At 64.6% G+C, this 55,969-nt stretch carries 56 protein-coding genes and 2 pseudogenes (2 of these 58 running past the window's edge); 24 read left to right on the top strand and 34 right to left on the bottom strand.

Annotated features, from left to right (window positions below; genetic code table 11):
- Positions 1-500: the beginning of a 2-methylcitrate dehydratase PrpD gene (prpD, locus tag C3E79_RS02495; protein ID WP_108403487.1), read on the bottom strand. The gene continues 1,012 nt to the left of window position 1, outside the view; 500 of the gene's 1,512 nt are visible here — the first part of the coding sequence; the start codon lies at positions 498-500; the stop codon falls past the left edge of the window.
- A 163-nt stretch (positions 501-663) separates the two neighbouring features.
- Here prpD and C3E79_RS02490 point away from each other — a divergent pair, with 163 nt between their 5' ends.
- The 3 genes and pseudogenes from C3E79_RS02490 to pflA all read left to right on the top strand — a co-directional run bounded on the left by C3E79_RS02490 (position 664) and on the right by pflA (position 5,132).
- The gene (locus C3E79_RS02490) at positions 664-1,941 is read left to right on the top strand and encodes a helix-turn-helix domain-containing protein (RefSeq protein ID WP_235840542.1); all 1,278 of its coding nucleotides are present in this window, start codon (positions 664-666) and stop codon (positions 1,939-1,941) included.
- A gap of 900 nt (positions 1,942-2,841) precedes the next feature.
- Positions 2,842-3,918 carry a S66 family peptidase gene (locus C3E79_RS02480; RefSeq protein ID WP_235840543.1) on the top strand — a complete coding sequence of 359 codons (1,077 nt, stop codon included), beginning with the start codon at positions 2,842-2,844 and terminating at the stop codon, positions 3,916-3,918.
- Between the two features lie 361 nt (positions 3,919-4,279).
- Positions 4,280-5,132, top strand: a pseudogene (pflA, locus tag C3E79_RS02475) (pyruvate formate-lyase-activating protein).
- Between the two features lie 26 nt (positions 5,133-5,158).
- Here pflA and C3E79_RS02470 read toward each other — a convergent pair.
- From C3E79_RS02470 to upp, 4 genes are all read right to left on the bottom strand, one after another.
- A complete protein-coding gene (locus C3E79_RS02470; protein ID WP_108403484.1) occupies positions 5,159-6,565 on the bottom strand; it encodes an NAD(P)H-quinone dehydrogenase in 1,407 nt (468 codons plus the stop codon).
- A 53-nt stretch (positions 6,566-6,618) separates the two neighbouring features.
- Positions 6,619-7,794 (bottom strand): amidohydrolase, encoded by a 1,176-nt coding sequence (locus tag C3E79_RS02465; protein ID WP_235840556.1) that lies wholly within the window; start codon positions 7,792-7,794, stop codon positions 6,619-6,621.
- Positions 7,795-7,878: 84 nt separating this feature from the next.
- Complete coding sequence (locus C3E79_RS02460; protein WP_108403482.1) at positions 7,879-8,304, bottom strand: helix-turn-helix domain-containing protein; 426 nt, start codon at positions 8,302-8,304, stop codon at positions 7,879-7,881.
- Between the two features lie 48 nt (positions 8,305-8,352).
- Positions 8,353-8,988: a uracil phosphoribosyltransferase gene (gene upp / locus C3E79_RS02455; protein WP_179948307.1), complete on the bottom strand. Its 636-nt coding sequence runs from the start codon at positions 8,986-8,988 to the stop codon at positions 8,353-8,355.
- A 70-nt stretch (positions 8,989-9,058) separates the two neighbouring features.
- On the opposite strand from upp, the gene C3E79_RS02450 reads away from it, so the two are divergent.
- Genes C3E79_RS02450 through C3E79_RS02440 form a run of 3 tightly spaced genes read left to right on the top strand, consistent with a single transcriptional unit; the run spans position 9,059 to position 11,553 of the window.
- Positions 9,059-9,343, top strand: a complete 285-nt coding sequence (locus tag C3E79_RS02450; RefSeq protein ID WP_108403480.1) for a hypothetical protein — start codon at positions 9,059-9,061, stop codon at positions 9,341-9,343.
- Positions 9,340-10,287: a C40 family peptidase gene (locus C3E79_RS11675; protein WP_179948306.1), complete on the top strand. Its 948-nt coding sequence runs from the start codon at positions 9,340-9,342 to the stop codon at positions 10,285-10,287. Before C3E79_RS02450 ends, C3E79_RS11675 begins: the two co-directional genes overlap by 4 nt.
- 21 nt (positions 10,288-10,308) lie before the next feature.
- Entirely contained in the window at positions 10,309-11,553 is a 1,245-nt protein-coding gene (locus tag C3E79_RS02440; protein WP_108403479.1) for a hypothetical protein, read from the top strand.
- A gap of 5 nt (positions 11,554-11,558) precedes the next feature.
- Here C3E79_RS02440 and C3E79_RS02435 read toward each other — a convergent pair whose 3' ends face one another.
- Positions 11,559-12,263: a VIT1/CCC1 transporter family protein gene (locus tag C3E79_RS02435; protein ID WP_108403478.1), complete on the bottom strand. Its 705-nt coding sequence runs from the start codon at positions 12,261-12,263 to the stop codon at positions 11,559-11,561.
- A gap of 172 nt (positions 12,264-12,435) precedes the next feature.
- Here C3E79_RS02435 and C3E79_RS02430 point away from each other — a divergent pair, with 172 nt between their 5' ends.
- Positions 12,436-13,671 (top strand): D-alanyl-D-alanine carboxypeptidase family protein, encoded by a 1,236-nt coding sequence (locus C3E79_RS02430; RefSeq protein ID WP_108403477.1) that lies wholly within the window; start codon positions 12,436-12,438, stop codon positions 13,669-13,671.
- Here C3E79_RS02430 and C3E79_RS02425 read toward each other — a convergent pair.
- Positions 13,631-14,722 carry a YhjD/YihY/BrkB family envelope integrity protein gene (locus C3E79_RS02425; protein WP_108403476.1) on the bottom strand — a complete coding sequence of 364 codons (1,092 nt, stop codon included), beginning with the start codon at positions 14,720-14,722 and terminating at the stop codon, positions 13,631-13,633. The genes C3E79_RS02430 and C3E79_RS02425 overlap by 41 nt on opposite strands.
- Positions 14,723-14,779: 57 nt before the next feature.
- The gene (trpS, locus tag C3E79_RS02420; protein ID WP_108403475.1) at positions 14,780-15,796 is read right to left on the bottom strand and encodes a tryptophan--tRNA ligase; all 1,017 of its coding nucleotides are present in this window, start codon (positions 15,794-15,796) and stop codon (positions 14,780-14,782) included.
- 61 nt (positions 15,797-15,857) lie between these two features.
- Here trpS and C3E79_RS02415 point away from each other — a divergent pair, with 61 nt between their 5' ends.
- The 3 genes from C3E79_RS02415 to C3E79_RS02405 are packed head-to-tail and all read left to right on the top strand — an operon-like array spanning position 15,858 to position 17,631.
- The gene (locus C3E79_RS02415; RefSeq protein WP_108403474.1) at positions 15,858-16,211 is read left to right on the top strand and encodes a GntR family transcriptional regulator; all 354 of its coding nucleotides are present in this window, start codon (positions 15,858-15,860) and stop codon (positions 16,209-16,211) included.
- Positions 16,208-16,927 (top strand): ABC transporter ATP-binding protein, encoded by a 720-nt coding sequence (locus tag C3E79_RS02410; RefSeq protein WP_108403473.1) that lies wholly within the window; start codon positions 16,208-16,210, stop codon positions 16,925-16,927. The genes C3E79_RS02415 and C3E79_RS02410 overlap by 4 nt, the downstream gene beginning before the upstream one ends.
- Positions 16,924-17,631 carry a hypothetical protein gene (locus C3E79_RS02405; RefSeq protein ID WP_108403472.1) on the top strand — a complete coding sequence of 236 codons (708 nt, stop codon included), beginning with the start codon at positions 16,924-16,926 and terminating at the stop codon, positions 17,629-17,631. Before C3E79_RS02410 ends, C3E79_RS02405 begins: the two co-directional genes overlap by 4 nt.
- On the opposite strand, the gene C3E79_RS02400 is transcribed toward C3E79_RS02405, so the two are convergent.
- On the bottom strand, positions 17,619-18,440 hold the full coding sequence (locus C3E79_RS02400) for a trimeric intracellular cation channel family protein (RefSeq protein ID WP_108403471.1): 822 nt from the start codon (positions 18,438-18,440) through the stop codon (positions 17,619-17,621). The genes C3E79_RS02405 and C3E79_RS02400 overlap by 13 nt on opposite strands.
- A gap of 5 nt (positions 18,441-18,445) precedes the next feature.
- Positions 18,446-19,357: an exodeoxyribonuclease III gene (locus C3E79_RS02395; protein WP_108403470.1), complete on the bottom strand. Its 912-nt coding sequence runs from the start codon at positions 19,355-19,357 to the stop codon at positions 18,446-18,448.
- A gap of 141 nt (positions 19,358-19,498) precedes the next feature.
- Between C3E79_RS02395 and C3E79_RS02390 the strand changes: the two genes are divergently transcribed.
- Positions 19,499-21,715 (top strand): NADP-dependent isocitrate dehydrogenase, encoded by a 2,217-nt coding sequence (locus C3E79_RS02390; RefSeq protein WP_108403469.1) that lies wholly within the window; start codon positions 19,499-19,501, stop codon positions 21,713-21,715.
- 790 nt (positions 21,716-22,505) lie between these two features.
- Positions 22,506-22,835: an ArsR/SmtB family transcription factor gene (locus tag C3E79_RS11795; RefSeq protein WP_108403468.1), complete on the top strand. Its 330-nt coding sequence runs from the start codon at positions 22,506-22,508 to the stop codon at positions 22,833-22,835.
- On the opposite strand, the gene C3E79_RS02380 is transcribed toward C3E79_RS11795, so the two are convergent.
- Positions 22,795-23,784 (bottom strand): LacI family DNA-binding transcriptional regulator, encoded by a 990-nt coding sequence (locus tag C3E79_RS02380; protein WP_159078260.1) that lies wholly within the window; start codon positions 23,782-23,784, stop codon positions 22,795-22,797. The two genes, C3E79_RS11795 and C3E79_RS02380, sit on opposite strands and share 41 nt — an antisense overlap.
- 617 nt (positions 23,785-24,401) lie before the next feature.
- Between C3E79_RS02380 and C3E79_RS02375 the strand changes: the two genes are divergently transcribed.
- From C3E79_RS02375 to C3E79_RS02355, 5 genes are read left to right on the top strand one after another with little or no spacing between them, the layout of a single operon-like run.
- Positions 24,402-25,484 carry an ABC transporter ATP-binding protein gene (locus C3E79_RS02375; protein ID WP_108403466.1) on the top strand — a complete coding sequence of 361 codons (1,083 nt, stop codon included), beginning with the start codon at positions 24,402-24,404 and terminating at the stop codon, positions 25,482-25,484.
- Positions 25,481-26,407, top strand: a complete 927-nt coding sequence (locus C3E79_RS02370; RefSeq protein WP_108403465.1) for a carbohydrate ABC transporter permease — start codon at positions 25,481-25,483, stop codon at positions 26,405-26,407. The genes C3E79_RS02375 and C3E79_RS02370 overlap by 4 nt, the downstream gene beginning before the upstream one ends.
- A gap of 13 nt (positions 26,408-26,420) precedes the next feature.
- Entirely contained in the window at positions 26,421-27,251 is an 831-nt protein-coding gene (locus tag C3E79_RS02365) for a carbohydrate ABC transporter permease (RefSeq protein WP_108403464.1), read from the top strand.
- Positions 27,251-28,576 carry an ABC transporter substrate-binding protein gene (locus C3E79_RS02360; protein WP_108403463.1) on the top strand — a complete coding sequence of 442 codons (1,326 nt, stop codon included), beginning with the start codon at positions 27,251-27,253 and terminating at the stop codon, positions 28,574-28,576. Before C3E79_RS02365 ends, C3E79_RS02360 begins: the two co-directional genes overlap by 1 nt.
- Positions 28,576-29,250 (top strand): DUF1868 domain-containing protein, encoded by a 675-nt coding sequence (locus C3E79_RS02355; RefSeq protein WP_108403462.1) that lies wholly within the window; start codon positions 28,576-28,578, stop codon positions 29,248-29,250. The genes C3E79_RS02360 and C3E79_RS02355 overlap by 1 nt, the downstream gene beginning before the upstream one ends.
- Positions 29,251-29,306: 56 nt before the next feature.
- Here C3E79_RS02355 and C3E79_RS02350 read toward each other — a convergent pair whose 3' ends face one another.
- Entirely contained in the window at positions 29,307-29,942 is a 636-nt protein-coding gene (locus C3E79_RS02350; protein WP_108403461.1) for an HAD family hydrolase, read from the bottom strand.
- Between the two features lie 240 nt (positions 29,943-30,182).
- Here C3E79_RS02350 and C3E79_RS02345 point away from each other — a divergent pair, with 240 nt between their 5' ends.
- The 3 genes from C3E79_RS02345 (at position 30,183) to C3E79_RS11790 (ending at position 33,341) form a co-directional block, all read left to right on the top strand.
- Positions 30,183-31,505, top strand: coding sequence for an O-acetylhomoserine/O-acetylserine sulfhydrylase (locus tag C3E79_RS02345; RefSeq protein ID WP_108403460.1), 1,323 nt, complete (start codon positions 30,183-30,185; stop codon positions 31,503-31,505).
- A gap of 17 nt (positions 31,506-31,522) precedes the next feature.
- Positions 31,523-32,671: a homoserine O-acetyltransferase MetX gene (gene metX / locus C3E79_RS02340; RefSeq protein ID WP_108403459.1), complete on the top strand. Its 1,149-nt coding sequence runs from the start codon at positions 31,523-31,525 to the stop codon at positions 32,669-32,671.
- 370 nt (positions 32,672-33,041) lie between these two features.
- Positions 33,042-33,341, top strand: a complete 300-nt coding sequence (locus tag C3E79_RS11790) for a lactococcin 972 family bacteriocin (protein ID WP_425266437.1) — start codon at positions 33,042-33,044, stop codon at positions 33,339-33,341.
- Between the two features lie 26 nt (positions 33,342-33,367).
- Here the strand turns inward: C3E79_RS11790 and C3E79_RS02330 are convergent, their stop codons facing one another.
- Positions 33,368-33,604 (bottom strand): hypothetical protein, encoded by a 237-nt coding sequence (locus C3E79_RS02330; protein ID WP_108403457.1) that lies wholly within the window; start codon positions 33,602-33,604, stop codon positions 33,368-33,370.
- Between the two features lie 264 nt (positions 33,605-33,868).
- Between C3E79_RS02330 and C3E79_RS02325 the strand changes: the two are divergent.
- Positions 33,869-34,033, top strand: a pseudogene (locus tag C3E79_RS02325) (homoserine O-acetyltransferase MetX); the annotation flags it as partial.
- An 11-nt stretch (positions 34,034-34,044) separates the two neighbouring features.
- Here C3E79_RS02325 and C3E79_RS02320 read toward each other — a convergent pair.
- The 6 genes from C3E79_RS02320 to C3E79_RS02295 all read right to left on the bottom strand — a co-directional run bounded on the left by C3E79_RS02320 (position 34,045) and on the right by C3E79_RS02295 (position 38,744).
- Positions 34,045-34,386 (bottom strand): lactococcin 972 family bacteriocin, encoded by a 342-nt coding sequence (locus C3E79_RS02320; protein ID WP_108403456.1) that lies wholly within the window; start codon positions 34,384-34,386, stop codon positions 34,045-34,047.
- Complete coding sequence (locus C3E79_RS02315; RefSeq protein WP_108403455.1) at positions 34,386-35,054, bottom strand: ABC transporter ATP-binding protein; 669 nt, start codon at positions 35,052-35,054, stop codon at positions 34,386-34,388. The genes C3E79_RS02320 and C3E79_RS02315 overlap by 1 nt, the downstream gene beginning before the upstream one ends.
- Complete coding sequence (locus C3E79_RS02310) at positions 35,051-37,027, bottom strand: hypothetical protein (protein WP_108403454.1); 1,977 nt, start codon at positions 37,025-37,027, stop codon at positions 35,051-35,053. Before C3E79_RS02310 ends, C3E79_RS02315 begins: the two co-directional genes overlap by 4 nt.
- 18 nt (positions 37,028-37,045) lie before the next feature.
- Entirely contained in the window at positions 37,046-37,330 is a 285-nt protein-coding gene (locus C3E79_RS11785; protein WP_108403453.1) for a lactococcin 972 family bacteriocin, read from the bottom strand.
- Between the two features lie 248 nt (positions 37,331-37,578).
- Positions 37,579-37,824 (bottom strand): DUF3017 domain-containing protein, encoded by a 246-nt coding sequence (locus C3E79_RS02300; protein WP_108405007.1) that lies wholly within the window; start codon positions 37,822-37,824, stop codon positions 37,579-37,581.
- Positions 37,825-37,892: 68 nt separating this feature from the next.
- The gene (locus C3E79_RS02295) at positions 37,893-38,744 is read right to left on the bottom strand and encodes a bifunctional methylenetetrahydrofolate dehydrogenase/methenyltetrahydrofolate cyclohydrolase (RefSeq protein WP_108405006.1); all 852 of its coding nucleotides are present in this window, start codon (positions 38,742-38,744) and stop codon (positions 37,893-37,895) included.
- 25 nt (positions 38,745-38,769) lie between these two features.
- On the opposite strand from C3E79_RS02295, the gene C3E79_RS02290 reads away from it, so the two are divergent.
- Positions 38,770-39,240, top strand: a complete 471-nt coding sequence (locus C3E79_RS02290) for a tRNA (cytidine(34)-2'-O)-methyltransferase (RefSeq protein WP_108403452.1) — start codon at positions 38,770-38,772, stop codon at positions 39,238-39,240.
- 178 nt (positions 39,241-39,418) lie between these two features.
- On the opposite strand, the gene C3E79_RS02285 is transcribed toward C3E79_RS02290, so the two are convergent.
- The 15 genes from C3E79_RS02285 to C3E79_RS02215 all read right to left on the bottom strand — a co-directional run bounded on the left by C3E79_RS02285 (position 39,419) and on the right by C3E79_RS02215 (position 54,982).
- A complete protein-coding gene (locus C3E79_RS02285; protein ID WP_108403451.1) occupies positions 39,419-40,192 on the bottom strand; it encodes a thioesterase family protein in 774 nt (257 codons plus the stop codon).
- Positions 40,193-40,206: 14 nt separating this feature from the next.
- Positions 40,207-41,400, bottom strand: coding sequence for a cytochrome b/b6 domain-containing protein (locus tag C3E79_RS02280; RefSeq protein WP_235840545.1), 1,194 nt, complete (start codon positions 41,398-41,400; stop codon positions 40,207-40,209).
- A 6-nt stretch (positions 41,401-41,406) separates the two neighbouring features.
- Complete coding sequence (locus tag C3E79_RS02275) at positions 41,407-42,381, bottom strand: electron transfer flavoprotein subunit alpha/FixB family protein (RefSeq protein WP_108403450.1); 975 nt, start codon at positions 42,379-42,381, stop codon at positions 41,407-41,409.
- A gap of 10 nt (positions 42,382-42,391) precedes the next feature.
- Entirely contained in the window at positions 42,392-43,165 is a 774-nt protein-coding gene (locus tag C3E79_RS02270) for an electron transfer flavoprotein subunit beta/FixA family protein (protein ID WP_108403449.1), read from the bottom strand.
- A 23-nt stretch (positions 43,166-43,188) separates the two neighbouring features.
- Positions 43,189-43,836 carry a 3-oxoacid CoA-transferase subunit B gene (locus C3E79_RS02265; protein WP_179948331.1) on the bottom strand — a complete coding sequence of 216 codons (648 nt, stop codon included), beginning with the start codon at positions 43,834-43,836 and terminating at the stop codon, positions 43,189-43,191.
- A gap of 6 nt (positions 43,837-43,842) precedes the next feature.
- Positions 43,843-44,565, bottom strand: a complete 723-nt coding sequence (locus C3E79_RS02260; protein WP_412778846.1) for a CoA transferase subunit A — start codon at positions 44,563-44,565, stop codon at positions 43,843-43,845.
- A gap of 9 nt (positions 44,566-44,574) precedes the next feature.
- Positions 44,575-46,293 (bottom strand): AMP-binding protein, encoded by a 1,719-nt coding sequence (locus tag C3E79_RS02255; RefSeq protein ID WP_108403447.1) that lies wholly within the window; start codon positions 46,291-46,293, stop codon positions 44,575-44,577.
- A gap of 2 nt (positions 46,294-46,295) precedes the next feature.
- The gene (locus C3E79_RS02250; protein WP_108403446.1) at positions 46,296-47,138 is read right to left on the bottom strand and encodes an HpcH/HpaI aldolase/citrate lyase family protein; all 843 of its coding nucleotides are present in this window, start codon (positions 47,136-47,138) and stop codon (positions 46,296-46,298) included.
- Positions 47,138-47,647, bottom strand: a complete 510-nt coding sequence (locus C3E79_RS02245; RefSeq protein ID WP_108403445.1) for a MaoC family dehydratase — start codon at positions 47,645-47,647, stop codon at positions 47,138-47,140. Before C3E79_RS02245 ends, C3E79_RS02250 begins: the two co-directional genes overlap by 1 nt.
- Positions 47,648-47,661: 14 nt before the next feature.
- The gene (locus C3E79_RS02240; RefSeq protein WP_108403444.1) at positions 47,662-48,822 is read right to left on the bottom strand and encodes an acyl-CoA dehydrogenase family protein; all 1,161 of its coding nucleotides are present in this window, start codon (positions 48,820-48,822) and stop codon (positions 47,662-47,664) included.
- Between the two features lie 12 nt (positions 48,823-48,834).
- Complete coding sequence (locus C3E79_RS02235; RefSeq protein ID WP_108403443.1) at positions 48,835-50,865, bottom strand: ATP-binding protein; 2,031 nt, start codon at positions 50,863-50,865, stop codon at positions 48,835-48,837.
- A gap of 12 nt (positions 50,866-50,877) precedes the next feature.
- Complete coding sequence (locus C3E79_RS02230) at positions 50,878-52,452, bottom strand: carboxyl transferase domain-containing protein (protein ID WP_108403442.1); 1,575 nt, start codon at positions 52,450-52,452, stop codon at positions 50,878-50,880.
- A 133-nt stretch (positions 52,453-52,585) separates the two neighbouring features.
- Positions 52,586-53,173 (bottom strand): TetR/AcrR family transcriptional regulator, encoded by a 588-nt coding sequence (locus C3E79_RS02225; protein WP_108403441.1) that lies wholly within the window; start codon positions 53,171-53,173, stop codon positions 52,586-52,588.
- The gene (locus C3E79_RS02220) at positions 53,067-54,500 is read right to left on the bottom strand and encodes a PH domain-containing protein (RefSeq protein ID WP_108403440.1); all 1,434 of its coding nucleotides are present in this window, start codon (positions 54,498-54,500) and stop codon (positions 53,067-53,069) included. The genes C3E79_RS02225 and C3E79_RS02220 overlap by 107 nt, the downstream gene beginning before the upstream one ends.
- Entirely contained in the window at positions 54,500-54,982 is a 483-nt protein-coding gene (locus tag C3E79_RS02215) for a PH domain-containing protein (protein ID WP_235840546.1), read from the bottom strand. The genes C3E79_RS02220 and C3E79_RS02215 overlap by 1 nt, the downstream gene beginning before the upstream one ends.
- Positions 54,983-55,207: 225 nt before the next feature.
- Here C3E79_RS02215 and C3E79_RS11735 point away from each other — a divergent pair, with 225 nt between their 5' ends.
- Positions 55,208-55,405, top strand: a complete 198-nt coding sequence (locus tag C3E79_RS11735; protein ID WP_328587436.1) for a DUF3800 domain-containing protein — start codon at positions 55,208-55,210, stop codon at positions 55,403-55,405.
- Positions 55,374-55,969 carry the 5' portion of a DUF3800 domain-containing protein gene (locus C3E79_RS11730; protein WP_341866414.1) on the top strand. 205 nt of this gene lie beyond the right edge of the window, so 596 of the gene's 801 nt are visible here — the first part of the coding sequence; the start codon lies at positions 55,374-55,376; its stop codon lies beyond the right edge, outside the window. The genes C3E79_RS11735 and C3E79_RS11730 overlap by 32 nt, the downstream gene beginning before the upstream one ends.

Raw genomic sequence — 55,969 nt, 5'->3', positions numbered from 1 at the left:
TGGTCGATCTTGAACTCGTGCAGGGAGATGCCCTTGACCAGGTTGACCTGGATCTCGTAGCCGGTGGCGATGCCGCGGATGAGCGCCTTGCCACCCAGCCCCTTGTGCTGGGCGACGGCGAGGATCGGCGGGATGTTATCGCCCGGGTGTGAGTACTCGGCGGCGAGGAAGGTGTCGTGGTAGTCCAGCTCGCGCACGGCGGTGCCGTTGGCCAGCGCCGCCCACTCGGCGGAGTAGCGGCCGTCGATGCCGAAGACAGGGGCGCCGCCCTTGTCGACGGGGTGGGCCTGCGCCATGACGCGCGCGGAGGTGACGGGGCGGCGCGCATACGAGGCGACGGCGACGGAGGCGTTGTCGATGATCCTGTTGATGATCATCTCCTTGGTATCCTCCGGGACCTCGACCGGGTCGGCGGCGACCTTGGCCACCTTGTAGGCCAGGTGTTCCTCGACGGGGAACTCCTCGGCGGACCGGCGGGTGCGAACTTCGTGGTCGATCATGCGTGGTTCTCCTCACATCTGGGGCTAGATAGTCTTCCTCATAGTAGGTAATCAAATGTGACCCCCGCCATGGCCGAGTATGCGATATTCTGCGTGCGTAGATTATGCTTTTTGCAAACTCTGTAAAACCGCAGGATGTGACGAGGGAAGGACGAGGCGCGAGGTGACAAAGCTCTACGCGGGGGGAAGGATCCGGACGGTACGCCGCCAACACGGCCTCACCCAGGCCGAGATGGCCCGGCGCATCGGAATCTCCCCCAGCTACCTCAACCAGCTCGAAAACGACCAGCGCCCGCTCACCGCCACCGTCCTCGTCGATCTCTCCCGGGCCTTCGGGCTCGACCCGGCGACATTTTCCGGCGCGGAGCAACGCCGCACCCTCTCCGAGCTCTCCGCGCTCCTTCCCCGCATTCCCCTCGAAGCGCTGCGCGAGGTGAGCACCCGCTACCCCGACCTCGCCGAGGCGATCATCTCCCTGCCCGCCAGCCGGGAGGAGACCAACCCCTACACGCAGGTCCGCACCTTCTTTCAGAAAAACCGCAACTACTTCGACGACCTCGACCGCGCCGCCGAGCGACTCGCGGCCGGCGCGCGCGGGCGCCAGGCGCGCCTGACCAGCCTGGCGGCGGGCTTCGACAAACACCTCGGCTACACCGTGCGCTTCAACCAGGTCGGCGAGGGCCCGCGCTCGCTCGTCGACACCACCTCGCGCGAGGTGCGCCTGCGCGCGGGGCTTACTGAGGCGCAGCAGTGCTTCGAGCTGGCCTACCACTTCGGGCTCATGGCGCACGGCGCGCTTATCGACGCCCACCTCGACGCACACGGCTGGCCCCCGGGGGCGTCGATAAGCATCGCGCGCCACGGGCTCGCCCAGTACTTCGCCGCCGCCGTCACCATGCCCTACAGCGAGATCCTCGCCGCCGCCGTGGAAACCCGCTACGACATCGAGATCATCTCGGCGCGCTTCGGCACCAGCTTCGAGTCGACCTGCCAGCGGCTGGGCACGCTGCAGCGCCCCGGCGCGAGCGCGGTGCCTTTCTTCTTCATCCGCACCGACCGCGCCGGCAACATCTCCAAGCGCCAGTCCACCACGTCGTTCCCCTTCGCGCTGAGCGACGGCACCTGCCCACTGTGGGTCGTCCACCGCGCCTTCGAGACCCCCAACCGCGTAACCAGACAGGTCTCCGTCATGCCGGACGGCGGCCTCTACCTCTGGGTCGCCCGCATGGTCCAGGGCCCTACCTCAGGATTCGGGGTGCCCCGCCAAGAAAACGCGGTCGCGCTCGGCTGCGACATCGAGCACGCCGAAAGCCTCGTCTACGCCGACGGGCTCGACCTGCGGCCCGGCTCCGCCACCCCGATCGGCCCGGGCTGCGAAACCTGCCCTCGCACCACCTGCCCGCAGCGGGCGTTTCCGCTGCTGCACCCGGCTTCCGTCTAAGACCGGGCGGGTAAGGGCGCGCCGACAGCCACAATGACCCCGTTGCTTAGTCCCATCTCCGAACGTGTCCTTTCCCTGGTTTTGATCCATCTGCACCTCAATGAGAGCATCCTTGACCAGGGAATCAAGCCGCTGCTGATACAACAACTCACGCAACTGATCTTCACCAAGCTGCTCCAGATCAGAATTCGAATACGGCGCACCCGAGTCATGCCCGAAAAGCGTCGCGATGCTCCGTGGGCCGCGGACTCTCCCGCTTGACCGACTCATCCTTCGGATAACTGTTCAAGCACCCAAGCATGTCTGATATACCCCATCAAAGCTGATCGCCTCCGCATCCACCGGTGCCGGCCCACACTTCTTCACCCACCGCGGCACCTACTGAGTCGTCACCCCCCGCCGCAAAAGCAACCACAATCGCACGACACCCCGGCTGGTACCTGGACGCGACAGCCGTAGCAGCCACCTCCACGGGCTGAGCACTACACCGACCAGAGAAAAACCAAGCCTCGAATTCGACGTCCACCACTCAATCGACCCCACTGGCGGCCTAACACCATGCTCAACCTCTAACCGATCAACCACCCGACACGCCATCAAACCCGATTCATACAACTCCATTGCACGCTCACACACCACCGCCGAAGACCTCATACCCAACTCCTCCGTCAAAGGCCCAAACACCACTCACAGCCCCCAGCAGGTTCGCACCTACAATTAAGGTACGGCGTATAGAGTTAAGCTCCCTTATTCGCTTTGGCCCGTTAATTCTTACGATATCCTCACTCGCAGCTAATGAAGCAATTAGATTGCCGTCAAATGGGGGATCTAGGTTGACGAATGCTCGCGCTTATCTTTCTCTCACCGACAGCTACACCAAGCCGGAAGGATAACTAAAAGATGAAGACTAACCAGATTGTTTTTCACGAAAAGCCGAATGAAATGACGAGATCTGATATAGTCCGGAGCCACATCGCTGTGGTAGCCCCTTCCTTGCAAGCCGCACTCATCGGCCCGGCTGTGCACAAGCAGGCTATGCGGAGAATTACTTCCGAGTTCGGGTTTCCACCCGTCGAGTATCCATCAGTCAGAGAAGCACTTTCCGCACAACAAAGAGCGGACGATATTAATAGCGCAAGTACACAGCAAAATTGTAAGGCTATTTTCGCTGTAGCCGGCGGGAACGACTCAATTACATTACTGAAGTATCTCGATCGGAATGCCCTATCCACCAGCAGAACGCCATTTGTGGGATACTCCGATAATACAGCAATCCACAATTTTTTATGGAAGTTAGGCAGAACCAGCTACTACGGGGGTTCAACGCAGATTCAACTCGGACCAGGGCCCTCTGTAGATCCGATTCAATCAGGTTCGATTAAAAACGTGCTGAAAGGAAAGGGCTCTCTTGAGCTTCTAAGACCTAGCCACTACGAGGTAAGAGGAAAGGACTGGCATTCTCCTCTTGCTTTAACGGAGGGCGGGCTCCGATCTCCTTACCCCGAGTACCTTTGGGCAGGTGACCCCAAGATTACTAAAGGTCGCTCATGGGGAGGGTGCGTGCAAACACTCCTTCAGCTAGCAGTAATGAATGAGCTTCCGACCCCGCGACAATTGCGCGACGCAATCCTTTTCCTTGAGCTTTCTGATGAACATTTAGGAGATGGCAACGTTCTCAAACTTGTGAGAGCTTTCGGAGAAGCGGGATACTTCAATGCGGTAGGAGCCATCCTTTTCGGTCTTCCGCCACATTCAATAAGTCAAGGGCCCGCGAAATTAGCCGTACCTAATCCAAGTGCAGCAACCAACCTCCTTAGTGCCGTTTCTAGTGAAATAGGAAGATACAACGATAAGCTGCCTAGGGTTTTGGGTGTTCCCATAGGCCATCTACGCCCTCAATACGTAATTCCCTACGGAGGGACAATAGAGGTCGATAGTATAAACAGAACAGTGAGGGTATATTATGAGCCTTGCTAAGCGTGTTGCGTAAGAGAGAGGAGCGGGCCAGAGCCCTATCGGCCCCTTTTGGTATTATTTGCTTACCCGTCACTGGAGGGCATCCACCGGAATTTCTCTTGTTGGGATCCCGAGCGAGGGCCGGATGGCCAGGTTGTTGAAGGTATCGAAATCTGGCTACCACGCCTGGCGGCATAAACATCTCTCGCACGCTCAGGGAATTAACGAAAAGGTGCGATACCAGTAGTTTCTCGATGACAGGATCCTCAAGTAGTGGAATGCCTCCGATCAGACGTATGGTGCTCCGCGGACCACAATGGATCTGCATGGCGACGTGCTCTCTCGCACCTTCCGCCAAAGCGCATAGGACGGGGACCCGTTCGTGACTTCGCACACGACTGAATTGGGAACCCAGCGTCAGCGAAAGAACGCCGAAGGGCTGGGGTTCAACCCCGATAGCGAGCTCGGCGAGTTAACCAGGGCCGAGCTGTTAAGCGCCCGCCGCGTCGGCGACATCGGGCTGGTCCACTCTTGGGAGTTAGCCACCGCCGTTGATGAGCCGGGGACGCGGCTGACGGTATTTGTGTCCGGCTGCCCGCTGCGCTGCCAGTACTGTCACAATCCCGACACCATGTAGATGAAAGACGGCACGCTGGAGACGGCAGATTCGGTCGCTTCGAAGGTCAAGCGCTATCGCAAGGCCTTCGATGCGACAGGCGGTGGGCTAACCATTTCGGGCGGCGAGCCCCTGTTCCAGATCGCGTTCACGCGAAACATCCTCTCCCCGGTCCACGCCGCCGGAATCCACACCACCGCCGACACCTTTGGTTTTTGGGGAGCGCGCCTAAGCGACGAGGCTCTCGATGACGTCGACCTCGTCCTCTTGGACGTGAAATCCGGCATGCCGGACACCTACGCCACGGTCACCGCAGGACGCGACCTGCACACCATCGACTTCGGCGTCCGGCTCAACCGGCTAGGCACGCGCGTGTGGGTGCGGTTCGTCCTGGTCCCAGGCCTCACTGATGCCCCCGAGAACGTCGCGGCAGTCGCCGACATCGTGTCGCGCTGGACCACCAGCGTGGAGCGCGTCGAGGTCCTGCCCTTCCACAACATGGCAGTAGTGGGACAGGCTCGGCATACGCTACCAGCTGCAAGTCACCGAGCCGCCGACTCCACAGGCCGTCGAAGCCGCCCGCGAGGTGTTCCGCCAGCACGGACTAGAAGTCTACTAGCCTTCTGGCTGGGCAGCGCCGACGAGCTAGTCCAGGTCCGTTGCCGTCACCAAACGCCGCGCCGCCTCGGTGATCGACCCAGACAGCGAGGGGTAGACCGCCATGGACTCGGCAAGCTGGGACACGGTGAGGTTGTTCGTCACCGCGATGGTCAGCGACAAGATCAGTTCGGAGGCGGTGGGCGCGACGATGACGCCGCCGAGGACCTGGCCGGAGCCCTTGCGCGCGAAGATCTTGACAAAGCCGTGTTGCAGCGAACGCATCTTCGCCCGCGGGTTGGTCGCCAGGTCGAGCTTGAACACGTCGGCGTCGACCTCCCCGCGCACGATCTGCTGCTCGGTCACCCCCACCGCCGCGATTTCGGGGCGGGTAAACACGGCGTTGCCCACCGTCTTCAAACGCAGCGGCTCCACCCCCTCGCCGAGGGCGTGGTGCATGGCAATGCGGCCCTGCATCGCCGCGACCGAGGCCAGGGGCATGAGGTCCGAGCAGTCGCCGGCGGCGTAGATGCCCGCGACGTTGGTGCGCGAGACGCGATCGACGTGGATGTGGCCCGACGGGGTCGTCGCCACGCCACTGGGCTCTAGGTTGAGGTCCTTCGTATTCGGGATGGAGCCGATCGACATGATGCAGTGGGACCCCGCGATCTCGCGACCGTCCTTCGTGGTCACCACCACGCCGTCGCCGGTGTTGACCACGCTGCCGGCGTAGGCCTCCTTGACCAGCTCCACGCCACGGTCGGAGAGCACTTTCTCCAACACGTCGGCGGCGTCGGCGTCATCGTGCGGCAGGATGCGGCTGCCGGAGGAGACCATCGTGACCTTGACGCCAAGCTCCGCGAACGCGGAGACGAACTCGGCGCCGGTCACGCCGGAGCCCACCACGATGAGGTGCTCTGGCTGCTCGATGAGGTCGTAGACCTGGCGCCAGTTGAGGATGCGCCGCCCGTCGGGCTCGGCGCCCTTGAGCACGCGTGGCGACGCCCCCGTGCACACCAGCACCACGTCAGCGTCGACCCGCTCGAAGCTGCCGTCCGGGTAGGTCACCTTCACGCTGTGGGTGGTGTGCCCCGGCTGCTCCGAGGACAGCGAGCCCTTGCCGCGGATCACCTTGACCCCGGCGCGCTCGAGCTGCTGGCGCACGTCGCGGGCCTGCTCGGAGGCGAGCGCGACGACGCGGTTGTTGAGCGCGGTAAACAGCAGGCTCGCGCCGCCGAGGCCATGGTTGAGCCCCATGTCGTCGGCGCGCCGCAGGTCTGTTTTGATGTTGGCGGCCGCGATAAAGCCCTTCGACGGCACGACGTCGAGGTTGATCGCGGAGCCGCCGACCGCCCGATCCTCAATCAGGGTGATGTCTGCCCCGTACTTCGAGCCGGCGAGCGCTGCCTCGTAGCCCGCGGGGCCACCGCCGATGATGACGATCTTTTTGGACACCTAGATTTTCCTCCGTATCTCAGCCGACAACGGGGGCTAGTCTACAGTTCGCATTATTCGGAGGCGACGGCGGCAAAATACTGCTCGACAACCGCGCCGAAGAGCCGCACCCCGACGGGGATCGCGCGCTCGTCCACGTTGAGGTCGCCCTGGTGCAAGTCCTGCTTGTTGCCCGCGCCGCTCCACGCGCCGAGGCGCACCATCGCGCCGGGCACGTGCTCGAGGTACCAGGAGAAGTCCTCCCCGCCGGAGGATTGCGGCGCGGAGATCACCGCGTGCGGGTCGACGCTGCGGCCCGCCTGGGCGATCAGGGCGGTGGCGACGTCGTCGTTAAGCACGGGCGGGACCCCGCGGGTGTAGTGCAGCGTGTGGCCGCACCCGGTGGGCGCGAGGATCTGGTCGATGAGCTCGGTGATCAGCCCCTCGATGCCGCGCCACACCGTAATGTCGGAGGTGCGGATCGTGCCCGCGAGGCGCCCGATCTTCGGGATCGCGTTGGCCGCACCGCCGGCTTCGATGGCACCGAAGACCATGACGGTGCCCGTGCGCGGGTCGACGCGGCGCGAGAGCAGCGCGGGCAGCTGCGTGGCCACCGCCCCGAGGGCGTAGATGACATCTGCGGTCTTCTGCGGGCGCGAGGTGTGCCCGCCAGGGCCGGTGACCTCGAGGTTTAACACATCGGCGGCCGAGGTGATCGCGCCCGTGCGCACCCCGATCTGGCCGACGCGGATGGAGGGCTCAACGTGCAGCGCGTAGATCGCGGCGACGTCTTGGAGCCCTCCCCAGCGGATGACGTCGAGGGCTCCGCCGCCCATGACTTCCTCGGCGGGCTGGAAGATGATGCGGATGCCGTAGTCGAGCTCGATCGTCGAGAGCGCGCAGGCCAGGGCGAGGCAGATGGTGGCGTGGACGTCGTGGCCGCAGGCATGGGAGACCCCGGGGGTGGCGGAGGCGAAAGGCAGCCCCGTGATCTCGGTGACGCGCAGCGCGTCGATATCGGCCCGGAACGCGAGGCGCTGCCCGCCCGCCGGGCCGATATCGACGTAGAGGCCGGTGGCCGGGAAGCGCACGGGGCGAAGTCCGTGTTGCTCGAGGACGCCGGCGATAAACGCTGTCGTGGCGGTCTCCTCGTTGGACAGCTCGGGGTGGGTATGGATGTGGCGGCGCCACCCGAGGATCGTGGCCTCGTTGGCCTTGACCCACTGGCCCACCTTGGCGGCGATCCCCACTGCTTCGGCCACTATCCCTTGGTCCTCCATCTCACCTCGACGTCCTCTGCGGACCCGAGTCTATCAACTAGACCAAGCGGTTCATCATCCGGTGTGGGTTGCGCCCGGCTGGAACTGCGGCGGGCACGTCGCCGGGCCGCCGCTGAGGTAGGCCTCCGCGAACCGCGCCGTGTCCTCCGGCCCCGCCGGCCACACCGCGCGGACCTCGGTGACCGTCGCGGCGTCCTCGGAGCAGCGCGACCCCACGACCTCGTCGGAAGCCGGCAGGAGCGCAAGCGGCGGCACATGCAGCGCGTGCGCGATGCGGTAGAGAGTCGACAGCGTCGGGTCGGCCGAGCGCTCGCTGTTGTACTGGTTGCGCTCGAGGTTGGAGATGAGGCTGCGCGATACGCCCGAAAGCTCGGCGAGCCTGCGTTGGCTCAGCCCCCTCATCTCGCGCAGCGCCCGCAGGCGCGCCGAGAGCACAAACCCGTAGCTGGCCCAGTGCGATTGCGGCAAGATATCCGCCATTGCTCATTTCCCCCGTTGTCGATCCCCCCGATGACGTTTGTCATCCTACTACACGTTGATGTTGCGCGGCCCGTAGAGCCGGTCGCCGGCGTCGCCGAGGCCCGGGACGATGTAGGCGTCGCTATTGAGCTCTGGGTCTATGGTCGCGGTGACCAGCCTCACCTGCGGGCTATGGGCGGCAAGCTTATCGACGCCCCCTTGCGCCGAGACCACACAAATGCACGTAATGTCGTCCGCCCCGCGCTCCGCAAGAAGATCGAGGGCGTGGATGAGCGATCCCCCGGTTGCCAGCATCGGGTCGACGACGAAGACGGGCTGGCCCGCCAGGTCGTCCGGCAGCGCCTCGAGGTAGGGCACCGGCTCGTGGGTGACTTCGTTGCGGGCCAGCCCGATGAAGCCGACCTGGGCGTCGGGGATCATTGACAGCGCCGGGTCGATCATGCCGAGCCCGGCGCGGATGATGGGCACGATGATCGGAGGGGTCGCCAGCCGCGCGCCGCGGGCCAGACCGACCGGGGTTTCGCAGTCGAAGTTCTCCACGGAAAGCCCCCGGGACGCCTCGTAGATAAGCATGGTGGCCAGATCCGACAGCGCCGCGCGGAACATCGAATTCGCGGTGCGCTTATCGCGCATGATGGTCAGCCGCGAGGCGGCCAGCGGGTGGTCGACGACGGTGATATCCATACCCGCCATGGTAGTGAGAGTTTTCGCGCCGCCACGGAACCCCCGCGGGGGTTTCGCAGTCTAATAGGGCATGGAGACATTTATCGTCCACGAACCCACCATCCACGCCCTGAGCGGCGCCGTGCGGGCCGATGTCGCCGCGGCGGCCCCGCTGCACCACCGCCCGCTGCCGCAGGAGGGCCCGCTGGCTGCGCTCAGCGGCGCGCTCGACCGCGCCGTCGATGCCACCAACGAGCGCACCCGCCTGCTCGGCGCCGAGCTTGGCCGCGTCGCGGACGCCACCGAGCTCGCGGCGCGGGCGGCGCGCAGCGTTGACCACTCCCTCTCCGCCCGGCTGCGGGAGGTCGTGCCGTGACCTCCCCTCACGCGGTGCTCGACACCATTGCCCGCAACATCCCGCCCCAGCCCGGCCTCGAGCCCTCAGCCGAGCTGCCGGACTTTCGCGCCGTGGGTGAGCTCGCCGGAATCGTCGGCGCCAACCCGCGGCGCCTCGCGGACGCGATCGCGCTGATCCGCGCGGACCGAGGCACGATCGCCGCGGTGGTGCGCCGCGCCGCCGAGGCCGTCGCGGCGGCAGGCGCGGACCTTCTCGCCATCGCCCAGCGCTACCTGCACAAAGCCCTTGGCGCGCTCACCGGCTTGGCCCAGCCCATCGGGGTCTTCAGCGTCCCGGGCGCCCTCGCCGGGCTCGCGGTCGAGGCCCTCACCGAGGTCAAGGTGCGCCTCGAGCGCCTCGAGGCCGATCTCGCGCCGCTCGCGCAGCGCCTCTCCCGCGTCGCCGGCAACGACGCGGCGGATGCGGCCCTGCGCCCCGCCGCCTCCGCGCACGCCGCAACCGATTCCCTGCGGGCGCTCGAAGCCGGCGCCCCGGCGACACCGGTCGCCTTCGAGGCTGCCTCCGCTCAGGAGCAGGTCCCCGCCCCCGGCCCCGCCGATCCCCCGCCCGGGGAGGGCAGCGCGGCCGGCCAGGCGGCGGTCGCGGCCGCCAAGAGCCAGCTGGGCGCCCCCTACCAGTGGGGCGGAACAGGTCCGGGCGGGTTCGACTGTTCCGGTTTGACCCAGTGGGCGTACGCGCAGGCCGGCGTGGAGCTTCCGCGGATGGCGCACCAGCAGGCCATCGGCACCCAGGTCACCTTCGAGCAGCTCCAGCCCGGCGACCTGGCCGTGTGGGACGGCCACGTGGCCATGTACGCCGGGGACGGGATGTACATCGAAGCGGGCGACCCGGTGCAGCTCAACCCCGTGCGCACGAGCAACATTGGGATGCCGTTTCGAGGTTTCTGGCGCCCGACCGGCTAGCGGCTAGTACAGTTTTCCACCATGAGCACTCGCGCGATATACCCCGTCAAGCTCTCTTTGAGCGGCGGCGACTTCTACACTCTCTGGGCACCGACCTGGACGGAAAACGGCACGCAATGGCAGGCGTTTTTGGGCGATGACTCCTCGGTGATGGTTTTCGCTTCCCCCGCAGCGATGCTGGCCTACCTCGATTCGGGGCGCTCGCACGACCTTTCTTCTCACCCGTCCTGGGCGCGCTTTAGCGCCCTGGGCGATGTCCGCGTTGTGCCGGAGGAGAAGAACTGCTTCGACATCGTCGGCGCCCCGGCGTATTTGGCGGGGAGGCCGAGCCACGAGAATGTCTCCCGCCTCTCCCGCGTCTTTGCGGTCTCTCGCTCCCTCGCCGCGGTGGCCGCGGCCGACGAGGCACAGATTTTCTTCGCCTCGCACTCGATCCTGGGCAACGCCGATCGCGGCTCGGACCACTTCGCCGGCGAGAACGGCATGAGCGAGTGGACGGGCATTGGGCGTGTGGTGCTGGCGAATTGGGAGTCGGTCGTGCACTCGCTCGACGGCGCCGTCCGCCTCGTCGACCCCGCGGACAGCGACGGCGGCGAGGCCGCTGTCGACTCCGCCGCGCAGCGCATCAGCGCGGCGCAGGCCGCCCGGGAGGAGGAGCGAGCGCGTGCTGCCGCCGAGCAGGAGAAGGCGGCCGCGGCCGCCGACCCGTACGATTCCTCCATCTGGGGCCTCGCGGGCATCGACCCGATAAAGATCTCCGCCCAGGGCAAAAGCGCCTACACGCTGCGCACCTACCTCGGCTCCGCCCCGGTCTTTTTGGGCAAGTACGGCGAGATTTTCACCTTCCCATCACCCAAGCACCTGGTGCGCTGGATTGTGGAGAACGATGACCACGATCTCGCCGGAGTCTCGACGTGGCCCGATGTGTTAAACGCCGCCCACGCGGGCGAGCTCGAGGTGACCGTTCACCCGGATAATTCCTATTCGCTAACCGGCATCTCCGCCGATATTGACAAGGGCCCCGACGCGGTGGATACCGCCCAGATGAGCAAGGCCTACGAGATCATGGCGGATGCGGCCGATTGGGCGAAGGACGATTCGCTCAACTCCCTGTTGCTGGCCAACCCGCGGATGCAGGATTACCTCTCCTACATGCTTGGCTCCACGAACAGCTCCGGCTACGTGCCCACCGCCCCGTTTACGGATAAGGCACAGACGTGGAAGGAGATGGAAGAGCAGCTGGTGGGGCGGTTCTCTAAGTTCTAGCGCGCCTACGGCGCCACGGTGCCAAACGCGTAGCCGACGCCGTAGGTCACCGCCAGCCCCAGCGCGCCGCCGATGAGCAGGCGCAGCACCGCGCGCCGCGGGTTGGAGCCGCCGATCCTGGCCGAGACCCAGCCGGCGAGCGCGAGCGCGAAGAGGGTAACCGCACAAGTCACCGGGACGCGCCAGCCGGCTGGGGGCAGGATGACGGCGAGGAGGGGCAGCAGCGCGCCGAGAGTAAAGGCCAGAAAGGAGGCAACCGCGGCCGTCCACGGATTGACGAGGTCTTCTTCGTCGATGCCGTAGTGCACTTCGAGGTGAGCCTTGAGCGCGTCGGCCTCCGTGCGCTCCTTCGCCACCTGCAGCGCCGTGTCGTGGCTGAGCCCCGTGCGCTCGTAGGCCGCGACAAGGTGCGCGAATTCGCCGTCGGGGTCTTGGGCGTGCAACGCCGTTTCGGATTCGATGTAGGCGCGTTCGCTGTCGCGTTGCGACGACACCGAGACGTATTCCCCGAGCGCCATCGACACCGCCCCGCCGATGACGGCGGCGATGCCCGCGGTGGCGATCTCGCGGATGCTGGAGGTCGCGCCAGCCACACCGACGACAACCGCTGCTGTGGAGACGATCCCGTCGTTAGCGCCGAGCACACCGGCGCGCAGCTTGTTGAGCCGCTCGTTCATGCCCGATGAGGCGGGTGATTGCCGTTCACTCATGCGCTCATCATGCACCCTGTCCGTTTCCTGTGCAACGCAGGAAAGCCTTAGTTTACCCAGGTCAGGGTGCCCTTTCCTCGGCAATGCCGGGGCGGTGCGGCGGCGCAGCGCCCGCGCAGTCGGCCTGTCACACCGGGCGGTTGCGCCCGGGCGGTCGTAGACTACGCCTACCATGACCCCTTACCGCCACCTCTCCGCCTGCCTCGCCTGCGGGCTGCTTGCCGCGGGCGCTGCCCATGCAGCGGCCCAGGAACCGACTCCTCACGAGGGCCAAGACCTCGCCCCCGCCACGCGTGAGGCCGCGCCCAACACGGATTCGTGCCCGAACGCGACCCGCCCTCCGGAGGCGCGGACGACCTCGGAGGCGGCCGCCCCGGATCGGATTCCCCCCGCTCTTCCGGTGAGCTATACCGGGCCGTGCGGGGTGAGCGCGCCAATAGGCTTTCGTGTCGACGACTCCGTGCTCGCCTCCGCCTGGCTGGTCGCCGATTTGGATTCCGGCGACGTCCTCGCCATGAAGGACCCGCACGGACGCTACCGGCCGGCCTCGGTGATTAAGGTGCTCCTCGCCCTCGTCGTCATCGACGAATTGCCCCTGGATAAGAAAATCACCGTCGGCGAGGATTCCGCCGCAATGGAAGGCTCGGCGGCGGGCATCGGCGCGGGCGGTACCTACACGGTCAACGACTTGCTGCACGGCCTGCTCATGGCCTCCGGCAACGACGCTGCTCACGCGCTCGCCCAGGAGCTCGGCGGCGACGAGGTAGCGCTGGGTAAGGTCAACGCCTTAGCCCGCGAGCTGGGGATGGAAGATACCCGGGCGACGACGTACACGGGGCTGGATAGTGCGGGGATGTCGAGCTCGGCGTGGGACCTCGCGCTGGCCTACCGGGAGGCGTTTGCCAACCCGACGTTTGCCAATATCGTGGACACGCAGTCCTATCCCTTCCCCGGGTTCGGCGACGCGGAGGGCTTTGAGCTGTGGAACGACAACAAGCTCTACCTCAACGACCCGGACGGCATCGGCGGCAAGACGGGCTACACCGACGACGCGAACCACACCTTCGTCGGAGCGGTCAACCACGAGGGGCGCCGGCTCGTCGCGGTGGTCTTGGACACGACGGTGGATAAGGCTCGGGCGTGGGAGCAGGCGCAGGCGTTGCTGCACGAGTCCTACCACCTCGACCCCGGGGTCGAGGTGGCCTCTCTGCGGCGCGAGGCCCCCGCTCCTGCGGCGAGCGAGACGCCCGCGGCACCGGATGAGGAGCCAGCCGTCCTCGCCGCGGGCCCGGATCGGGAGGCGTTCCCGTGGCTGGAGGCGGCGATCTTCGCCGGGGTGCTCGCGTGCGCTGCGGTGGCGGTGTGGCTCAGTCGCGCGTCAGCAAGGAAAGCACGCCGGCGCCGATAACGCCGAGGGCTGCGCCGACGCCGATGGCCGCGGCCGAGGAGGAGGTATTCTGCTGGGCCGCGGCGGCCCCGCGGACGTTGATCACGGCCGGCTCGGGGATCTCGGTCTTCGCGGCCGCCAGGGATTCCTCGGTCGTCGCGGTCCAGGCGCTGACGTAGAGCACGACGCGCCAGATGAGGTAGAGCACGACCATCAGCGCGATGATCGGGCCAAAGATGGCGCCGGCGGGGTTGTTCGTCGCGCCGCTGATGATGACGGTGGCAAACTGCTTGATCAGCTCGAAGGCGACCGCGCCGAGAAGCGCGCCCTTCAGGCCCGAGCGCAGCGGGACCTTGGTGCGCGGCAGGAAGATCACCAGCCAGGCCATGACGAGGAAGTTGGCCGCGATACCGACGACGAGGCCCACGAGCCAGACGATCACGCGCGCGCCGGGGATGTGGTCGAGGCCGACGAGGGCAAGGAGGTTAGTGGCTAGCCCGGAAGAGGCGACCGCGGTGACCGCGAAGGCGACCAGCAGCAGCAGGATCAGCCCGATGAGACCCAGGAGGTCGCCGGCCTTCTTCACCAGGAAGTTCCCCCCCTCGTTGGCGTCGAGCTTCCACATGGCGGAGATGCCCACGCGCAGGTTGTTCATCCAGCCCAGGCCGGACCACAGTGCGGTGAGCAGGCCGATGCCGGCGACGGCGCCGCGCTGCTCGATGGCGGTGTTGACGAGCTCGGAGACGCTCTCACCGAGGTCGCCGCCGAGGGAGGCCTCGATCTCGCCTTGGATGGTGCTCATCAGGTCCGGGCGAGAGGCGAGGAAGAAGCCGAGGCCGGCGAAGATGAGCATGGTCAGCGGGAAGATCGCCAGCACCGAGAAGTAGGTAATGCCGGCGGAGAGCTGGTTGCCTCCCTCGGCGGCGAAGCGCTCGTTCATCCGCAGCAGGTGGGCGATAACGGGAGAGCGCTGGGCGACCTTGTCCGCCGGGCCTTCCTCTTGCTGTGCGCTGATCCTCTCGATGCCCTGGTCGTCCGTATACGCCTTGCGCGGCGCGGTAGAGGTTGCCATCCGGGTTCCTTTTCTCGTCGGTGGGGGGTTGCCAGTGCGTATTCAGCCTAGAGGAAGTCAGCCGCGGCGCGCCGGGGCGAGGAAGCCGACGCGCTCGTAGACGCGTTCGAGCAGGGGCTCGGAGACTTCGCGGGCGCGGTCGGCGCCGCGGGCGAGGATGCGCTCGAGTTCGGCGCGGTCGGCCATCAAGTCGTCGTAACGCGAGCGCAGCGGGGTGGTAAACGCCTCGAGGGCTTCTGCGGTATCGACCTTCAGCGCGCCGTAGCCCTTGCCGTCGTAGCCGGCGACGAGGGCGTCGATGGGGGTGCCTGTCAGCGCCGACTGGATGGCCAGCAGGTTCGACACCCCGGGCTTGCTTTCCCTGTCGAAGGCGATGACGCCGTCGGCGTCGGTCACGGCGGACTTGATGCGCTTAGCAGAGGTCTTCGGCTCGTCGAGGAGGTTGATAATGCCCTTCGGGTTGGCCCCGGACTTCGACATCTTCGCCGTCGGCTCCTGCAGGTCGTAGATCTTCGCGGAGCCTGCGGGGATGAAGCCCTCGGGCACGACGAAGGTCTCGCCGTACTTCGCGTTGAAGCGCTCGGCGAGGTTGCGGGTGAGTTCGAGGTGCTGGCGCTGGTCCTCTCCCACGGGGACGAGGTGCGGGGAGTAGAGCAAAATATCCGCGGCCATGAGCATGGGGTAGGTAAACAGGCCCACGGTGGTGCGATCCTGGCCCTGCTTGGCCGATTTATCCTTAAACTGCGTCATGCGCGAGGCCTCGCCGAAGCCGGTGAGGCATTGCAAGACCCAGGTCAGCTCGGCGTGAGCGGGGACGTGGGACTGGACGAAGAGCGTGGATTTCTCCGGGTCGATGCCCAGTGCGATGAGCTGCGCGCAGCCCTTGAGGGTGCGGTCGCGCAGCTCATCGGGGTCCTGCTCGACGGTGATGGCGTGGAGGTCGGGGATGAAGTAGAAGGCGTCGTAGTCTTCCTGCAGGTCGATCCACTGCTTGAGGGCCCCGAGGTAGTTCCCCAGGTGGTAGGAGTCTGCGGTCGGCTGGATGCCGGAGAGTACGCGCTTGTTATCGGTCATGATTCGACATTCTAACCGCCTGCCTTGACACGCCCCCATCTCGGGTCTTATGGTTACCCACATGAGTGGTAAACCCATATACATGGCGATTGCCGACGAGCTGCGCGACCTCATCGCCTCAGGCCAGCTCGCCCCGGGCGATCGGGCGCCATCGACGAACGAGCTGTCCCACTTCCATTCCGTCAACCCCACGACCTCAGCAAAGGCGCTCACAGAATTGCTCAACCAAGGCTTGTTGGAGAAGCGGCGAGGCCTGGGGATGTTTGTGTTGCCCACGGCGCGCGAACACGTCCTTGCCACCCGCCGCAAGGCATTTAGAGACGCATTCCTCGACCCTCTCCTGCACGAAGCCAAGCAGCTCGGCATCACCACGGAAGAACTCATCAACATGATCCAGAAGGAGCAGAACCGATGACCTCTCCCCACTCCCCCGGCATCTACGGGCTCATCGGCCCCAGCGCGGCCGGCAAGACCCACTACCTGCGCTCCCTCTTCGGCCCCGGAGCGGCCTTCGTGCCCGCCGCGGCGGACGCCCTATTCGCCGGACGCACAGCGGGGGACCATCTCGCCTGGGCTGGGGAGGCAAAGCCGCTTGCCCCCGTGGAACTGAGCTTTGCCGAGCGCACCCACATCGCCGCACTCTCCGTCGGCCAGCGCCGCGAACTCACCTTCCTCGTCGCGCTCGCCGCGGGTGAGCCGCTTTTGCTTCTCGACGAACCCTTCGACGGCCTCGATGTCTCCACCCGCACCCGGTTGCGCGAGCACCTCATCGACTACATCGCCGCCGACCCCGAGCGCACGGTGGTGATGTCCTCGCACCGCGCCGAAGACCTCGCCGGCCTCGCCGAGCGCGTCATCCGGGTCTTCGACCGAACGGTCGAAGGGCCCGTCTCCCTCGACGCGGTGCGCGCGAAGTTCCCGATCCTCACCGGCCCCCGCGAAGCCGTCGAGGCCTTCACCGCGCACCGCACGGTGGTCTCCACCTCGCACCTCGGCCCCACGCTGCGCGCCCAGCTCGCGGAGCCGCTCAACGTCGACCCCGGCGGTGCCGGCGCCGGCGTCGAAGTTGCCTATCCCCACGACGCACAGCTCATCGACCTGCTCGCCTCCCGAAAGGACATCCTATCGTGACACTCTTCCTCGGACCCCGTACCTCCCCCTCCCCCGTCGCGGCAGTCCTTGCCGCGTCAATCATCTCGGCGGGCGGGCGCTTCCTCGCTTTGAGCGGTACGACGTGGACCGTGCTCGCGGCCGTCGCGCTCGGCGCCTTCACCGCATGGCGCGCCTCACAGTGGCCGGCCTTGAACCAGCTCGGCGCGAGCTTCCGGCGCTGGCTGCGCGGCGGCCTAGGCTTCGTGGCCGTCTCCGCCCTCGTCCTCACCGCCGCGACGGTGGCGGCGGGGCAGGTGAACATGGCGCGCAATCCGTGGTATTCGATGTTCGACATCTTTATCATCACCGACGGATCTGCGCCCTACCTGGACACCTATAGCGCGCCCTACATGGTGGATGACGCGGGCCAAACCGCCGGCACGATTGTCCTTGGGGTGCTGCTTACCTTCGCCCTCTTCTGCGTCGCCGGGCTCGCGGGCATCGCGATCGGTCTGGCGAGCAAGGACCGAACCGCGGCGATCATCCTCGTTACCTCAGCCGCGCTGGCCGGACTCTGCGCAGGCATCGCCCTCGCCTCGCTCGGCGAGACCGTCGAGATCGCGGGCGAGGTCTTGCACGAAACCAGCCCGAACGCGGGCGCCGTGGCCGCAGCGATCGTGCTCGCCATCCTCGCCCCGGGGGCGGCGTGGGTCATCGCGCGGGCCCAGCGCTACTGCCCCTGACCCTGACCGCGCTGGCCCCGGTGACCGCGCCGCGGGTGCCTGCGCGGGGCGGATTCGACAACGGTGCGCACGTTGCGGTAGACGCGCCGGGCGCCGGGGATCTGCCGCGCGCGCTCCCGCATGAGAGCGGTGAGCTGGTAGCGGGGATCGAAGTGGGTGAGTTTTTCCTCGTCGTATTCGTAGTTCGGCAGCGACCAGTGGAACTTCAGGGACAAAAGGCGCATGCCGAAGACGAAGACGACGGTGGCGATAACGACTATCCACTCCGGCACCCCGGCCTTTTCCAGGAGCATGTAGACGACCGTGCCCATGATCGCGATGGAGGCGTAGAGCTCCTCGCGGAAGACGAGGGGGATGCGGTCGGAGAGAATATCGCGCAGGACGCCGCCGAAGACGCCGGTGACCACAGCGGCCACCGCGGCGATAACGAAGCCGTGGCCGTTCGACAGCGCAGTTTGGATGCCGAGGACAACGAAGGCGGACAGGCCCACCGCATCGGCGACGAGGAAGAACTTTCGCAGCTGGTACATCAGCCACTTCAGCCACATCGTCATGACGGAAGCCAGCACGCAGACCACGAGGAAGCGAGGTTCTTCCACCCAGGTCAGCGGGTAGGAGCCGAGCATGATGTCGCGCACAGTGCCGCCGCCGAGCGCGGTGAGGACGCCGAGGGTGATCACCCCGAAGAGGTCCATGCGCATGCGGCAGGCGGTGACGGCCGCGGTCATCGATTCCGCGACGATGCCGATGACATAGAGCGTGGTTAGCAGCTCCGGGGTGCCAAACCCGACGAGGGTTAAACCTTCCATACCAATTACTGGTAGCACACCATCAGCGGCGAGTGGTCCGACCAGCGCTGCTCGACGCTCGGGGCCTTCTCCACCCAGGTGCTCTGCGCGCGCTCGAGCATGGCCTTGGTCGCCGCCTGGACGTCGATACGCCAGCCCGCGTCGTTATTGAACGCCTGGCCGCGGAACGTCCACCAGGTATAGGGCGCGTCTTCCGGCTGGAGCCTGCGCGCGACGTCGTACCACGCAGGGCTCGCGTTTGCGTGACGACGCCCCTTTGATGCGTACTCCACGGCACCCGCCCAACCGTGGGCCGACTTTGCCTCAATATCTTGGGCCTCCTCGTCGGGGAAGGTGCCGAAGACGGAATCCATGAAGGCCCGCTCGTGGGGCAAAAACCCCGACTTTTTCTGGTTGGTCTTCCAATTCTTCAGGTCCTCGCGGCGGTGGCAGATGTTCCAGTCCCCGCCGATGACCATGCTCGGGTATTCCTCGGCCCACTGTGCAAGCAGCGGCTCGAAGGCATCGAGGAAGCGGTACTTCTCGTCCTGCTTAGCCGTGCCGGCCGACCCAGAGGGGAGGTAGAGGGAGGCCACTCGGACGTCGCCAAGCGTGCCCGCGATAAAACGCCCCGCGTCGTCGAACCCCGCGATGCCCACCTCGACGTCTTGCAGCGGAGCGCGGCTTAGAATGCCCACACCCGCGCGCCCCTTCGCCCCCGGCGCCGTCGCCGGGGCCACCTCGAGGTGCCAACCCGCCTCGAGCGCGGGCGCCAACGCGGCCGTCGCCTGGTCGGCCTCCGCCCGGACTTCCTGCATTAACACGACGTCGGCGCTGGTGTGCTCGAGCCAGTCGAGCATGCCCAGGTTCTCGTCGTTGCGGACCTTCGTGGCCGCGCGGATGCCGTTGACGTTGACGCTGGCGATGGTAAGGCTCATGGGAGAAACATTAACAATCGCCGGGACACAAGCCCAGATGTCACCCGGCAGAGCGCTCGGTCGTTCCCAGACAGTGGCGGAGGGCGATTGTTGCTATCCTGAGTGCTTGGATTATTGGAATTACTTCGAGGAGCGAACATAGTGGCTACGATCATCTGGACACGCACCGACGAAGCCCCCTTGATGGCGACGTACTCCCTGTTGCCCATCGTCCGGGCCTTCGCCTCCAACGCCGGGGTCGACGTCGAATCCCGCGACATCTCGGTGGCGGGACGCATCCTGTCGCTCTTCCCGGACCGCGTGAAAGACGAGGCCTACGCCCACGACGCCCTCGCGGAGCTGGGCAAGCTCGCCGAACAGCGCGAAGCCAACATCGTCAAGCTGCCCAACATCTCCGCCTCGCTCGTGCAGCTCAAAAAGGCGATCGCGGAGCTGCAGGCCAAGGGCTTTGACATCCCGAGCTACCCGGATAACCCGGCCAACGAGCGGGAGCGTGAGATCCGGGAGCGCTACGACTCCGTGAAGGGCTCTGCGGTCAACCCGGTGCTGCGCCAGGGCAACTCGGACCGCCGCGCGCCCGGCGCGGTGAAGAACTTTGCGCGCAAGCACCCGCACTCCATGGGCCAGTGGTCGCCCGATTCCAAGACCAACGTGGTCACGATGGAGTCGGGAGATTTCCGGCACAACGAAAAGTCCGTCATTATGCCGGCTGATGACACCCTGCGCATCGAGCTCGTGCGTGCCGATGGCTCCTCCGTCGTGCTCAAGGAAGAGCTCTCCGTGCTCAAGGGCGAGGTCATTGATGCGACCTTCATGTCGGCCGAGGAGCTCGATTCCTTCCTCGAGGCCGCGGTGGCGCGCGCCAAGGAGGAGGGCGTGTTGTTCTCCGCCCACCTCAAGGCGACGATGATGAAGGTCTCCGACCCCATCATCTTTGGCCACGTCGTACGCGCGTACTTCAAGGACGTCTACGAGGCCCACGGTGATGAACTGCTCGCCGCGGGCCTCGATGGCGAGAACGGCCTCGGCGCGATCCTCGATGGGCTTGATAACCTCGACAACGGCGCGGAGATCCGCGCCGCGTTCGAGCGTGGCCTTGCCGAGGGCCCCGCGCTGGCCATGGTGAACTCCCACAAGGGCATTACCAACCTGCACGTTCCCTCCGACGTCATCGTTGACGCCTCCATGCCCGCGATGATCCGCACCTCTGGCCACATGTGGAACGCGAACGACGAGGAGCAAGACACCCTGGCGATCATCCCGGATTCGTCCTACGCGGGGATCTATCAGGCCGTGATTGATGATTGCCGCGCGCACGGCGCGTTCGACCCGACGACGATGGGCACCGTGCCCAACGTCGGGCTCATGGCGCAAAAGGCCGAGGAGTACGGCTCGCACGACAAGACCTTCAAAGTGCCGGCCGACGGCACGGTGCGGGTAGTCAACTCCGCTGGTGAGGCGATCCTCGAGCACACCGTGAAGGCGGGCGATATCTGGCGCGCCTGCCAAACCAAGGACGCACCCATCCGTGACTGGGTCAAGCTGGCTGTGAGCCGGGCCCGCAAGTCGGGGATGAAGACAATCTTCTGGCTCGATGAGACCCGCGCTCACGACCGCAACCTTATCAAGCTGGTCACGACGTACTTTGCCGACCACGACACAGACGGGTTGGACATCTCGATCGCCTCTCCGGTGGAGGCGACGAAGATCTCGATTGAGCGCCTGCGCGCGGGCGAGGACACCATCTCGGTTACTGGCAACGTGCTGCGCGACTACAACACCGACCTCTTCCCCATCCTCGAGCTGGGCACTTCGGCAAAGATGCTCTCCATCGTGCCGCTGATGGCCGGCGGCGGGCTGTTCGAGACGGGCGCGGGCGGCTCCGCCCCGAAGCACGTCCAGCAGCTCGAGGCGGAAAACCACCTGCGGTGGGATTCGCTCGGCGAGTTCCTCGCGCTCGCGGAGTCTCTCCGCCTAGAGGGCGATCACGGCAACGCAAAGGCGAACGTTCTTGCCGACGCCTTGGATCACGCCACCGAGACAGTCCTCGTCGAGGGCCGCTCTCCCTCGCGTGCGGTTGGCGAGATTGACAACCGCGGCTCCCACTTCTACCTCGCAGTGCACTGGGCCGAGGAACTGGCGAAGCAGACTGAGGATGCGGAGATCTCCGCAACTTTTGCCCCCGTGGCGAAAGCGCTGCGCGAGGCCGAGGAGACGATCGCCGCCGAGCTCCTCGCGCCCCAGGGCACTCCGGGCGACCTCGGCGGCTACTACCTTCCCGATGACGCGAAGGCCGCCGCCGTGATGCGCCCTTCGGCGACCTTCAACAAGATTATCGACGACCTATCCCAGGCCTAGCCCGTCGAGCTGCTAGTGCTGGGTCGAGCTTCAACTGCGCCCAGGTGCTCTCCTCGCTGGTGGGGAGGTGGTTCTAGGAGAAGGGGTAGCCGCGCGAGTAGCGGTCATCCCACTGGGAATTGAGCTAACACCCGTCCGCGTCGACGAACCGGCGATGATCGGTTCGTGTTCACCTCGCCCGAGGCGAGTTGCAATCCTTACTCGAGCGGGCGGGTACCGCCCTCAGGGGTCGTCGCCACGCAGTGCAGCGACCTCGTGCTGGCGGTTACAGTCGGGCGCCTCCCTGTGGTCGCGCCGCTCCGACCACAGCAGCGGGTCTTTCGAGTTGGTGAAAAGACAGACCTGGCCCGTGCAAGTAGTGGATCTGCGCCCTTTCTTCCAATGAAATCACCCATCCGATCTCTTGCCGGTGAGGTTCATGTAGAGGAGTGTTTTGGGCTCCTTTTCAAGGAGCACCAGTGGGCTACATTCCGGCAAGCGCCTACAGACTCACAAGCTGGTCCCCAGTACCAACTTCCCGGACACCCGAAGTACGACGTCCGTCTAGTAAGGCAGGTACCAACACAGGATGTCGAGGCGCGCTGCCACAGCGTTATGGCATAGTTCTCACTTCGAAACTTTCGCACGCGATACGACTCATGAGACTTTCCCTACCACGTACATCGCGATTGACGCGGAGCGATTCGTGCACAAAATTCGACGCGTCGATGCACTAGTGCCATTCCGTACAGCCTAGATACTCTTTAAGATGACTCACAGTATCACCATGTAGAGGACGAGGAGGGTTGAAATGCCACTAAGCATCCCCATTAACTGCTACACGCGCTTTTCAGAGCACGTCGGAATCATCGCGTCAGTAAGCAATCCGGTCCGCTGGGCGGTGGTTCGAACCCTGTCCGTGCACGGCGCGCAGCCACAGGAAAAGATCGCCGCCTACCTCCAGGTCAGCCCCTCGACTCTCAGCCGACACTTGCACATCTTGTCCAATTGCCACTTGATCGAATTGCGGAGAGTGGGAAAGGGGAACATCGTTTCCCTCAGGCCTACCGCCCACCGCATCCTCGATGCGGCGCTGCCGATTATTCCCCCGCGACCTGCGCCAGCGTCCGACCGGGAATAAGTTCCCCGCCAATGGTGATGCTTACGGGGGAGAGGCGATTGTTTGGGGTACCGAATCGGCCAATGATGTCAATTATCTGGGATAGCGCTGTCTCCGCAACTCGCTCGACCGGCCAGCGATAGGTGGTAAGCCCCATGACCTCGGAGCCTGGAAGGAGACCATCACAGCCAGTAACACTTACGTCTCCGGGCACGGAGAGCCCGCTTTTTTCGAACAGCTCAATAAATCCCACCTGCCGCCGATCCGACGGGCACATAACCACGCTCACAGCGCCGCTTTGGACGAGAGGGAGGATGTAGTCTGCACCGGCATCGTTTCGGACGTCGACAATAAACGGCTCGAGCCCTGCCTCACGGATCGTGCCGATGGCAGAGGTGGCATTGGTCCATTCAGGTAGTGAAATATCAGAACACGTCCTCACAACCGCGATACGGGTGTGCCCCGCTTCCAAGACGAGCCGGGCCAGCTCCGCTCCTGCCGCCGCGGAGTCATAGGAGACCGCATGGACGAGCCTATCGGGTTCCGGGGTACAGATGCGTAGAATGGGCACCCGCAGCATAAACGGCTCGAGCGCGCTGCTCGGGAGGTCCCCCGTGGCGACGATAAGCCCCGCGACCTTCATCCCCAACAGCTGGTGCAACAGCTCGACCTGGTAGTCGTCTTGTTTGCCGGTGTTCACCGTCATCGTCGCCAGCTCCCAGCCGCGCTTCTGGGCAACGTGATGCAGCGAGCTAAATAATGCGCCGTAGGCTGGATTATCCGCATCGCGTAGGAGTAGTCCGATGGTACGGTCGTCCTTCTGCCCTCGACGGTGTCCGAACGGGTTGGGCACGTAGCCGATATCTTCTGCAACTGCGAGCACTTTGCGCCGCGTCGCTTGAGAGACTTTCTTTTGCCCAAGAAATACCCGGGATACGGAGCTCAGCGACACCCCGGCGGCCTTCGCCACGTCAGACATCGTGGGCTTCTGGGGCTGTGGCTGTGCACCCCGCTCCCCCTCGGAACCTGTTCCCCTATCGCCCACCGGACAACCCTTCTACCCCATGAGATCGCGGCCGATCATTTACCAACAACACCCCTAGGCTACCCCACCGGTCGCCATCTCCCGTTCCCTCGCCCTCTCCAGGTGCGCTTAACAGCACATTGCGACCCGACAGGCCACGCCCTCTACCCCCATCATCTACCCCCGCACGGTTGTGATTGCCGACACATTGCCAGCATTGCATAAGCCGAAAGGGAGAATTTTCCCACGCTAATGGGATATTGAACGGGCTCAAGGTTAACTTTCCCGCTTTGGCGAGGGGCGATTTACCAAAACGTCAGGTGCGTCAACTGGAGTTAACTTACTAATCCAGCACCGCACCCCATAACCACAGGTGGCGGGGTAGGGACGTCGATAAGCGCGTGTCTTAACTGCACAAACGCACTGCGCTCCGCCAATTTCCCTCATGTTTACCCTACCGCAATCGTCGCGTCATACCAGCCTGACATCGTTGCATGCGCTTGAAAAATCGAGCACACCGGTCTTTCCTGTTTCCAAACCGATGTCTTAGAAAGGCTGACTACATGTCTGAAATCCTCTTCGATGCTGCCACGCTGCAGTATCCCGGCAATCCACGGCCGACCATCAATAATCTCGACCTGAAGGTCAATGATGGCGAGCTCATCGCGGTTGTCGGTCCGTCGGGATCCGGCAAGTCGACAACCCTGCGCATGGTCGCAGGCCTTGAAGCACTCACCTCGGGCGAGATCTACATTGGCGGAACCCCTGCTTCTTCCCTCCCGCCGTCGAAGCGCGACGTCGCCATGGTTTTCCAGTCCTATGCCCTCTACCCACACATGACCGTGGCGGACAACATGGCGTTCGCGCTGAAGATGCAGAAGGTGCCCAAGGAAGAACGCGACGCTCGTGTCAAGGAGGCCTCCCGACTCCTCGAGCTCGACCAGTACCTCGACCGCCTGCCCAAGGCGCTCTCGGGTGGCCAGCGCCAGCGCGTAGCCATGGGCCGCGCCATCGTGCGCAAGCCGAAGGTCTTCCTCATGGACGAACCGCTGTCTAACCTGGACGCGAAGCTGCGCGTGAGCACCCGCACCCAAATCAGCCAGCTGCAGCGCGACCTGGGAACGACGATGCTCTACGTCACCCACGACCAGGTTGAGGCCATGACCATGGCAGACCGGATCGCTGTGCTCGAAGGCGGCAACATGCAACAGGTCGGATCTCCTGAGGAGCTCTACCTTCACCCCGCTAACGTCTTTGTCGCCACCTTCATCGGTTCCCCGTCGATGAACCTGCTCAACGCCACCATCGACAACAACTCCTTCCTCGTTGGCAGCCAGCGCCTGGCCATGCCGGCGCTGGAGAAGCAGCCGTCGTCCTCCTCCGTCATTGTGGGCATCCGCCCCGAGGACGTCGAGCTGGCATCCCAGGCCGATGCGGACATCCTCGGCGAGGTCCGCTTCGTGGAGAACTTCGGTTCCGATAAGTTCGTCCACGTTTTCGTCGATAGCTTCGGCACCGACAAGACCTTCCTCGCCCGCATCCCGAACACCGAGCGTTTCGACGTCGGATCCCCCATCGCGCTGCGCGTCAACTACGACAAGCTTCACGTCTTTGACGGGCAGACCGAGGAGCGCCTGGTGCGATGACGACTGCAATTAGCACCGCCACAAAGGCGGAAGAGACAAAGCCGAAGAAACCCCAAACCGAGGGAATTGACTGGCTGTCCTGGGCATTCCTTCTGCCCACCATCGTCCTGTTCCTCGTCTTCGAGTTCTACCCCTTCTTCCGCGCGCTCTACCTTTCCTTCGCCTCGACCGACCTCTTCGGCCGGCCGAAGGGATTCGCCGGGTTAGACAACTACCTCGAGATGATCTCGGACCCGACGTTCCTGTCCACACTGTCGCGCACGCTGATCTTCACCATCATCACCGTGCTGCTCAAGCTCCTCTTTGGCCTGAGCATCGCGCTGCCGCTGAGCTACCGCCTGCGCGGCACGTTCTGGATGCGCTCGCTCGTGCTTGTGCCCATGGCCGTCTCCACAGCGATCGGCACCCTGGTCTTCCGCAACATGTTCGCCCCGACCGTCGGTCTGTTCGACCAAATCTTCTCCTCCCTCGGCCTGCCCCAGGTGGGCTGGCTCACCAGCCCGAACGTGGCGCTGTTCTCGGCGATCATCGTCGACCTTTGGATCGGCATTTCCTTTGTCATCCTGCTACTAGTGGTGGCCATCGATAACATCTCCACCGAGGTCGTTGAGGCCGCGAACCTCGACGGCGCGACTGGCTTTCGCTACATCCGGCACATCATCGTCCCCGGTATTGCCCCGATGCTCATGGTCCTGGTGGTCACGCAGTCCATCGCCGCGATGAAGGAGTTCACGATCTTCAACGTGCTGACTGGCGGCGGCCCGGGCAATTCGACGCGCACCCTCGTGCTGGATATCTACGACAAGGCATTCGGCGGCGGTACGGCAGACTTCGCTGGCGCCTCGGCGCGCGGCATGGTGCTCTTCATCCTGGTGCTCGTGCTCACCCTTGTGCAGTTCCGTCTCTCCAACAGGAACAAATAGGAAGGCATAGACCATGAATTCTCAACTTCGTTCCCCGTTGACGACCGCGTTGCTGTGGATCTGGCTTCTCATCGCCAGCTTCTTCATCATCTTCCCGGTCTTCTACGCCCTGATCGGTTCCTTCCGCTCCACCGCGGACATCCAGGCCGGCGTTCAGTCCCTGCTCTTTGGCGACTTCGTGGCCGATAACTACCCCCGCGCGTGGCGGCAGTCGCAGGTGGGACAGCAGCTGATCAACTCGTTTATTGTGACGATCTTCCAGACGGCTGGCCAGTTCCTTACCGCTCTTTTCGCGGCCTTCGCCCTCGCGTTCGGCCGCATCCCTGCGCCGGGGAAGGTCCTCGTCTTCTTCATCTTGCCGATGATGATCCCGCACGAGCTCTCCGTCATCGGTAACTACCTCACCGTGCGCGAGATGGGCCTCTACGACACCGTCATCGCGGTGTTTTTGCCCTACATCGCCTCCTCGTTCACGATCTTCCTGTTCTACCAGGCGTTCAAGGGTTTCCCGAAGGAAATCTACGAAGCCACCCGCCTCGAAGGCGTCGGTCGGCTTCGGTTCCTGTTCACATTCATCGTCCCGCTGAACCGCTCGGTGTGCATGACCGCCATCGTCACCAGCGCAATCGGTGCGTGGAATGGTTACATGTGGCCGCTGCTGATCACGCAGTCGCCGTCGTCACGCACGATCCAGCCAGGCATCAAGGCCCTGGCTGACGAAACCGCGATTGATACAGGCCTGGTTCTCGCCGGCCTGCTCATCGCCGCACTTCCCACTATCATCCTGGTCGTGAGTGGTCAGAAATACCTGACCCGCGGCCTTACCGAAGGAGCTGTCAAGTAATGAAAAAGTTCACCCGCACCGTCTCTGTCCTCGCGCTCACCGCGCTGACCACCACCACCCTGGCCGCCTGTGGCGGCGGCGGGGAGACCACGAAGAATGCCGAAGGCGAAGTGGTCGTTGACTTCTGGCACTCATCCTCCGGCGCTTCCGGGGAGACACTGGACAAGCTCGTGCAGAAGTTCAACGAGGAGCACAATGGCAACATCGAGGTGAAGGCCTCTTACCAGGGTTCCTACGAGGACTCAATTTCTAAGTTCATCGCCTCGGTCCAGACCGGAGATCTCCCCACTCTGCTGCAGGCCAGTGACGTCCAGACCCGCTACATGCGCGACTCGGGCCTCGTCCGCTCTGCTTCCGAGCTGGCCAAGAATGACGACTCGTACAACTTCGAAAGCCTCGTTCCTGGTGTAGCGAACTACTACACCATGGAAGATGAGATCTTCTCCATGCCGGCGATGGTTTCCCAGCCCGCGATCTTTGTCAACAACGACCTGCTCAAGCAGGCCGGCGTTGATCCGAACTCCATCGGCACCACCGAGGGTCTGCTCAACGCCATCGAACAGGTTCACGCCAAGACCGGCAAGCCCGGCATCACGTTCCAGCACTCCGCGTGGTACATGGAGCAGCTGGCGGGATCCCTGGGCAAGGAATTTTGTGCCCCCGGCAACGGTGTAGGAAAGGAACAGGCCACTGAATTTAACCTGACCGAACCTGATCTTGTTGCTGTCTGGGAGCGCATCTCCGAGCTCTATAAGTCCGGCGCCATCCACAACCCGGGCACCGATGGCTCCGCCGCCACTGGTGCTTTCCTCGCTGGCGAGGTTGCCCTTCAGATGAACTCCTCCTCGAACTATGGAAACATTCAAAAAGGCAACGTCGGGTTCGATTGGTCCATCCATCGTATGCCGCGCGACACCGCCGAGTCCGGTGCTGCCCCTGGAGGTAACTCCCTGTGGGCGATCCAAGAGGGCAACTCCGACGAGGAAGTCGAAGCCGCGTGGGAGTTCATGAAGTTCATCGGCTCTGATGAGTCCCAGAAGCAGATCTTCGAGGAGACCGGGTACCTGCCTACAACGTCCACCGCTACGGAGCAGCTATCCAACCTCACCCCGCAGCACAAGTCGCTGCTGGATCAGCTTGCCACTACCCCGATGAACACCGTGAGCGCCGGCTGCCACACTGGTGCTCTCAACGACGCCCGCAAGAGCTACGCCGAGGCGATGTCCACCATTGCCAACGGGTCGGACGCCAAGACGGCCCTTGAGACCGCGAAGCAAGGCGCCGATTCTGCCATTGCCAACTACAACGCTCGAGCTGGTAAGTAGTGGCAAAGCTCGTTGACGCCCCCGATACTTTCGAGAAGTTCCGCGCAGACGGCGTGGCAAAGGTCTACCCCGGAGCGACCTTTGTTGCCGCCGTGCGGGAGGGCTCCGCGCTTCAAAGAATCGGAGAAAGGATCCAAAACGACGTCCGTTCGCGCGGGTGGGATACCGACTTCGCCTTTACTGTGCCGTCAAGCTTCCACATGACGGTGCTCGAAGGGCCCAAGTTCAACGGCCCCCTCCCGGCATGGCTCGAGGACGCCCACGACTTCCCAGAAGCCGTCGTACGCATGCGCCAGCGCCTCGCGGAGGCCCACATCGCGGCGCCGACGCGGTTGGAGATGAAGACAACCGGTGTGTTCAATCTCCACGAGCGGCTGACGTTTAAGCTCGTACCGGCAGACGAGGAGGTTAAAGCCGATCTCGACAGATTCCGGAAGCAAGCCGGGGCGGTCCTCGAGTTCCCAGTGAGGGAGCTCAGTGAGTACCACTTCCACTCCACTTTGGGCTACCGGCTTACCGTGGCCGACCCGGACGATCCTGCCCTCCTCGAGGCGAAGGCCCTCTATGACTCATGGGCCTCCGAGGTAACCTCGGTCGACCTCGAGCGCGTCGGGTTCTGCATTTTCAACGACATGCAGTCCTTCCCGCCGCTGCTCTACTTCGACCCGGCCTAACCCGCCGCGGCTACAGAAAAAGTGCCCCAGCGCCCGATCGGGTGCTGGGGCACTTCCTATTTAGCGGAAGGCTTCAGGCCTAGCACTTCGCGTGCCTCCTCGGCTCCCTCCCACAGGTGTGCATCCCACCCAAACTCGAGTGCGCCATCGATGTTGACCTGGCGGTCATCGAAGAAGAAGGTGGTCTCGCGCTCGTATTCGGGGTAGCGCTCCTTGAGCTGCCCCTCGGCGATCTCGAAGATGCGCTGAGCCGGCTTGGCCACGCCGACCTCGGCGGAGAAAATTTTCACCTCGATCTGGCTGCCCCAGTCGGATTCGCGCACCGCCTTGATCATCGAGGTCGGCGCGTTACTGAGCAGGCCAATATGATGGCCCCCTGCGCGGAGGTCGAATAGAAGCTCCTCCGTCTCCGGAACGAGCACGGAGTTGCGTGCCCCATCAAGGGCTCCGAGCCCCTCAAAGTCGACACCGTCGTAGGCGGTTTCATCCAGCCCTGCGTCCCGGAGCACCTTGGGCCAGTATTCATCCTCCGGCAGGCCGAGATCGTAGTCATCCCGGTGGGCCCAGTAGCCGCGCAAGAGGTCATCAACCGTAACTGTCACCCCGCTGTCGGTGAGATACGTTAGAAGGCGAGGGATGCGGTCTCCCTCGGGGACAAGAACTTGACCGATGTCGAAAACGACGATGGACATGCGCATTCCTTTTCTTCGGGGATCATCTAGGCAGTCCCCGTCATGGTATGTTCCTCCCGCCCGGGCTGGGGTGCGCGAAACGAAATGTTCGCAATGCTTTCACTTTGGTGCCTATCCACGCGTTCACCTCCCGTCCACCTCTCCCCAACAACATAATTTTATTCACCTAAACGCCCACTTCAACGGGGTTATCAGACAGCTTGGTCCGGGCGGTTGTCGGAGGGAGGATACATTGGCCCCATGACGAAATACGACAACTCCGATACCCAACAGTGGGCTTTTGAGACCCGCTCGATCCATGCCGGGCAGCACCTCGACTCCGATTTCAAGGCGCGCAACCAGCCGCTCTACCTGACCACATCCTATGTGTTCAACGACGCCGCGCACGCGGAGGCGAGGTTTAACTTGTCCGATCCGGGCCCGATTTACACCCGCCTGACCAACCCGACCCAGCAGGCGCTTGAGGACCGCCTCGCGAGCCTCGAGGGCGGGGTGGCAGCAGTGGCGTTTGCCTCCGGCATGGCCGCCGAGACCGCCGCCATTACCAACCTCGCCTCCGCGGGTGACCACATCGTGACATCACCTCGCCTCTACGGCGGCACGGAGACGCTCTTCGAGGTCACGCTGCCGCGCCTCGGCATTGAGTTCACTTTCGTGGACAACCCCGACGACCCGGAGTCCTGGGCAGACGCCGTGCGCCCCAACACGAAGGCGTTCTACGGCGAGACCTTCGGCAACCCGATCGCCGACGTGCTTGACATCCCCGCCGTGGCCGAGGTCGCCCACGCCCACCAGGTTCCGCTCATTGTGGACAACACGATGGCCACTGCCGCGATCGCCCGCCCGCTTGAGCTCGGCGCCGACATTGTCGTGGTCTCCACCACGAAGTTCTACACCGGCAACGGCGCTGCCATCGGCGGCGCGATTATCGACGCCGGCCGCTTCGACTGGACGGTAGAACGCGACGGCGAGCCGGTCTTTCCCTACTTCGTCACCCCCGACCCCGCCTACCACGGCCTGAAGTACGCCGACCTGGGCGAGGCGGCCTTCGCGCTGAAGGCCCGCGCGGGTGTTTTGCGGGATACGGGCGCGGCGATCTCGCCTTTCAATGCGTGGGTGGCGCTGCAGGGGCTGGATACGCTGAGCCTGCGCGTCGAGAAGCACAATGCGAACGCGCTGGAGGTGGCACAGTTCCTCGCCGCCAACGACAAGGTCGCGAGCGTGAACTACCCCGGGCTGGAGTCAAGCCCCTACTACGCCGTGAAGGAAAAGCTCGGCCTGAACTACACCGGCTCGGTGCTCTCCTTCGATGTCGCCGGGGATCCGCACGACCGGACCGCGGCGTGGGCGTTCATTGACGCGCTGAAGCTGCACTCGAACCTGGCCAATATTGGCGATGTCCGCTCGCTCGTCGTCCACCCGGCGTCCACGACGCACTCGCAGTCGAGCGAGGCGGGCCTCGCCCGCGCCGGCATCACGCAGGCGACAGTGCGCCTGAGCGTGGGCATCGAGAACGTCAACGACATCATCGCCGACCTCGAGCGCGGCTTCGCGGCGGTGTAGCGATACCCTTGAGTGCTATGACCTCCCCGACGCTCATCTCCGACGGCGCGCTGCACACCGTGCGCATCGGAGACCTCTCCACGGAGGCCGGCGCCGTCATCTCGGGCGCCGAGATCGCCTACCAGGCCTGGGGCGAGTTTCGTGGCGACGCCTCCGGGGCCAACAACATCCTCCTTGTCGAGCACGCCCTAACAGGCGACTCGAACGCCGCCGAGTGGTGGTGCGAGGTCATCGGCCCCGGCAAGGCGCTGAACACCGACACCTGGTGCGTGGTGTGCACAAACGCCCTGGGCAGCTGCTACGGCTCGACGGGCCCCGCCAGCCCGCACCCCGACGGGGGCCGCTGGGGCTCGCGCTTCCCCGCCATCTCCATCCGCGACCAGGTCACGGCGGAAAAGCGGTTTGTAGACGCCCTGGGCATCGGGCGAGTACACGCTATCCTCGGCGGCTCGATGGGCGGGGCGCGCACGCTCGAGTGGACGATCATGTACCCAGAGATGGTGGACTACGCCTGCGTGCTGGCGGTCTCGGCGCGCTCGAGCGCCTGGCAGATCGGGATCCAGACCGCCCAGCTCTCCGCCATCACCCGCGACCCCGACTGGCACGGCGGCGACTACTACGACGCGCCCCACGGCCCCGACGCGGGGCTCGCGGCCGCACGCCGCATCGCGCACCTGACCTACCGCGGGGAGCTGGAGATCGACGAACGTTTCGGTACTTCCGCCCAGGCCGGGGAGAACCCGCTTGGCCCCTACCGCCGCGACGACCAGCGGTTTGCGGTGCAGAGCTACCTCGACCACCAAGGGGTCAAGCTCGTCGAGCGTTTCGACGCCGGCAGCTACGTCACACTGACCGAAACGCTCAACCGCCACGACGTCGGCCGCGGCCGCGGGGGCTTAAACAAGGCGCTGGCCAGCTCGAAGATCCCCACGATGATCGTCGGCGTCGACACCGACATCCTCTACCCCTACCACCAGCAAGAACACCTCTCGCGCAACCTGGGCAACCTCATGGCCATGTCGAAGCTGTCTAGCCCCGTCGGCCACGACGCCTTCTTAGTCGAAGGCCGCCAAATGGACCTCATCCTGCGCCGCTTTATCGCCCTGATGGAGCAAACGCCGTCCCCGCACGACTTCGCCTCGCACCGCGGAGCCTACGACATCTAGGGCGCGCACCCGGAAAAAGGGGCAACCGCAGTCCCGAACCTCCGCCCCGGTTGCCCCGGCGTGCAAAAGCAGGGCCCGCCCCTGGCTGACCCAGCCGATGAAGCGGGCGTCCCCGGACGCTTGCCATGCTATTTTCGCCAAACGCTTGGTAACTATATGTATAGTTTTGAGACAAGGGTAGTTTCAAACCCCTCCCAGCCAACTACAAGCCTGGCTCTCGGAGGCCCCCTTGAAAGTCACACGGTTATTGCCTGCAGTTCTCGCGGCAACAATTTGCCTCACGCCCCCGCCCAATGCCATCGCATCTACCCCAACGGTTCAACACACCATTCTCACCGTTGATAAATTCGGTAATCCAACATCTGGGTTCGTGCATTTCGAGCTGGATGCCACGCCGTCGACAACACCCTATTTTTCAGTGCGTGGACTGCCATGCACGAAGAATGAATCCGTCGGGGGAGGTGATTGGAGTTACGGCTGGCGTCTCATTAACGGGCCCACAAAGGAGTGCTTCTCAAACTACATGCACCGTTCGAAGTCGCACACCGCGACTGCCTCGATGGGCGGTGACTCTCGTAGCGCCACAGCCCGCTCTGGAAACTGGGCAAATGCCTCTGTGAGGGCAGGCTACGGATCCGGTACCTGCTTCACATACTGGTCAACCCAGTAGAGACTCGGAGAAGTACGCGAATCACCCTACGGCCCCGCGTACTTTTCCGCCTCAGGTGCCAATTCGCATTCCAGAAGGTCGGCTATGTCGAGAAGAGCCCCCCTTTCCTCGATAAAAAAGCGGGTACCCATAAATTCCCACCCCGGCACATCCTCTGTCTCAAGAGCATCAATCTGCGAGAGAAATGCGGCAATCGCACGCAATTGGCACGCAGCGTCACGAGCTCGCGGTCCGATCGCGTTAAGGGCTATTTTTTCGTTCATGCCGGCAAAATATCACGGCGGGAATTACCGGTCAATAGCGGTAATTTGATGCAGCTCCCTAGGTAGATTGGCACTTCTGCAGCAGCGCGAAGCGGAAAGCGCTCACTTCCGCAGCAATCAAGTGCGCCCTTTGAGAATCATCCCATACACTTTAGGATCCGTGCGTTACAAACGGTCATTGCGGCCGCTCTGAAAAGTAATTCGATTTCGCTGACAACTCGGGAGATACTGGTAAGAACAGCACAACAACTCCAGTTAAAGGTTGCCCAGGCCGGCGAGGACCCCTTCGGCCCCTACCGCCGCGACGACCAACGCTTCGCGGTGCACAGCTACCTCGATCACCAAGGCGTCAAGCTCGTCGAGCGTTTCGACGCCGGCAGCTACGTCACGCTCACCGAAATGCTCAACCGCCACGACGTCGGCCGCGGAGCCTACGACATCTAGGGCGACACCGCGGCAGGCGGCTCGCACACGCCGGCGTCGAAGTGATTGCGGCCGATCCAGCTCTGAGCAACCGTCATGCGCGCCACCTGCCCCGGTGCGACGCATTCGCTTCGCGACGTCCCGTGCCCCTGCACCTCGGCAAAGTGCCACTGCGTCGGATGCTCGTAGCTGCTCCACGCTCGACCGCCATTTGCGCCGGTGTCCCACGCTCCTCCGTCGTGGTCCACAGTGCTGGCGGGTGTGTTTCCAATAAGGTGCGCGAACAACAGCGCGAAGACCACAAGCACCGCCGCAAGCAGCACGCTGGCCGACGTCAAGACAATCCGTTTGGTGTTCATTAATTCTCCTCCATTGCTATGCGGAATTCCCGGTCGCAGTGGTCGACGACCCAGGGGTCGTGGCTGACCACAACTACAGCCGCGCCCGCCTCGGCGCGTAGCCGCATCAACCTGAGCGTCATCTCGCCATTTTCGCGGTCAAGCGAAGCGGTCGGCTCATCGGCGAGAATGATTCGAGGGTTGCGGACGATCAAGCGAGCGAGCGCAACGCGCTGTTGCTCCCCTCCGCTGAGCTCGTACACCTTCGACTTCTCAATGTTTCTCCTCTTTTCGCTCAGGCCGACCACATCGAGGGCCGCGCGGATTTTTTCCACGGCGTCGCGCCTCGAGGTACCCGGCGGAAGCGCCAACCGGACGTTATCGATGACCGAGTCGGCCTCGACAAGGGCAAAGTCCTGGAACAAATAGCCGAGCTCTTGACGACGAAACCGCCGCGCGACGCTTTCCTTGGGCGCGCTGAGATCACGATTGAGGATGCTCAGCCGGCCTGCGGTAAATCGATCAATCAGGCCGATACAGTTCAGAAGCGTCGTCTTGCCCGCCCCCGAAGGGCCGGTGATGGCGACCATTTCCGCGGGCTCAACCTCGAGGTTGAGCCCGCGCCACAGTGTGCGAGACCCAATTGTGTAGCAGGCGTCGGTGACGTTGATAAGCGGAGCCCCAGTCATCGCGCTGCCCTCCTTCCTACGACAAGGACCACTACCAGCGCCGCTCCCGAAACAAGTACGGGGACGAATGCAGAGCTAAGGGCTGCGGGGAGCCGAACGCTGAATTGGGCAATCATCGACGGTGTGGCCGCACCCGGGGGCAGCGCATCCAGGGACCTGATGTAGCTGGATCGCTGCCATAAGTACCAGAGCACTGCGGCAAACGACACCGCGTCGATGGCGATTGCTCTACGGTAGACATTCAATGGGCTGCGGCCGAGGATCCTCAACGCGCGTAAGTTTTGGCTCCACAATCTGCAGTAGAAGACTCCCCCTGCTGCTCCAATGCCGGCCGCGAACAACACAGAAATGACCGCGCCGCCCACATAGACGATCATCTCTCTGCCGATGGTTCGGTGCGCATGCGCCCAAGCGGTGTCGAATGGCTCCAAACGGGCCACGAAATTCGCGATGTCCGGGTCGCTGAGATCAATATTTCCCCCCACAAAACCAATGTGCGACTGCGACAGCTTTGCGACGACATGTCGATCGCTCAGCGGCAAATCATCGGGAACGACGACTATAACGGGATCCATCTCGATCGACGGATCCATCCACCCCACTTCGCTGAAGGCCCACGTAAAGACGGGGTGGCCGGAGCCAGAAACCTGCCTCACCGCGCACTGGCTCGTTTCAAACTGTGCGCACACGCGCGAACGCGTGTCCTCGCTCAGCGCGCCACCGCCTGGAACGAAGATCGTGGGCACGGGCTGCGCGTCCGCGTGCAACTGGGCGAGTAGCGTCCCCTCAACTGAGCGCGTCAGTCCCTCGTTGTTGAAGATCATCATGGGGCTGTGTACCCCCAGCAGGGTATCCGGCGGAAGGTACTCCGCAAGGACGACGTTTCCCCTCGCAGATAGCTCCCGAACCCGCTGCGCGAGCCGCGCGGTCGAGTCTTGGACACCTTCCATGTTGCGCGCTCCGGACAACTCGGCCCGGTAGACCCCCGAGGTTCGTTCCCACTCCCCTTTGACTGCCTCTTGTGCCTTCCATTCCGGCACGATATTGAAGGCAGGAAGAACGAACGACGACACGGAAATGCACGTCAACGCGAACATCACGGCAACGACCACCATGCTTTCCCCAACGGGCAACTTGCCCTTGAGGCGCGCAGGGATGCTCAGCCGACGCACAACCCACAAACACGCCAGGAAGGCCGCACACATGACGATCGAAAACACCATCGACAACAGTGCCAGGTACCGGATGAGCATGACTGTCGAATGCGGCGAAGAAATGAGCACGACGAGCGCTATCATGATTATTTCGCCAAGGAGTACCGCGAACAGTGGGCGGAGAATGGATCTTTCCAGCTCTCTCCGCGCACTGTCCCAATACCCGTAGCCGTAGAGTTGCCAGGTGGCGTAGTCCTGCGACGACAGAAGAATGGCGATGACGACCAAGGCCATCGCCGCGAGGAGGAGCAGCCCGAAGAACTTTGCCAAGGGCGTCCCGGCGAGGAGATAGACAAACTCGTGGTTTTCCAGATTGGCTACGTCGTACCCGTGGGACTCGGCGGCTTCAACAAAGCGAGCGTGGAATTCTCTACCGCCCGAGAGCTGGTAGACTTGGCGCGGGTCTCCGAGCGGAACATCACCCAAGGAATGCATAATTCGCTGATTGGTAGGAGGCAGGCCACGATAGGTAGTACCGCCTGCTGTTCCCGCCGCATAAATATCTGTCGCGTCAGGTCGTGCGATCGCCACCGCTATGCGCTGCCCGTGATCTACCGCCAGCTGCTGTAAGTCGCTCAAAAGGCGCTCGTTGTCCTCCGCGCTCTTCACCGTCGTGATCTGGGTTGTGCGTCCCTGCTCGACAACATCGGCCCCCTGGATCAAGGCTGCCGCCCAATATGCCAGGACGAAGCACGCGCACCCGGCGATGGCAATAGCTGCCCCAAACAGCGATGTCGCCTGTACGCGTACTTTGTGCACTGCGTTCCTTAGCACCTGTCAGCAGAACCGATAGTAGGACCCATCAGACCAGATAGGGTTGGAGGGCGCCTGGGCACGCGCCCAGGTTCCCGCCGGCTGGCAACCTGAGTCAACATAGCGCAACCCCTGAACCGAGGCACCATGATTCACCGACGGGTGCCAGTAGTTTGACCACACTCGTCCACCGCTGCTCCCGTGATCCCAATCTCCACCGTCCTTTGGCTCCGCGACTGCCGCGGCCATCCCGGCCATGCTGAGGAGGATCGCCACACCGGCGGTGGCAATCCTGGGTCGAGTCTTCATCACACGTACCTTCCGTGAAAACGCTGTTCCAATAGTGGCTAGGTGTGCGGTTATTCACCCGAAACCTAGGGATACGGTAGCCCCTCACGGTGTCTTAGGGGAAGTGATTGTGGGTTAATTCTTTGGTGTCTACACTTAAGTACACTCTTGGCGGTGTGCCCGCGAGCGTGGACCCGGATTGCCGGGCGGGCGACACAGCGCGATGGGTAGCCCCGACGAACCATCCCGTAGCCAGCAGGAGGTTGTTTCTAGCTCCCCAGCGCATCCACCGACCATGCGAGCCACATCATGGCCCCGCCGAGGGCGGCGGTAAATAGGGCGTCGAAACGCTTAGAGCGCACCGCAACCAGGCCGATGACCTTCGAGTCACAGGTCAAGCGCATCAGCGAGAGCCAGGCCAGGCTCGCTCCGAGGGCAAAGGTGGCGCGGCGCCAGTGGTCGCTTAGCACGTAAGCCGTCGCCGCCAGAAGGCCCACGGCGAAGATCACGACCATCGACTGCTGCGCGCGCAGCGGCAGCGGCGAAGGCCGATTTCCCAAGTCGTGGGGGTTATCCAGCACGGTTAACCAGCAATGCGCTCGGCGCGCTCGACGATGTTGCGCACCAGGAAGGTACGCGTCATGGGGCCCACGCCGCCCGGGTTCGGGGAGACCCAACCGGCCTTCTCCCACACGTCGGGGTGGACATCCCCAACCGTCTTGCCGTCGACGCGTGAGACGCCGACGTCGAGCACCGCCGCGCCCTCCTTGACCATCTCAGGAGTGATCATGTGGGGCTTGCCGGCGGCGGCGATGATGACATCGGCCCGGCGCGTCTCCGCCGCCAAATCCTTCGTACCGGTATGGCAGAGCACCGCGGTGGCGTTGACGGACCGGGTGGTGAGCATGAGAGAGATCGGGCGGCCCACCGTCACGCCGCGCCCGATGACGCAGACGATGGCGCCGCCCAGGTCCACGCCGAAGCGCTCGAGCAGCTTGATGGAGCCGTTGGGTGTGCACGGCAGCGGGGCGGGTTCGTTTAACACCAGCTTGCCCAGGTTCACCGGGTGCAGGCCGTCGGCGTCCTTGTCGGGGTCGATGCGGCCGAGCACCCGGTTCTCGTCGAGGTGTTTCGGCAGCGGGAGTTGGACGATGTATCCGGTGACGGCGGGGTCGTTATTCAGGTCGTCGATAAGCGCATCGAGCTCGTCCTGCGTTGCGTCGCCAGGCAGCTCTTTCATGATGGAGGCGATGCCGAGCTCCGCGCAATCCTTGTGCTTCATGCGCACGTAGTTCTGGCTCGCCGGATCCTCGCCGACGAGCACGGTGGCCAGGCCGGGCGTGATCCCCCGCTCCTTCAGCGCGGCGACGCGCTTTTTCAAGTCCGCGAAGATCTCCTCGCGGTAGAGCTTTCCGTCCAATTTGATTGCACTCACATCCCCCATCCTAGACTTGTGCCCCGTGGCGCACCTGCACATTATCTTTGACAACCCGGTCATCCCCCCGAACACCGGCAACGCGATCCGGCTCAGCGCGGGCACTGGGGCGACCCTGCACCTCGTCGAGCCGCTCGGCTTCTCCCTTGATGAGAAGCACCTGCGCCGCGCGGGGCTGGACTACCACGACCTGGCAGAAGTAGTCATCCACTCGAACCTCAACGCCTGCTTCGCCGCGCTGCCGGGCTCGCGCGTTTTCGCCTTCACCACGAAGGCCACGTCCTTCTACCACGAGGTGTCCTACCGCGAGGGCGACGCCCTGCTGTTTGGTACAGAGCCGACGGGCCTGCCAGAGGCCCACGCGTTCCACCCGCGGGTGACCGACCGGCTGCGCATCCCCATGCTGCCAGGGCGGCGCTCGATGAACCTGGCCAACTCCGCCGCCGTGGCCACCTACGAGGCGTGGCGGCAGCTCGGATTCGTCGGCGGGATGTGAGGCGGGCCGCCACTGGCTAGGTTGTGCTCCATTGCGGGTGACTGCGCGGTGTGTACTGCGCGATGTGGAACGCCGAAGAGGCAAAGTCCCAGGTCGCGACGGACCCTCGCGTCCACATCACGCAGTACACACCGCGCAGTGGGCCCCGCTGCCCCCGACCCCAGCGGCACCGCAAGCCCTACAACCTGCCCAGCGCTTGCAGCTGCTCAGCGCGTCCGAGAGGGCCATCGATATCGTGGAGAATCGTGCTGGTCAGACCGGCACCGTCCGGCCCCCACACATTGGTTGATTCCAACCCGTTCCACCGCCCCGACGGGTAGCGGTACAGGTGAACGGTCAGATCGACGTTGGGGAATGCCCACTCGGTGGGACTGTGGTGGACGGCGATGCCGTTGGCGATGTCGATGCGGGAAAAGTACTCCGCGAGCGCGATGCGCTCGTCGGTGTCGACCATCGTCGTCTCAGAGGTAAACCACGAGAAGAACGTGCCCTCCGGCAGGCCGGTGACCTTGCGCCCCACAAGCTGGCGGATGAACCCGCCCTCCCACATCCCGGAGAATCCCTGGTCCTTGCACTCCTCGGGAGCGGGGTACGTCTGCTGGGTAGCGGTTTCCACGTCGCTCGTGTCAAGCGCGTCGAGGTACCAGATGCGAGCGATGATCGCGGCCCGTCCCGCCAGATGCACCGTTACCTCGACGAGCTCGATCTTGCGTCCGGGCCTGATGGTCTTTGCCTCGACGCTCGCTTCCTCCAGCGGGAGACGGCCGAGGATGTCGTAGGACACGCGCACCAGCCGCTTCGTGTCACCGGGTTCACGGGATCGCTGGGCGACGTGCACGATCAACCCGGCGAGGCTGGAGAAGTGGTAATCCTGCGCCGACCAGGCGCCTTCGCAGTGGGAGGTGGGAGCGAACGCCATGTCGCCTGTGCGTCGGAAGTATGACTCTGTCACGATTATCTCCTTTTCTATCGTGCGCTGACGTCGCCGAACTTGTTCGCCACCGTCGCGAGCAACGCGGGGCGCGCTGCCATCCACGCCGCGGCCATGATGGTGAGTGAGAGCAGAAAGACGATGAGCCCGGTGATGTCACCTGCGTATTCGGCGGGGTCAGCCGAGCCGCGGGCGGCGTACATGTGGTTGAGGTTGCGCAGCGCCCCGGTGGCGAAGACCAGCAGGACGTGCACGGTGATGAAGCCGACGAAGTAGATCATCACCGGGAAGTGGAGTGCGCGGGCGACGTGCGCCGGGTAGAGCTTCGACGCCGTTGTCCAGGTTTCCTTCCAGAACCCGCTCATGCGCACCCCGGAGATGATCGCCAGGGGCGCGGCGATGAACACGGTGATGAAGTACGTCAGAAGCTGCAGCGCGTTGTAGTGCACCCATCCGTTCTCGGTCGGCCAGTTCAGTGTCAGGTACTGCAGCCCCGCGGACAGCGCGTTGGGGAAGACATCGGGGCCGGCGGGCACAATGCGCTTCCACTGCCCGGTGGTGAACAACAGGATGTAGAAAAGTGCCCCGCACGCGACCCAGACCACGTCGAGGGTTTGGTGGAACCACAGCGTGAGGCTGATTTTTTTGCCCCCGCCGCGCGGGGTCCAGTACGCCTGAGGTTTGGTTTCCCGGCGCACGGAGATGCCCGTGCGGATGATCAGCACCATCAAAAACGCGTTGAAGAAGTGCAGCGCGTTGAGCCACACCGGGAACCCGATGGGCGCGTCGGCGGGCTGGCTCGGGTGGCCGTTGTAGCGCTCGATGAAGCTCGCTCCCCACTCGGTCAGCGTGATGTAGCGCGCGCTCATCACGGTCATCGCGGCCAGCACCACCAGCCCAGCCGCGGCGAGGAGGATCCGCCCGGGCTTGCGCTTCTCGACGCCCTCCCCACCACGCCCACTCTCGACCACCGGAGGTGCGGGAACTGGCTCTGGCGCTGCGGCAGGAACAGCAACAGGCTCCGGCTCGACATGGGTCACCGGCGGCCACGGTTTCCCGCCTTTGACCCGCGGCAACCCCTGGCGCATCGCGGCGGGTTGCGCGACCGACACGTGTGCCGGCTCCGGCGCCGGCGCCGGCGCTGGCGCCACCTCTCCGGCGATCTCGGCCGGCGGCCACGGTTGCCCGCCTTTGACTCGGGGCAGGCCCCGTCGTAGTGCTGTTGCCATGGGCTCCTACTTTCGTTTCTGAAGGGCGTCGATAAGCTTCGGCGCAACCTCGAACACGTCGCCGACGATGCCGAAATCGGCGATCTGGAAGATGGGAGAGTCGGGATCTTTGTTGATCGCCACGATCGTGTCCGCGGTTTGCATGCCCGCGAGGTGCTGGATCGCGCCGGAGATGCCCAGCGCTATGTAGAGCTGCGGGGAGATAACGACACCGGTCTGGCCAACCTGGTGGGCGGCTGCCACGTAACCCGCGTCCACGGCGGCGCGCGAGGCACCCACGGCAGCACCGAGGGCATCAGCGAGCCCGCCAACGATGCGTTCAAACTCCTCCGACGAGCCCAGCGCGCGACCCCCGGAGACCACACGCGGCGCGCTACGTAAGTCGGGGCGCGACCCGTCCGCGCTCGCCGCCTCGACCGCCGTCACCGTGGCCGCGCGCGCCCCGGAGGCGGTGACCTCGAGCGTCTCAACGCCCGGGGTTGCCGGCTCGGCGCGGTGGTCCACGGCGCCGAGGCGCATGGTGACCACGGGCGCGTCGTGGGTCGACGCCGCCACAGCCTGGTACGTGCCGCCGAACGCGGAGTGATCGGTAACCAGGCCGAGCTCGTCACGGCGCAGGGCCGTGGCATCGACGTTGAGGGCGCGGCGCAGGCGCACCGCCAGGCGCGCCGCAACGTCACGGCCCGCAATGGAGTGTGCGCACACAATCGCGGCGGGTGAAACATGCGCCTCGGCGGCGACGGCGGCGTCGACAAGCGGGACAGTGAGGGTGGTGGTGTCGATACGCGCGGCGAGCACGCGACTCGCCCCTAAGCCGCCGAGCTGCTCAGAGACAGCGTCGTCAGCCTCGTCGGCGCAGAGACCGACGAGCGCGACGGGCTCGCCGACGAGGCTTGCCGCCCCGATCAGTTCCGCGGCCGAGGGTGCGAGCGCGCCGTCGCTGCCGCGGTCGACCACGACGAGAATTGCAGGCTGGTCCATGGTGGTCTCCTTAAATCAGGCGGTTGGCCGCTAGGTAGTCGGCGAGCTGCTCGGCGGCGCTGCCGTCGTCGGTGATGATGGTCCCGGCCTCGCGCGGCGGCCGCTGCGCGACCTCGAGCATGATCGATTTGGCCCAGGAAAAATCCTCCGGGTCGATGCCGAGATCGGCCAGGGTGAGTTTGTCCACCGGCTTCTTCTTCGCCGCCATGAGCCCCTTGAAGTTGGGGTAGCGCGGCTCCGGGAACGCCTCCGTCACAGACACCACCGCCGGCAGCTGCGCGCTCAGCGTCATTCGCCCGTCGTCGATGGTGCGCGTGGCCGTGATCTCACCGCCGCTTACCGCCATGTCGGCGACGTTGGTCAGCTGCGGGTAGCCCAACAGCTCCGCGACCATGGTCGGCACCACTCCCGCGTTGCCGTCGGTGGAGTAGTTGCCGGCGACCACGAGGTCGAACTCCTCGCGCGACAGCACCGCCGCGATCGCCTCCGCCGTCTGCCCGAGATCGGCGCCGGCCAGTGCGGCGTCGCTGACCAGCACGGCCGCGTCCGCACCCATCGCGAGACCGCGGCGCACGCTGCTTTCCGACGCCTCCGGGCCGACGCTGATGAGGTGAACGCTCGCCTCCCCGACAGCCTCCGCCAGCACCAGAGCGGCCTCCACGGCGCGTTCGGCAATTTCATCGAGCACGGTATCCCCGGAGCGTTCGGTCAGCCCGGTTTCGAGGTCAAGGCCGCGCTCCCCGTAGGTGTCGGGGACGTCTTTGACCAGCACTGCTATGCGCATCGGATTCTCCTCGTCGGTGTTTTCTAAGTCTCTAGGTTTTCGTCCACGACGTACGCCGCCTCTGTCGCCTCGTCGATGTCGTTGACACTGACGCCCGGCGCGAGGACGCGCAGCACCAAGTGGTCGCCGTCGACGTCGAAGACGCCCAGGTTGGTGATGATCCGGTCGACCACCGCCTTTCCCGTCAGCGGCAGGGTGCACTCGCGCAGCAGCTTCGGCGCGCCGGCGCGGGTCACGTGGTCGGTGAGCACGATGACCCGAGGTGTGCCGGCGACGAGGTCCATCGCCCCGCCCATGCCCTTGACCATCTTGCCCGGCACCATCCAATTGGCCAGGTCGCCGTTTTGGGCGACCTCCATCGCGCCGAGGATGGCGACCTTCACCTTGCCGCCGCGGATCATGGCGAAGCTCGTCGCCGAGTCGAACACCGCTGCACCCTGGCGCAGGGTGACCGTCTGCTTTCCCGCATTGATGAGATCCGCGTCCTCTTCGCCGTCGTAGGGGAACGGCCCCATGCCGAGGATGCCGTTTTCGCTTTGCAGGATCACATCCACGCCTTCTGGCAGGTTGTTGGCCACCAGCGTGGGAATCCCGATTCCCAAGTTGACGTAGTCACCGTCGCGCAGCTCGGCGGCGGCACGGGCCGCCATGTCGTCGCGGGTCCATCCGATATCCATCTAGCTCTCCCTTTCCGCTGGCTTGGGCCGCACGGTGCGCTGCTCAATCGGCTTGTCGCCTGTGCCCACCTCGACGATGTGGTCGACGTGGACGCCCGGGGTCATCACCGCGTCCGGGTCGATGGAGCCGAGCGGGCCAAGCGTTTCCACCTCTGCGATGGTGACCACCCCGGACTCGGCGCACAGCGGGTTGAAGTTACGCGCGGTACGCCGGTAGACCAGGTTTCCTCCCACGTCGCCGGCGAAAGCGTGGACAAGGCCGACATCGGCGACGATTCCGCGCTCAAGCACGTACTCGCGGCCGTCGAAAAGCGCGGTGGGCTTGCCGCGGGCGATCTCGGTGCCCACCCCGGTTGCCGTGTAGAACGCGGGGATTCCCGCTCCCCCGGCGCGCAACCGCTCGGCGAGCGTGCCTTGCGGTGTGAACTCAACCTCCAACTCGCCGGCGAGGTAGGCCCTGGCGAACTCCTTGTTCTCCCCGACGTAGCTTGCCACGACCTTTTTCACCTGTGAGTTTTCCAGCAGGATGCCGAGGCCCACGCCGTCGATGCCCATGTTGTTGGACACGATGGTGAGGTTTGTGCGACCCACGCGCGAAAGCGAGCGGATCAGCTCAAACGGGTTGCCGCTGAGCCCGAAGCCGCCGACGGCGACGACCATCCCGTCGCGCACGGTGTCCGCGACCAGCTCGTCGAGCTCATCACGGGCGATCTTCTTGTTCAGCGCCACGTCCTACACCCACCCTAAAACGCGCGGGGCCATCTCACGCAGCTCGATCTTGCGCACCTTGCCGCTGACCGTCATCGGGTACGAGGTCACGGTGTACACGTAGCGCGGCACCTTGTGGCGCGACAGCTTGCCCTGGGCGAACTCGGCGATGTCCTCGGCAGTTATCGGGTCCGCACCGTCGCGCAGGATGATCCACGCCATGGTTTCCTCGCCGTACTTCTCGTCCGGCACGCCGATGACCTGGGCGTCGACGATGTCCGGGTGGGTGAAGAGGAACTCCTCGATCTCGCGGGGGTAGATGTTCTCCCCGCCGCGGATCACCATGTCCTTGAGTCGGCCCGTCACCGAGAGGTAGCCCTGCTCGTCGAAGGTGCCCAGGTCGCCGGTGCGCATCCAGCCGTCCTCGGTGATCGCCTCCGCGGTCTTCTCCTCGTGCTCCCAGTAGCCCTTCATCACCGAGTAGCCGCGGACCCAGATTTCGCCCTGTGTGCCGACGCCCAGCGGAGCGTCAGAGGAGGCGTCGACAAGCTTGCACTCGAGGTGCGGCTGGATCAGCCCGACGGTGTTGACGCGCTTGTCCTCGGGCGAATCCGCGCGCGTTTGGAACGACACCGGCGAGGTTTCCGTCATGCCGTAGCAGATGGTCACCTCCGTCATGCCGAACTTGGTCATCACGTCGCGCATCGTCTTCGACGGGCACGACGTGCCCGCCATCACGCCGGTGCGCAGGCTGTCGAGCTTGTAGGGGCTGCCGAACTCGTCGTGGTCGTGGGCCTCTTCGAGCTCCTGGATGAACATCGTCGGCACGCCGTACAGCGAGGTGGCCTTGCTTACCTGCGCCGCCTTGAGCGTCTCGCGGGCCTTGAACGACGGCGAGGGGATGATCACCGTCGCGCCGTGCGAGAACGCCCCGATGGTGCCCATCACCATGCCGAAGCAGTGGAAGAACGGCACCGGCACCACGACGCGGTCCTCGTGGGTGATGTTTTGGTGCTCGGCCACGAAGAAGCCGTTGTTGAGGATGTTCTTGTGGGTCAGCGACGCGCCCTTGGGAAAGCCCGTCGTACCCGAGGTGAACTGGATATTGATCGCGTCGTCGGCGTCCAGCTTGCTGGTGTGGGCGCTTAAGTCGTCGATCTCGCCGTGCATCGCGTCGAACCAGTCCGCTGAGCCGAAGTAGATCACGTGCTCGACGTTGACTCCGCGCTGCTTGCGGGCCTCGTTGAGCATGGAGCGGTAGTCGGAGTCCTTGAACCGGGGCGCGGCGAAGACGACCTTGGTACCGGACTTCTCCAGCACGTAGTTCAACTCGGACTGGCGGTACGCCGGGTTGATGTTGACCAGGATCAGGCCGACGAGGTGGCAGGCCCACTGCACGATGATCCACTCCCACCGGTTGGTCGACCAGATGGCCACCCGGTCGCCTTTGCGCAGGCCCTGGCGGACAAGCGCTGAGGCAAGCCTCAGCACGCGGTTGTAGAAGCGCTCGTAGGTAAAGGACACGTCTGCGTAGACGTCGACGATGCAATCGCGCTGCGGATACCTCTCAACAACCTCGCGCAGCATCTGGCCCAGCGTCTGGGTCAGCAGTGGCGGCGCGCCCTGCTCGATTGTCTGGCCGCGCACCCAGGAAAGCTTGCGCCCGTGCTCGTCGATGGCGATGGAACCCCAGGCGGTTGCTTCGAACTTGGGGGTAAAAGTCTCAGTGGTGTCTGTGGTCATGATCAGTTGGCCTTTCCTTTATTAGCGGCGCGGCGAGCGATCGACTGCGCCTGGCGAAACAGCGGCTCATCAACCATGCGGCCCTCAAAAGCAAAGGCCCCGCGGTTGTTTTCGGCCTCGGCGAGCAGACGCCGCGCCCAGTCGACCTCGTCGTCGCTGGGGCGGTACTGCTCGCGAATCACAGCAACCTGCGAGGGGTGGATGCACACCGTCGCCGCGTAGCCCAGCGCGGCGGCATCGGCGGCTTCTGCGCGCAACCCCTCGAGGTCACCGATGTTGACGTAGACGGAATCGAGCGCGGCCTTGCCGTTCGCGGCCGCCGCGAGCTGCACCCAGGCCCGCGCCGCGCGGGGCACGTCGCGGTAGGTGCCGTCGCCGTGGCGTGACGACGACCCGCCTAACCCCGCGGTTAAGTCTTCCGCGCCCCAAAACATCGCGACCACGCCGTTGTGCGCGGCGATCTCGTCGGCTCGAAGCACCCCTCGCGGGGTTTCGATAAGCGCGATGACCTGCGCGTCAGGCAGGGCGGCGAGAAGCGCGCTCACGTCGCTCGCGCTTTCGGCCTTCGGCAGCATTACCTGCCGGTACGCGGTAGCGGAAATGGCTGCGAGATCTCTAGCGAAGTGCTCTGTCGCGCTCGGGTTGACCCGCACAATGGTGCGCGCCGGGTCGAGCCCGCTGGCGGTGATGTTCTCCCGCGCAGCCTGCTTGTTCTCCGGGCGGCAGCCGTCCTCGAGGTCGAGGATGACCATGTCAGCGCGCTCAAGCGCGGTGGCGAAGCGGTCCGCGCGGTCCGCGGGGGTAAACAGCAGTGCCGGGCCCGCCGGCAACCACGGGGTGTTCATCAGCCCTCCTCCCCTGACGTGTGTCCCGCCGGGGCGCACTGCACCAGCGTGGAGCGAACCGCCTTGCACACCACGTCGCCGTGCTGGTTGCGTCCGATGTGCTCGAGGTGCACGATCCCTTGGCCTGGGCGGGAGGCGGACAGGCGCTTGCCGGTGCACACCGTCTCCGCGTACAAGGTGTCGCCGTGGAACATCGGGTTGGGGAAGGAAACCTCGCTAAACCCGAGGTTGGCGACGATCGTGCCCAAGGTGAGCTGGGAGACCGATAGGCCCACCACCGTGGACAAGGTCCACATCGAATTGACCAGCCTTTTCCCGCCGAAACCCGGCTGCTTGGACGCCCAGTGGGCATCTAAGTGCAGCGGCTGGGTGTTCATGGTCAGGGTGGTAAACGTCACGTCGTCGGTCTCGGTCACGGTGCGCCCCGGGCGGTGCAGGTAGCGCACGCCTTCTTCGTACTGCTCGAACCACAGCCCTCGCTGCTCGACGGTTCGCGGTGTCGTTGTCATCGCCGCACCCGCCCTTAGAGCCCGAGCCCGCGGGCGATGAGCATCAACTGGACTTCGCTGGTGCCCTCGCCGATTTCGAGGATCTTCGAATCCCGGTAGTGACGCGCCACGCGGTACTCGTTCATGAACCCGTAGCCGCCGTGGATCTGGGTGGCGTCGCGGGCGTTGTCCATCGCCGCCTCGGAGGCCACGAGCTTGGCTACCGACGCCTCCTTGCGGAAGTCCTCGCCGGCAACCATCTTCGCGGCCGCGTCCATCCAGGCCAGGCGCGCGGTGTGGGCGCGCGCTTCCATGCGCGCGATGGTGAAGGAAATCGCCTGGAACTCGGAAATCTTGCGCCCCATGGACGTACGCTCCTTGGCGTACTTGACGCTCTCGTCCACACACCCCTGCGCCGCACCGGCCGACAACGCGGCGATGGCCACGCGGCCCTCACCCAGGATGGACAGGAAGTTGGCGTAGCCGCGGCCGCGCTGCCCGAGCAGGTTGGACTGCGGTACCCGAGCGTTACTGAAGGTCAGCGGGTGGGTATCAGACGCGTTCCACCCGACCTTGTCGTACGCTGGCTCGGCGGTGAAGCCGGGGGTGTCCGTGGGCACGATGATGGTGGAGATTTCCTTCTTGCCGTCGTCTTTTTGGCCGGTCACTGCGGTGACGGTGACAAACTTGGTGATGTCGGTGCCGGAGTTGGTGATGAACTGCTTGGAGCCGTTGACGATAAAGTCCGTGCCGTCTTCGGTGGCGGTGGTGCGCGTCGCGCCCGCGTCCGAACCGGCCCCGGCCTCTGTCAGGCCGAACCCGGCGAGCGCGCTGCCGGAGGCCAGCTCCGGCAGGTAGGCCTGCTTCTGTTCCTCGGTGCCGAAGCGCAGGATGGGCATTTCACCCAGGCTCACGGCGGCCTCGAGCGTGATGGCCACGGACTGATCCACGCGCCCGAGCTCCTCGAGAGCCAAACCCAGCAGCAGGTAGTCGCCTCCCATCCCGCCGTACTCCTCGGGGATCGGCAGGCCGAACAGGCCCATCTCCCCCATCTGTGCGACAACCTCGTAGGGGAAGCTGTGCTCCTTGTCGTGTGTGTAGGAAACGGGGTCGACGACCTCGTTAGCGAATTCGCGAACGATGCTGCGCAGCTCGCGGTATTCTTCGGGCAGGTGGGAAATGTTGATCTCGCTCATGGTGGTGTCCTTTTACTTGTCGGTTGCTACGGGGTTCTCGGTGTTCTCGGGGTCTTCGTCGGGGGTGATGGTCGCCAGCACGAGGCCACCGGGGACTTGTTCGCCGACCTGGCAGGAAAACGCCACGGTGCCGGCAACCTCAGCGCGCAAGACGTGCTCCATCTTCATCGCCTCGACTGCGAGCACGGCGACGCCCGGTTCCACCCGCGCGCCTTCTGCGACGGAGTGGACGATGACGGTGCCCGGCATCGGCGAGACCAGCGTGGTGGCCGAACCCGACTCCTTCTCGGCCGCCGCGCGGCCCGCGTCGTATTTGACCAGCAGCCAGGTCCCTGCGGGACTGCTGACCTGCACGTCTGCACCCTGAACGCTGGTGCGAACGTCGCGGCGCACGCCTCCGGCGACCACGCTGAACCCGTCCGCGCGGCGGCGCGCCTCGATGCGTTCTGTCTCGCGGCCCTCGACGTCGGTGATCCACACGCCCGGATCGGCGGCGTCCTCGACGACGGAGACGAGGTACTCACCGGTCGTGTCGGCGAGCCTGACAGTGAAGGGATGTCCCCCGCTCAGGCGCCACCCGTCGGCGGTGGCCCAGGCGCCGCGGCGCTCGCTAAGGCGGGTGGAGAAGCGCAGCTCGAGCGCGGCCAGGCCGAGCACGTCCGTGGGCGTTTCGCTGGGCTCGTACGCACCGGCCACCCGATCCAGCAGCCCGGTATCCAAGGCACCGGAGCGGACCTCGTCGATGCTGAGCAGGTAGCGGTTGAAGTCGGTGTTCACGCCCACCCCTGTGATGACCAGGTTGGCCAGGGCGGCGTCGAGACGCTCCAGCGCTTGGGCGCGGTCGGCGCCGTGGGCGATGACCTTCATCAGCATCGGGTCGTACAGCGAAGTGACCTCCGCGCCGTCGCTCACGCCCGAATCCACGCGCACGTGCTCGCCCGTCGGCTCGATCACCCGCGAGATCACCCCGCCGGTGGGCAAGAACCCGTTCGCCGGGTCCTCGGCGTAGATGCGGGCCTCCATCGCGTGGCCGTCGAGCCGCACGTCGTCTTGGGTCAGCGGCAACTTCTCACCGCGCGCGATCGCCAGCTGCAGCGCGACGAGGTCAAGCCCGGTGATTTCCTCGGTCACGGGATGCTCCACCTGCAGCCTCGTGTTCATTTCCATGAAGTAGAAGTCGCCCGGGCGCGCGGCGGGAACGATGAATTCCACGGTTCCGGCGCCGACGTAGTTGACCGCTCGCGCGGCATCGCAGGCGGCTTGGCCGATCGCGGCGCGGGTGGAGGTGTCGAGAAGCGGGCTAGGCGCTTCCTCGATGACTTTCTGGTGGCGGCGCTGCAGCGAGCACTCGCGCTCGGCGAGGTGGATGACGTTGCCGTGCGTATCGGCGAGGATCTGCACCTCGATGTGGCGCGGGGTGTCCACGAAGTGCTCGACGAAGAGGGTGTCGTCGCCGAAGGCGCCCGCCGCTTCTCGACGCGCCCGCGTCAGCGCCTCGGCCATCTCCTCGATAGCTTCGACGCGGTGCATGCCCTTACCCCCGCCGCCGGCGGAGGGCTTGATCAGGACGGGAAAGCCGATGCCCGGGGCGGCGTCGAGAAGCTCGGCGTCGCTTAGACCCGGCCGCGAGATCCCCGGCACGGTGGGCACGCCTCTCTTTTCGACGGCCGCACGCGCCGAGATCTTGTCACCCATGATCTCGATGGCGGACGCCGGCGGGCCGATGAAGACGATGCCGGCGTCCTCGCACGCCTTGGCAAACTCGGCGTTTTCCGACAGGAAGCCGTAGCCGGGGTGGATGGCCTGCGCCCCGGTGCGCGTGGCGGCGTCGAGGATCTTCTCCGCCACGAGGTAGGACTCGCGCGCCGGGGCGGCGCCGATGTGCACCGCGACGTCGGCCTCGCGCACGTGGCGGGCGTCGGCGTCCGCGTCGGAGTACACGGCCACCGAGCGCACGCCGGCGGCGCGCAGGGTCCGGATGATGCGGCAGGCGATCTCGCCGCGGTTGGCCACTAAAACGGTGTCGATGTGGGTTGCGTTCATGGTCGTTGTCTCCTACATCCGGAAGACGCCGTAGCCGGCGTCGTCAAGCGGGGCGTTCGCCGCGGCGTCGAGGGCGAGGCCCAGGACGCGCCGGGTGTCGGCCGGGTCGATGACTCCGTCGTCCCACAGGCGAGCGGAGGAGTAGTAGGGGTGGGATTCGCGCTCGAACTGCTCGCGGATGGGAGCCTCGAAGTCCTCCTGCTCCTGCGCGCTCCACTGCCCGCCGGAGCGCTCGATCTGGTTGCGGCGCACCGTGGACATGGTCATCGCGGCTTGCGGGCCGCCCATCACGGAGATCCGCGCGTTGGGCCACATCCACAAGAACCTCGGGGAGTAGGCGCGGCCGCACATGGAGTAGTTGCCGGCGCCGAACGCGCCGCCGATGACCACGGTGAACTTGGGCACGCGCGTGGTGGCCACGGCGTTGACCATCTTTGCGCCGTGCTTGGCAATGCCCCCGGCCTCGTACTCGCGCCCCACCATGAACCCGGTGGTGTTTTGCAGGAACACGAGCGGGATGGCGCGCTGGTCGCACAGCTCGATGAAGTGGGCGCCCTTTTGCGCGGATTCGGAAAACAGGATGCCGTTATTGGCGACGATTCCGACCGGGTGTCCGTAGATGCGCGCGAACGCGGTGACCAAGGTGGTGCCGTACTCGGATTTGAACTCGTCGTACTGGCCTCCGTCGACGATGATCTCGATGGCGTCGCGCACGTCGTAGGGGTCGCGGCTGCCGACCGGGACGACGTCGTAAAGCTCGTCCTGCGCACGGGTGGGCGCGACCGGTTCGATGACGTCCCAGGCGGGCTTTTTGTCGCGCGGCAACGTGGCGACGATGCGTCGCACCCGCGCCAGCGCGTCCGCGTCATCGAGCGCCAGGTGGTCCGTCACGCCGGAGATCGAGGAGTGCAGGTCGCCGCCGCCGAGTTCTTCGGGCGTGACCTCCTCACCCGTCGCGGCTTTGACCAGCGGCGGTCCAGCCAGGAAGATGGTGCCCTGGTTTTTCACGATGACGTTTTCGTCCGCCATGGCCGGCACGTAGGCGCCGCCCGCGGTGCAGGACCCCATGACGGCTGAGATTTGCGGGATGCCCCGCTTGGACATGTTGGCCATGTTGTAGAAGATGCGCCCGAAGTGGTCGCGGTCGGGGAAGACGTCGGCTTGGTTGAGCAGCATCGCTCCCCCGGAGTCGACGAGGTAGATGCACGGCAGGTGGTTGTCGGCTGCGATTTCCTGGGCGCGCAGGTGCTTTTTCACCGTCATCGGGTAGTAGGTGCCGCCGGAGACGGTGGCGTCGTTGGCGACGACTAGGCAGGTGCGGCCCTCGACCATGCCGATGCCCGCGATGACGCCGGCGGACGCGATTTTGCCGCCGTACATGTCGTGGGCGGCCAGAGGCGCGACCTCGAGAAACGGTGATCCGGGGTCGAGGAGCTGGTTGATGCGCTCACGCGGCAGGATCTTGCCGCGTGAGGTGTGCCGCTCGCGCGCGGCGTCGGATCCGCCTCGCGCGGTCTCGCGCAGGACGCGTGAGAGATCCTCCACGAGCTCGAGGTGCTGCTCGCGGTTGTCGTGTGGAGAGGTCAAGGGTTGTCCCCCCTTTGAAGGGTCGTGGGTGTGAGCCGGAACTTCAGTTAATCGTGATTAACTTTGTTTCGACCAACAATCTAACCCGTCGCAGTGTGTCCCACAACACGTTTCGCGGAAATTTTTATTTTCCCTAAGAAAACAGCGCGCTCATCGCCATCCGGTAGGCGTGCTCGCGCACCACCTCCGGCCCCGCGCGCTTGATCACGTACCTGATCGAGTTGATCATCCCGGCCCCAAGCTGCACCCTCATCCGCGCCACGTCGGCTCCGAGGCCCGGCTCGGCCCGCTCGAGCACCTCGGTCCACATCGCCAGGTACTCGCGCTGCTTGGCGCGCACCAGCTCCTGGCTCGACGGGTCCAGGTTCTTCAGCTCCCTTTCCTGCACGCTGACCACGTTGGGCTCGGTCACGCCGATGGTGACATGGAACGCCACGAGCTCCCCCATCACCTCGCGAGCGCTCGCGTCCCGACGCCCCCCGGCATCAATAATTTCCCTCGCCCCCGCGATGAGGCGGTCGGAAATTTCATCGAGAATCTCCGCCAGCAGCGCGTCCTTGCTCTCGACATAGCGGTACATCGCCGGGCCGGAAATGCCCACGGCGGCCCCGACGTCAGCGAGCCTGGTCTGGTGAAACCCCTTGCGCGCCATGATGTCCGCCGCCGCCGTAAGCAGCTCCCGACGCGTCTTCGCCTTCTCGCGCTGGCGTTGCGTTCCCATTTCCTTGTTCTGCGCCACATCCCAACTCTATCGGCGCCCGGCCCACCGGCGGCAGAGCGCGTGCGCGCAGCGTATCGACGACCAACCGTGCGCGTTCGAAGTCCAGATCACGCACGGTGGCCCCGACCGGCCCCGGCACCAGGTCGAGTCGGACGTGCGCGAGACCCAGCGCCCGGCGCAGCGGGCCCTGGGTGTAGGTGAGCTCCTGGATGTGGGGCACCTCCACCACCGCGTAGCGCCTCGAAAGCGCCCCGGAGGTCACCACCGCGGTGCCGTCGCGAAGCACAAGCGACTGGCGGTGCCAATCCACCGGTGAGACCCACCGCGCCCGGCGCGGGGTGCGCACGTCCACATCCGCCGTGGCCGGGTCGATCTCCGCTAACTCACCGACCTGAAGCGGGCTTAGCGCGCGCACGACCGCGAGCGCCTCTGCGAGGGTGCCCACCGGCAGAAGTGTGAGCGTCCCGCCGTCGCCAGCAGTTTTGTACCCGGCGACGTTGACCTTGACCTCCCACCAGCCCAGCGGGCGCCACAGCGGGGGCTGGGTGAGCGAGACCGCGTGGATGCGGTCCAACGGCACGGCCTGGCGGCGTCGATTAGCAAGGCCGTAGGTGACGGTGACAACCTCGTCTCCGCGCACGGCCTGGAAACGCCAGGACTGATCGACCATCCGCCAGACCGAGGGAAAAACACCGATGAGGACCGGGATTGCCGCCGCGGGACTGAGGCTGGTGGCCAGTGGAATAGCCGTGAACGCGGCGGCGATAAGCGTGCTCACCCGCAGCAGCGTCCCCAGCAGCGTGCGGCGAATCGGCACAGGGGAAACCAGAAAGTCTTCTGCGCCCGCGTCTACGTCCGCCCCCTCGCGGGCCACCGCGCGCATGATCTCCACGCGAACCCGCTCAGCCTCGTCCTTAGGCAGGTAGGCGATCTCGATGGCGGAATCCGCCCCACCGGCCGCCTCGACGCGCACGGCGGCCAAGCCGAAGATCCTGGCGACGAAGGGCTCGACGACGTCGACGGCCTGGATGCGCTCGAAACGGGCGGTGCGCACGTGCGTTGTCACCACGCCGCGCTTGAGGCCAAGTTCTTCCTCCCCGATGCCGAAGCCCATCCTCGCCCACCACAGCTGGGAGATGCCGAAGAGCACAGCGATGCCTGCGGCGAAGATCCCCACCCCGCGCGCGAGATCCCCAAGGCCGAACCCTTCCGCGCGGGCCCAGTTCACCAGCGGCTCGTAGAAGTTCACCGCGGCAATCACGGCCAGCGCGGCAAGCGTGGTCCAGGCCTTGAGAAGCGGCGTGAGCCTGTGGACTTTCCTCTCCATCACAGCCCGCTCATGCGCTCGCGGGCTTTTTCGGCGAGGCGGTCCCTCAACGCATCTGCCTCGCCGGCCTCAATTCCCGGCAAAGACGACACCGAGGTTGTCGACGCCGTGTTCACCACCAGGGATTTGAGCCCCGCCGCGCGCTCGATCGGGCCCGAGGTGACATCGACGAACTGGATGCGCCCGTAAGGCACGACCGTCATGGATCGCCACACCCGTCCGTTGGCCAGGATCAGCTCGTCCTCTGTCTCCAGCCACCCCATCGCGCGCACCCGCAGCGGGATGAGAACGAGGTTCCATACGGTGAGTGCGACGACGATGCCGAGCGCGATGAGCCACCACTTTCCCCAGCGCACGCAGGCGTAGGCGGCGCCGCCACCGAGGATGAGTGCCCACGTCAGTGTGCCCACGTATTGAGGGATGATCAGGCGCGGGGACACCCGGTTCATCTCCTCGACAGATCTCGGTAGCGCACGCGTCATAGGTGCCATCTTAGCTAATGGAAATCCCGCCCCCGAGGCGCGTTGAGACCATACGAAGAGACTTCATGGCGACCAGTAAATTCAACGATCCCAGGGGTTGACGTAGCACTGTTTTTCCCCTAAGCTCATGTACGCAGTGGCGGCGTTGAAACACACGTACCGCGCTAATTCCAGTGGCCAGATCGCTCGCGCGATCTGGCCACTGAGCATTACAAAGGAATCGGTATGCTTATTGCTTATCTTGATGAGTTCGGACACCAGGGCCCATACATCCGCCACGACCACAAGAAGTTCAACACACACCCTTGTTTTGGATATGCGGGCTTCGTACTCCCCGCGGACAACGTGAGAAAAGCAGGCGGTTACTTCAAATACATCAAAGAAAAAATACATCAAAGAAAAACTGCTCGCTTGGGAAATTGAACATTCCAAAATTCCCTCAGAGCAATGGGAAAAGAAAGGTTCAGCCCTCCTCACGACGACAAACATCGATCAGTACAGCGATGAGATCCTTCCTGCCCTCCAAAGAATTTATCGCAAGCTTGGAAGCCTAGATGGGCACATCTTCTTCTACGGCCAGCAAAAACCATTGGGCCCGGTAAGCCAAACAAAAGAAACTTCTCAGGACCGCGAAAACCACTGCCTCATCCAATCAATAAACAGGCTGGGGACCTTTGCCTCCAACAAAAACGAACATCTCATGGTGGTCATGGATGCTACCGATACCGATAACCGAGAACGAGCCGTTGCAACGCTTGGGGCCACAATCTACTCTCGCAATAATAAAGAAAACCGAAGCATCGTAGAAGTTCCCCTACAAACAGAAAGTCACCTCTACAGCACAGTTCAGATGGCTGACTGGACTTGCGCCTTGCTAGGTAGGCTTACCGACTACCACTTCGCGGAACACTCCGAGTTTTCCTGGGCAGTTGATTTAGGCCGTGAGGTATTCAAGCTCTCAACACCCACTCCCAACTCCATAATGTG

It is taken from the genome of Corynebacterium liangguodongii (assembly GCF_003070865.1).
Classification (GTDB): Bacteria; Actinomycetota; Actinomycetes; order Mycobacteriales; family Mycobacteriaceae; genus Corynebacterium; species Corynebacterium liangguodongii.
Note: the sequence above shows the minus strand (reverse complement) of the source record. Positions and strands in the feature narration are given on the sequence as shown.

Excerpts from the sequence above, each read along its gene's own strand:
- C3E79_RS02255 (WP_108403447.1), bottom strand. The coding sequence starts at position 46,293 with ATGACCACAGACACCACTGAGACTTTTACCCCCAAGTTCGAAGCAACC.
- C3E79_RS02320 (WP_108403456.1), bottom strand. The coding sequence starts at position 34,386 with ATGAACACCAAACGGATTGTCTTGACGTCGGCCAGCGTGCTGCTTGCG.
- C3E79_RS02375 (WP_108403466.1), top strand. The coding sequence starts at position 24,402 with ATGTCTGAAATCCTCTTCGATGCTGCCACGCTGCAGTATCCCGGCAAT.
- C3E79_RS11795 (WP_108403468.1), top strand. The coding sequence starts at position 22,506 with ATGCCACTAAGCATCCCCATTAACTGCTACACGCGCTTTTCAGAGCAC.
- C3E79_RS02440 (WP_108403479.1), top strand. The coding sequence starts at position 10,309 with ATGAGCACTCGCGCGATATACCCCGTCAAGCTCTCTTTGAGCGGCGGC.
- C3E79_RS02350 (WP_108403461.1), bottom strand. The coding sequence starts at position 29,942 with ATGTCCATCGTCGTTTTCGACATCGGTCAAGTTCTTGTCCCCGAGGGA.
- C3E79_RS02410 (WP_108403473.1), top strand. The coding sequence starts at position 16,208 with ATGACCTCTCCCCACTCCCCCGGCATCTACGGGCTCATCGGCCCCAGC.
- C3E79_RS02215 (WP_235840546.1), bottom strand. The coding sequence starts at position 54,982 with ATGACGCGTGCGCTACCGAGATCTGTCGAGGAGATGAACCGGGTGTCC.
- C3E79_RS02415 (WP_108403474.1), top strand. The coding sequence starts at position 15,858 with ATGAGTGGTAAACCCATATACATGGCGATTGCCGACGAGCTGCGCGAC.
- C3E79_RS02225 (WP_108403441.1), bottom strand. The coding sequence starts at position 53,173 with ATGGGAACGCAACGCCAGCGCGAGAAGGCGAAGACGCGTCGGGAGCTG.
- C3E79_RS02280 (WP_235840545.1), bottom strand. The coding sequence starts at position 41,400 with ATGGCAACAGCACTACGACGGGGCCTGCCCCGAGTCAAAGGCGGGCAA.
- C3E79_RS02360 (WP_108403463.1), top strand. The coding sequence starts at position 27,251 with ATGAAAAAGTTCACCCGCACCGTCTCTGTCCTCGCGCTCACCGCGCTG.
- C3E79_RS02425 (WP_108403476.1), bottom strand. The coding sequence starts at position 14,722 with ATGGCAACCTCTACCGCGCCGCGCAAGGCGTATACGGACGACCAGGGC.
- C3E79_RS02275 (WP_108403450.1), bottom strand. The coding sequence starts at position 42,381 with ATGGACCAGCCTGCAATTCTCGTCGTGGTCGACCGCGGCAGCGACGGC.
- C3E79_RS02480 (WP_235840543.1), top strand. The coding sequence starts at position 2,842 with ATGAAGACTAACCAGATTGTTTTTCACGAAAAGCCGAATGAAATGACG.
- C3E79_RS02400 (WP_108403471.1), bottom strand. The coding sequence starts at position 18,440 with ATGGAAGGTTTAACCCTCGTCGGGTTTGGCACCCCGGAGCTGCTAACC.
- C3E79_RS02315 (WP_108403455.1), bottom strand. The coding sequence starts at position 35,054 with ATGACTGGGGCTCCGCTTATCAACGTCACCGACGCCTGCTACACAATT.
- C3E79_RS02430 (WP_108403477.1), top strand. The coding sequence starts at position 12,436 with ATGACCCCTTACCGCCACCTCTCCGCCTGCCTCGCCTGCGGGCTGCTT.
- C3E79_RS02220 (WP_108403440.1), bottom strand. The coding sequence starts at position 54,500 with ATGGAGAGGAAAGTCCACAGGCTCACGCCGCTTCTCAAGGCCTGGACC.
- C3E79_RS02370 (WP_108403465.1), top strand. The coding sequence starts at position 25,481 with ATGACGACTGCAATTAGCACCGCCACAAAGGCGGAAGAGACAAAGCCG.
- C3E79_RS02345 (WP_108403460.1), top strand. The coding sequence starts at position 30,183 with ATGACGAAATACGACAACTCCGATACCCAACAGTGGGCTTTTGAGACC.
- C3E79_RS02245 (WP_108403445.1), bottom strand. The coding sequence starts at position 47,647 with ATGACAACGACACCGCGAACCGTCGAGCAGCGAGGGCTGTGGTTCGAG.
- C3E79_RS02300 (WP_108405007.1), bottom strand. The coding sequence starts at position 37,824 with ATGGTCGTGATCTTCGCCGTGGGCCTTCTGGCGGCGACGGCTTACGTG.
- C3E79_RS02450 (WP_108403480.1), top strand. The coding sequence starts at position 9,059 with ATGGAGACATTTATCGTCCACGAACCCACCATCCACGCCCTGAGCGGC.
- C3E79_RS02250 (WP_108403446.1), bottom strand. The coding sequence starts at position 47,138 with ATGAACACCCCGTGGTTGCCGGCGGGCCCGGCACTGCTGTTTACCCCC.
- C3E79_RS02365 (WP_108403464.1), top strand. The coding sequence starts at position 26,421 with ATGAATTCTCAACTTCGTTCCCCGTTGACGACCGCGTTGCTGTGGATC.
- C3E79_RS11785 (WP_108403453.1), bottom strand. The coding sequence starts at position 37,330 with ATGAAGACTCGACCCAGGATTGCCACCGCCGGTGTGGCGATCCTCCTC.
- trpS (WP_108403475.1), bottom strand. The coding sequence starts at position 15,796 with ATGACCGATAACAAGCGCGTACTCTCCGGCATCCAGCCGACCGCAGAC.
- metX (WP_108403459.1), top strand. The coding sequence starts at position 31,523 with ATGACCTCCCCGACGCTCATCTCCGACGGCGCGCTGCACACCGTGCGC.
- C3E79_RS02240 (WP_108403444.1), bottom strand. The coding sequence starts at position 48,822 with ATGAGCGAGATCAACATTTCCCACCTGCCCGAAGAATACCGCGAGCTG.
- C3E79_RS02235 (WP_108403443.1), bottom strand. The coding sequence starts at position 50,865 with ATGAACGCAACCCACATCGACACCGTTTTAGTGGCCAACCGCGGCGAG.
- C3E79_RS02395 (WP_108403470.1), bottom strand. The coding sequence starts at position 19,357 with ATGAGCCTTACCATCGCCAGCGTCAACGTCAACGGCATCCGCGCGGCC.
- upp (WP_179948307.1), bottom strand. The coding sequence starts at position 8,988 with ATGGATATCACCGTCGTCGACCACCCGCTGGCCGCCTCGCGGCTGACC.
- C3E79_RS02435 (WP_108403478.1), bottom strand. The coding sequence starts at position 12,263 with ATGAGTGAACGGCAATCACCCGCCTCATCGGGCATGAACGAGCGGCTC.
- C3E79_RS02330 (WP_108403457.1), bottom strand. The coding sequence starts at position 33,604 with ATGAACGAAAAAATAGCCCTTAACGCGATCGGACCGCGAGCTCGTGAC.
- C3E79_RS11735 (WP_328587436.1), top strand. The coding sequence starts at position 55,208 with ATGCTTATTGCTTATCTTGATGAGTTCGGACACCAGGGCCCATACATC.
- C3E79_RS02270 (WP_108403449.1), bottom strand. The coding sequence starts at position 43,165 with ATGCGCATAGCAGTGCTGGTCAAAGACGTCCCCGACACCTACGGGGAG.
- C3E79_RS02460 (WP_108403482.1), bottom strand. The coding sequence starts at position 8,304 with ATGGCGGATATCTTGCCGCAATCGCACTGGGCCAGCTACGGGTTTGTG.